At 58.1% G+C, this 52,850-nt stretch carries 39 protein-coding genes and 2 pseudogenes (2 of these 41 cut by a window edge); 17 read left to right on the top strand and 24 right to left on the bottom strand.

Going from position 1 to position 52,850, the window contains the following annotated elements:
• Positions 1–711: the 5' portion of an OsmC domain/YcaO domain-containing protein gene (locus QMK54_RS11900; RefSeq protein ID WP_223596043.1), read on the bottom strand. Its footprint begins 1,494 nt before the window's first position; the window shows 711 of its 2,205 coding nt (coding positions 1–711); it begins with the start codon at positions 709–711; its stop codon lies beyond the left edge, outside the window.
• Positions 712–788: 77 nt separating this feature from the next.
• On the bottom strand, positions 789–1,667 hold the full coding sequence (gene ptrR / locus QMK54_RS11895; RefSeq protein ID WP_110659226.1) for a putrescine utilization regulator PtrR: 879 nt from the start codon (positions 1,665–1,667) through the stop codon (positions 789–791).
• 100 nt (positions 1,668–1,767) lie between these two features.
• On the opposite strand from ptrR, the gene QMK54_RS11890 reads away from it, so the two are divergent.
• The 11 genes and pseudogenes from QMK54_RS11890 to QMK54_RS11840 form a co-directional block, all read left to right on the top strand.
• On the top strand, positions 1,768–3,159 hold the full coding sequence (locus QMK54_RS11890; protein WP_320402551.1) for an aldehyde dehydrogenase family protein: 1,392 nt from the start codon (positions 1,768–1,770) through the stop codon (positions 3,157–3,159).
• Positions 3,160–3,714: 555 nt separating this feature from the next.
• On the top strand, positions 3,715–4,887 hold the full coding sequence (gene bcsQ, locus QMK54_RS11885; RefSeq protein ID WP_320402550.1) for a cellulose biosynthesis protein BcsQ: 1,173 nt from the start codon (positions 3,715–3,717) through the stop codon (positions 4,885–4,887).
• Positions 4,884–7,115, top strand: a complete 2,232-nt coding sequence (gene bcsA, locus QMK54_RS11880) for a UDP-forming cellulose synthase catalytic subunit (protein ID WP_320402549.1) — start codon at positions 4,884–4,886, stop codon at positions 7,113–7,115. The genes bcsQ and bcsA overlap by 4 nt, the downstream gene beginning before the upstream one ends.
• A complete protein-coding gene (gene bcsB / locus QMK54_RS11875; RefSeq protein ID WP_320402548.1) occupies positions 7,112–9,415 on the top strand; it encodes a cellulose biosynthesis cyclic di-GMP-binding regulatory protein BcsB in 2,304 nt (767 codons plus the stop codon). The genes bcsA and bcsB overlap by 4 nt, the downstream gene beginning before the upstream one ends.
• Positions 9,416–9,437: 22 nt before the next feature.
• Positions 9,438–10,664 (top strand): cellulose synthase complex periplasmic endoglucanase BcsZ, encoded by a 1,227-nt coding sequence (bcsZ, locus tag QMK54_RS11870; protein WP_110659231.1) that lies wholly within the window; start codon positions 9,438–9,440, stop codon positions 10,662–10,664.
• A complete protein-coding gene (locus QMK54_RS11865) occupies positions 10,640–14,503 on the top strand; it encodes a cellulose biosynthesis protein BcsC (RefSeq protein ID WP_320402547.1) in 3,864 nt (1,287 codons plus the stop codon). The genes bcsZ and QMK54_RS11865 overlap by 25 nt, the downstream gene beginning before the upstream one ends.
• Before the next feature lie 17 nt (positions 14,504–14,520).
• Positions 14,521–15,189, top strand: coding sequence for an SGNH/GDSL hydrolase family protein (locus tag QMK54_RS11860; protein ID WP_110660236.1), 669 nt, complete (start codon positions 14,521–14,523; stop codon positions 15,187–15,189).
• Positions 15,186–15,860: an alginate O-acetyltransferase AlgF gene (locus tag QMK54_RS11855; RefSeq protein WP_320402546.1), complete on the top strand. Its 675-nt coding sequence runs from the start codon at positions 15,186–15,188 to the stop codon at positions 15,858–15,860. The genes QMK54_RS11860 and QMK54_RS11855 overlap by 4 nt, the downstream gene beginning before the upstream one ends.
• An 18-nt stretch (positions 15,861–15,878) precedes the next feature.
• A complete protein-coding gene (locus tag QMK54_RS11850) occupies positions 15,879–17,288 on the top strand; it encodes an MBOAT family O-acyltransferase (protein WP_110660238.1) in 1,410 nt (469 codons plus the stop codon).
• Positions 17,288–18,442, top strand: a complete 1,155-nt coding sequence (locus tag QMK54_RS11845) for an alginate O-acetyltransferase AlgX-related protein (protein ID WP_320402545.1) — start codon at positions 17,288–17,290, stop codon at positions 18,440–18,442. The genes QMK54_RS11850 and QMK54_RS11845 overlap by 1 nt, the downstream gene beginning before the upstream one ends.
• A gap of 18 nt (positions 18,443–18,460) precedes the next feature.
• Positions 18,461–18,901, top strand: a pseudogene (locus QMK54_RS11840) (aldehyde dehydrogenase family protein); the annotation flags it as partial.
• Between the two features lie 365 nt (positions 18,902–19,266).
• On the opposite strand, the gene QMK54_RS11835 reads toward QMK54_RS11840, so the two are convergent.
• The 4 genes from QMK54_RS11835 to QMK54_RS11820 form a co-directional block, all read right to left on the bottom strand.
• A complete protein-coding gene (locus QMK54_RS11835) occupies positions 19,267–19,788 on the bottom strand; it encodes a DUF3016 domain-containing protein (protein ID WP_320402544.1) in 522 nt (173 codons plus the stop codon).
• 144 nt (positions 19,789–19,932) lie between these two features.
• Complete coding sequence (locus QMK54_RS11830; RefSeq protein ID WP_320402543.1) at positions 19,933–20,100, bottom strand: hypothetical protein; 168 nt, start codon at positions 20,098–20,100, stop codon at positions 19,933–19,935.
• A gap of 481 nt (positions 20,101–20,581) precedes the next feature.
• Positions 20,582–20,965: a c-type cytochrome gene (locus QMK54_RS11825; protein ID WP_110660241.1), complete on the bottom strand. Its 384-nt coding sequence runs from the start codon at positions 20,963–20,965 to the stop codon at positions 20,582–20,584.
• Positions 20,966–21,554: 589 nt separating this feature from the next.
• Positions 21,555–22,091 (bottom strand): dihydrofolate reductase family protein, encoded by a 537-nt coding sequence (locus QMK54_RS11820; RefSeq protein WP_110660242.1) that lies wholly within the window; start codon positions 22,089–22,091, stop codon positions 21,555–21,557.
• A gap of 737 nt (positions 22,092–22,828) precedes the next feature.
• Here QMK54_RS11820 and QMK54_RS11815 point away from each other — a divergent pair.
• Together QMK54_RS11815 and QMK54_RS11810 are read left to right on the top strand one after the other, a co-directional pair.
• Positions 22,829–23,020: an alkaline phosphatase family protein gene (locus QMK54_RS11815; RefSeq protein WP_320402542.1), complete on the top strand. Its 192-nt coding sequence runs from the start codon at positions 22,829–22,831 to the stop codon at positions 23,018–23,020.
• A 214-nt stretch (positions 23,021–23,234) separates the two neighbouring features.
• Entirely contained in the window at positions 23,235–23,873 is a 639-nt protein-coding gene (locus tag QMK54_RS11810) for an alkaline phosphatase family protein (RefSeq protein ID WP_320402541.1), read from the top strand.
• A 1,094-nt stretch (positions 23,874–24,967) separates the two neighbouring features.
• On the opposite strand, the gene QMK54_RS11805 is transcribed toward QMK54_RS11810, so the two are convergent.
• The 14 genes and pseudogenes from QMK54_RS11805 to QMK54_RS11745 form a co-directional block, all read right to left on the bottom strand.
• Positions 24,968–26,314 carry an OprD family porin gene (locus QMK54_RS11805; RefSeq protein WP_110661370.1) on the bottom strand — a complete coding sequence of 449 codons (1,347 nt, stop codon included), beginning with the start codon at positions 26,312–26,314 and terminating at the stop codon, positions 24,968–24,970.
• Positions 26,315–26,733: 419 nt separating this feature from the next.
• The gene (gene phnX / locus QMK54_RS11800) at positions 26,734–27,561 is read right to left on the bottom strand and encodes a phosphonoacetaldehyde hydrolase (RefSeq protein WP_320402540.1); all 828 of its coding nucleotides are present in this window, start codon (positions 27,559–27,561) and stop codon (positions 26,734–26,736) included.
• 81 nt (positions 27,562–27,642) lie between these two features.
• Positions 27,643–28,524, bottom strand: coding sequence for a LysR substrate-binding domain-containing protein (locus tag QMK54_RS11795; RefSeq protein ID WP_320402539.1), 882 nt, complete (start codon positions 28,522–28,524; stop codon positions 27,643–27,645).
• Positions 28,525–28,580: 56 nt separating this feature from the next.
• On the bottom strand, positions 28,581–29,876 hold the full coding sequence (locus QMK54_RS11790) for an MFS transporter (RefSeq protein ID WP_110661375.1): 1,296 nt from the start codon (positions 29,874–29,876) through the stop codon (positions 28,581–28,583).
• A gap of 116 nt (positions 29,877–29,992) precedes the next feature.
• Positions 29,993–31,084 carry an iron-containing alcohol dehydrogenase PsrA gene (gene psrA, locus QMK54_RS11785; RefSeq protein WP_027620556.1) on the bottom strand — a complete coding sequence of 364 codons (1,092 nt, stop codon included), beginning with the start codon at positions 31,082–31,084 and terminating at the stop codon, positions 29,993–29,995.
• Between the two features lie 397 nt (positions 31,085–31,481).
• Positions 31,482–33,437 carry an acetate--CoA ligase gene (gene acs / locus QMK54_RS11780; protein ID WP_320402538.1) on the bottom strand — a complete coding sequence of 652 codons (1,956 nt, stop codon included), beginning with the start codon at positions 33,435–33,437 and terminating at the stop codon, positions 31,482–31,484.
• A 77-nt stretch (positions 33,438–33,514) separates the two neighbouring features.
• Positions 33,515–34,345: a methyl-accepting chemotaxis protein gene (locus QMK54_RS31205; RefSeq protein ID WP_413787369.1), complete on the bottom strand. Its 831-nt coding sequence runs from the start codon at positions 34,343–34,345 to the stop codon at positions 33,515–33,517.
• A gap of 27 nt (positions 34,346–34,372) precedes the next feature.
• Positions 34,373–35,398, bottom strand: a pseudogene (locus tag QMK54_RS31200) (cache domain-containing protein); the annotation flags it as partial.
• 125 nt (positions 35,399–35,523) lie between these two features.
• Entirely contained in the window at positions 35,524–37,044 is a 1,521-nt protein-coding gene (locus QMK54_RS11770; RefSeq protein WP_320402536.1) for an aldehyde dehydrogenase family protein, read from the bottom strand.
• A gap of 75 nt (positions 37,045–37,119) precedes the next feature.
• Positions 37,120–37,947 (bottom strand): phosphonoacetaldehyde hydrolase, encoded by an 828-nt coding sequence (phnX, locus tag QMK54_RS11765; RefSeq protein ID WP_110658835.1) that lies wholly within the window; start codon positions 37,945–37,947, stop codon positions 37,120–37,122.
• An 87-nt stretch (positions 37,948–38,034) separates the two neighbouring features.
• A complete protein-coding gene (locus QMK54_RS11760; protein ID WP_223590549.1) occupies positions 38,035–38,907 on the bottom strand; it encodes a LysR substrate-binding domain-containing protein in 873 nt (290 codons plus the stop codon).
• Positions 38,908–38,962: 55 nt separating this feature from the next.
• Positions 38,963–40,258 (bottom strand): MFS transporter, encoded by a 1,296-nt coding sequence (locus QMK54_RS11755; protein WP_320402535.1) that lies wholly within the window; start codon positions 40,256–40,258, stop codon positions 38,963–38,965.
• A 114-nt stretch (positions 40,259–40,372) separates the two neighbouring features.
• Positions 40,373–41,464, bottom strand: a complete 1,092-nt coding sequence (gene psrA / locus QMK54_RS11750; RefSeq protein WP_110658841.1) for an iron-containing alcohol dehydrogenase PsrA — start codon at positions 41,462–41,464, stop codon at positions 40,373–40,375.
• A 487-nt stretch (positions 41,465–41,951) separates the two neighbouring features.
• A complete protein-coding gene (locus tag QMK54_RS11745; RefSeq protein ID WP_223590551.1) occupies positions 41,952–43,145 on the bottom strand; it encodes an XdhC family protein in 1,194 nt (397 codons plus the stop codon).
• A 316-nt stretch (positions 43,146–43,461) separates the two neighbouring features.
• Here QMK54_RS11745 and QMK54_RS11740 point away from each other — a divergent pair, with 316 nt between their 5' ends.
• Entirely contained in the window at positions 43,462–44,112 is a 651-nt protein-coding gene (locus QMK54_RS11740; RefSeq protein WP_110658847.1) for a TetR/AcrR family transcriptional regulator, read from the top strand.
• Between the two features lie 8 nt (positions 44,113–44,120).
• Here the strand turns inward: QMK54_RS11740 and QMK54_RS11735 are convergent, their stop codons facing one another.
• From QMK54_RS11735 to QMK54_RS11720, 4 genes are all read right to left on the bottom strand, one after another.
• The gene (locus tag QMK54_RS11735; RefSeq protein ID WP_320402534.1) at positions 44,121–47,690 is read right to left on the bottom strand and encodes a molybdopterin cofactor-binding domain-containing protein; all 3,570 of its coding nucleotides are present in this window, start codon (positions 47,688–47,690) and stop codon (positions 44,121–44,123) included.
• A gap of 14 nt (positions 47,691–47,704) precedes the next feature.
• Positions 47,705–48,193, bottom strand: a complete 489-nt coding sequence (locus QMK54_RS11730) for a (2Fe-2S)-binding protein (protein WP_223590558.1) — start codon at positions 48,191–48,193, stop codon at positions 47,705–47,707.
• 257 nt (positions 48,194–48,450) lie between these two features.
• Complete coding sequence (locus tag QMK54_RS11725; RefSeq protein WP_110658851.1) at positions 48,451–48,915, bottom strand: MarR family winged helix-turn-helix transcriptional regulator; 465 nt, start codon at positions 48,913–48,915, stop codon at positions 48,451–48,453.
• A 106-nt stretch (positions 48,916–49,021) separates the two neighbouring features.
• Positions 49,022–50,074, bottom strand: a complete 1,053-nt coding sequence (locus QMK54_RS11720) for a 2,5-dihydroxypyridine 5,6-dioxygenase (RefSeq protein WP_110658853.1) — start codon at positions 50,072–50,074, stop codon at positions 49,022–49,024.
• A gap of 346 nt (positions 50,075–50,420) precedes the next feature.
• Here QMK54_RS11720 and QMK54_RS11715 point away from each other — a divergent pair, with 346 nt between their 5' ends.
• The 3 genes in view from QMK54_RS11715 to QMK54_RS11705 are tightly spaced (at most 30 nt apart) and all read left to right on the top strand, a layout consistent with a single transcriptional unit that may run on beyond the window.
• Entirely contained in the window at positions 50,421–51,569 is a 1,149-nt protein-coding gene (locus QMK54_RS11715) for an FAD-dependent monooxygenase (RefSeq protein WP_110658854.1), read from the top strand.
• Positions 51,566–52,384, top strand: coding sequence for an alpha/beta hydrolase (locus tag QMK54_RS11710; protein WP_320402533.1), 819 nt, complete (start codon positions 51,566–51,568; stop codon positions 52,382–52,384). Before QMK54_RS11715 ends, QMK54_RS11710 begins: the two co-directional genes overlap by 4 nt.
• Before the next feature lie 30 nt (positions 52,385–52,414).
• On the top strand, positions 52,415–52,850 hold the 5' portion of the coding sequence (locus QMK54_RS11705) for an Asp/Glu racemase (RefSeq protein WP_110658857.1). 320 nt of this gene lie beyond the right edge of the window; 436 of the gene's 756 nt are visible here — the first part of the coding sequence; the start codon lies at positions 52,415–52,417; the stop codon falls past the right edge of the window.

Genomic DNA, 52,850 nt, shown 5'->3' with positions numbered 1-52,850 from the left:
CCAGAACTGATCGTTATAGAAGAAGTTGCAGTTGAGCCGCTCGATGAACTCGCCCAGTGCCGATGCCAGCGCGCCTTCCTTGGTCGCGCCTTTACCGTTGGTAAAACACATCGGCGAGTGCGCATCGCGAATATGCAGCGACCACACATTGGGAACGATATTGCGCCACGAGGCGATTTCAATCTTCATGCCCAGGTCGGCGAGGATGCCCGACATGTTGGCGATGGTTTGCTCCAGCGGCAGGTCCTTGCCCACAATGTAGGTGCCCGCTTCACTTGTCGAATGCGGCATCAGTAACGCCTGGGCATCGACGTCGAGGTTTTCGACCTCTTCAATCACAAACTCAGGCCCGGTTTGCACCACCTTCTTTACCGTGCAACGGTCGATGGAGCGCAAGATCCCCTGGCGGTCCTTGGCGGAGATGTCCGCCGGCAATTCGACCTGAATCTTGAAAATCTGGTTGTAGCGGTTTTCCGGGTCAACAATGTTGTTCTGCGACAGACGGATATTTTCGGTGGGGATATTGCGAGTCTCGCAATACAGCTTCACGAAGTACGCCGCGCACAACGCCGACGAAGCCAGGAAGTAATCGAACGGTCCAGGCGCCGAGCCATCGCCTTTGTAGCGAATGGGTTGATCGGCAATCACCGTGAAGTCGTCGAACTTGGCTTCAAGTCGAAGGTTGTCGAGAAAGTTGACCTTGATTTCCATGTGCGATTACCAGAATAACGAGCTATACGATTTGGCCGCCATTATCCGGTTTTTCAGCACTGACCGTTAACTTTCCACTATTTATCGATCAACGCGACACCGCGCTCCTCAAGCAAGCGCACAAACATCGTCAGGCTCTGCGACACCGTTCCCCTACGCCACACCAGCCAGGTGCGCAGATAGCGGAACGACTCCGACAACGGCCAAACGCTGACCGTCGTGCATCCCGGCATGCTTTCGAGCATGCTGCGGGGCATCAGCGCCAGGCCGGCACCGGCGCTGACGCAGGCCAGCATGCCGTGATAGGACTCCATTTCGAAAATCTTGCCCGGCACCGCCGCGCCATTGGCGAACCAGCTCTCGAAATGATGGCGATAGGAGCAGTTGGAGCGGAAGGCATAGATGTTTTCGCCATTCACATCCTTGGCCCGATGAATCGGCTCATGGTTGAGCGGTGCGATCAGGACCATTTCCTCTTCGAAAGCAGGCACGCCTTCCAGTGCCGGATGCAGCACCGGACCATCGACGAATGCCGCGGCCAGCCGCCCCGACAGCACCCCGTCGATCATGGTTCCGGAGGGACCGGTGGACAGGTCCAGCTCGACCTTGGCGTGCTTCTGGTTGTAGGCGGCCAATAGCTCTGGAATACGAACCGCGGCAGTACTTTCCAGGGAACCCAGGGCGAAGGCGCCCTGCGGCTCTTCACCCGCCACTGTCGCGCGCGCCTCCTGAACCAGGTCGAGAATACGTCGAGCGTAATCCAGAAAACTCCAGCCGGCCGGCGACAAGCGCAGGCGACTCTTCTCGCGAATAAACAGGTCCACCCCCAAGTCCAGCTCAAGCTGCTTGATTCGGGTCGTCAGATTCGAAGGCACCCGGTGGATATGCTGGGCGGCTACGCTGATGCTGCCGTGCTCGGCGACAGCCTTGAAAATTTCGAGCTGAACCAGATCCAAGTCATTCTCCAAACGTGAACGTTATGCTCAGTATTATTCAGTTTCCATAAAACATATACCCCCCTAACCTGAGCACATTCCCACCTAGCAGGACGGTGCCATGACCAACGTTTCCAGCCTTACCCATGCCATTTCGATCAACCCGACCACTGGCGAACAGATCGGCCAGTACCCTTTCGACTCCGATTCGGCATTGCAGGCCGCACTGACGCGGGCCGCAAGCGGGTTTCGAGCCTGGCGCAGCAAACCGGTTAAACAACGCGCGCAGCTTTTGATCAACCTCGGCCAAGCCTTGCGCAACAATGCCGAGGCCATGGCCAACATGATCACCCTGGAAATGGGCAAGCCGATTACCCAGGCCCGTGGCGAAATTGAAAAATGTGCCCAGCTCTGCGAGTGGTACGCCGAACACGGTCCCGCCATGCTGAGCCCGGAACCGACCCAGGTTGAAGGCGACAAGGCACGCATTGAGTATCGCCCGCTCGGCCCGATTCTCGCCGTCATGCCATGGAACTTCCCCATCTGGCAAGTCCTGCGCGGCGCGGTCCCCACCTTGCTCGCCGGCAATACCTTCGTGCTCAAGCACGCGCCAAACGTCATGGGCAGCGCCTACCTGCTGCTGGATGCCATCAAGCAGGCGGACTTTCCTGAAGGCGTTTTCGAAGTCATCAACGTCACCCCGGAAGGTGTATCCAAGGCGATCGCCGATCCACGCATCGCGGCTGTCACCCTCACCGGTAGCGTTCGTGCGGGCATGGCCATTGGTGCCCAGGCCGGAGCAGCACTGAAGAAATGCATATTGGAACTGGGTGGCTCCGACCCATTCATCGTGCTCGACGACGCAGACCTCGATGAGGCGGTAAAAGCCGCCGTGATCGGGCGCTATCAAAACACCGGACAAGTCTGCGCCGCCGCCAAACGCCTGATTGTCGAGCAAGGCGTTGTCGAGGAATTCACCCGCAAGTTCGTCGAGGCTACCCAACGACTGGTTGTCGGTGATCCACTCGCCACCACCACTTACATCGGCCCGATGGCTCGCTTCGACCTGCGTGACGAACTGGATCAACAGGTGCGCGACACTCTGGAAGAAGGCGCGACGTTGCTGATGGGTGGAAAGAAGGCTGAAGGCCCCGGCAACTACTATGAACCCACCGTGCTCGGCGATGTGACGGATCAGATGACATCATTCAAACAGGAATTGTTTGGTCCAGTGGCCACAATCATCACGGCCCGCGACGCAGCCCATGCGCTGGAACTGGCCAATGACAGCGAGTTCGGTCTAACCGCCACGATCTACACGCGCAATAGCGAACTCGCCCAACAAATGGCCAACGAACTTGAAACCGGCGGCGTATTCATCAACGGTTATAGCGCCAGCGATCCGCGAGTCAGCTTCGGTGGCGTGAAGAAGAGCGGCTTTGGCCGTGAACTTTCGCACTTCGGAGTGCGCGAATTCTGCAATGCACAGACCGTTTGGCTGGATCGGCGGTAAGGGCTGCGTAGTGCTCCCGGGGTATAAATAGGGGATTTTTCAGACATGCATTAGCCCAACCTTCTCAGGTTGGGCTAATTCGTTGAAAAACAGGCTCGGGACGGAGTAATTCGAACACTCGCCCCCTAGTACCCCATATAGTTAATCATTAGACATCCCTGGATCAATTTACCCATCCATAGAATCTTCAAGCCCAGTAAAACTGGGCCATTCTGCGCATCACTCTTCCCATCGAAGGCGATCAACACCTCCACTCCATCGAGCCGAAAGTTATTTCACCCGACAAATACACCCATTACCTATCATCATATTACACCTTATTGAGCAATAATTATTTGGTGCACTCTAGCACTCACACTTTCAACGAATAACACGACCTCCCAATAACAGCCTGATCAACGCCAATAGACCTCACTGACTTCTTATAACATTCGTTGACACTAAGACAAAGACACCCTAGATTAATCGCACTCTGCCAACACCCAAACGACGCATCAACTTTTAAAAGTTAATGGAATGCTGAGTTTCTGAATTATTTCATTCCTGGTACAACGCATGAAATATGTAGATGATATTGCGAAACTCTTTACACGTTTTGGCGCCAATGCGGAGAGCTACCAGGAAATACAACCGAACTACAAAGATTTCAAAGACGACCCGGTTACACCTGCACTCGCTGAGCCAGAATCGTCGCTGGCCTTGCCTCCCCCAACACCAACGCCAACGCCCCCTGTGTTTCTCCTGGACGAGCCACAGCCTTCTTTATTGATTGGCGCGTTGGTCGAGCCTGTGAAGAATGTTGTCCTCTCGCGGCCTTCACCCCTATCCCCTCACCTGGCCAAGCCACCTGCGAGTTCTGCTGCGGGTGACCGTCAGCGATTGAGCGACCTGTTGCGTGAACTCAACCAGGTTCGTCGAGACGGTCTGCCAGAAACGACGCACAAGCGGACTAAGGCGAAGGTCATTGCTATCGTTTCGGCGAATGGTGGGGTGGGTAAAAGCACCGTCGCCGCTGGCCTTGCAAAAACCCTTCGGCGCCCTGGCGGGCGTACCATCGCGATTGATCTGGACCCTCAGAACGCTCTGTCCAGCCACTTGGGTATCACCCGGCAGGTTTGCGGGCTGATCCAGCTCAAAGAGCAGGACGCAGACTGGGGCGCTCATCGCCTGCCGGGCTTTAACGACAGCGAGTGCCTGCCCTTCGGCACTGGCGAGGTGAACGATCGCCGATTGCTCAAGCAGTTGATGCTTGAAGATTCTGACTGGTTGAATCAGCACCTTGCGTCAATGAACCTCAACGAAAACGATACCGTGGTCCTGGACACGCCTTCAGGTGCGACTGTCTATTCGCAACAGGCACTCGATGCCGCCGATCTGGTGCTGGTGATGACGGTGGCCGACGCGGCCTCCTATCTGGCACTGGACACCATGACCCAGTGGCTGGAAACCAGCCGACGACGCGCGCAGCGGCACCGGTATGTACTCAACCAACGGGATGATTCGCGTTCGTTCAGCAGGGACATGGGCGTGCTGTTTCTGCGGCGGCTCGGCGCTAATCTGATCGGGACGATTCGCCTCGATCACCAGTTCAACGAGTCGCTGGCCTATGGTCGGGACCTGCTGCAGTACGCACCTGAGAGCATTGGCTGTCAGGACATTCTCTCGCTGTCAGGCGCGGTCCATGCCCTGCTTTTCGCGGATGCGTCCAGACAGCAGGACACACCATGACCGTCCAGCTGAATCAGCTACCTGCAAAGGCGTGGTGGCTGGAGGAGCTATTGGATACTTTCCAGGCTCGCGTCAATCGATGGCCCCTGCGTTGGCGCCAAGGCCTGAAGCTCTCAGTCGGGCTGTTCGCCGCATTGTTAGTGCTGGGTATCCTCAGTGCGCCGCTGAACCTGTATTCCCAGGCCGCGTTTGCCGCCGTCTGTTTTGCCGCCAGCCTGATCATCCGCAAGCAAGCCGGGCGCCTGGCGATCCTGACCCTGATCACCCTCTCGCTGATTGCTTCGCTGCGCTACATGTACTGGCGCCTGACCGACACCCTGGGCTTCGACAACTGGCAGGATGCCGTATTTGGCTACGGACTGGTGCTGGCCGAGCTGTATGCCTTGCTCGTCCTCGTCTTCGGCTACGTACAGACCGCCTGGCCGCTGCACCGCACACCACAGTTTCTGCAACAGCCGCCCGCTGAATGGCCGACGGTAGATGTCTTCATTCCCACCTATAACGAAGCGTTGGGCATCGTCAAACTGGTGGTGCTTGCCGCTCAGGCCATCGACTGGCCCGAGGGCAAAATGCGGGTGCACATGCTCGATGACGGACGCCGGGAAGAATTCAAGGCTTTCTGTCAGCAGATTGGTGTCAACTACATCACCCGCGACAACAATCAACATGCCAAGGCCGGCAACCTCAACGAGGCACTCAAGGTCACCGATGGCGAGTTCATCGCCATATTCGACGCCGACCACGTGCCCACCCGGTCCTTCCTGCAGATCACCATGGGCTGGTTTTTAAAGGACCCGAACCTGGCGTTACTGCAAACGCCACACTTCTTCTATTCACCCGATCCGTTCGAAAAAAATCTCGATACCTTTCGCTCGGTGCCCAATGAAGGTGAGCTGTTCTACGGCCTGGTGCAGGACGGCAACGACCTGTGGAACGCGGCATTCTTCTGTGGCTCCTGCGCGGTCATCCGGCGGACTCACTTGCTGGAAGTCGGCGGCATCGCCACCGAAACCGTGACGGAGGATGCGCACACGGCACTCAAGCTCAATCGCCGTGGCTTCAATACGGCCTACCTCGCCATTCCACAAGCGGCGGGCCTGGCCACCGAAAGCCTTTCCCGACACATCAGCCAGCGCATACGTTGGGCGCGGGGCATGGCGCAGATTTTTCGGACCGACAATCCGCTGTTTGGCAAAGGACTGAACCTGGGGCAGCGCATCTGCTACCTCAACGCCATGATGCACTTTTTCTATAGTTTGCCTCGCCTGGTGTTCTTGACCGCCCCCTTGGCCTACCTGATGTTCGACGCGCAGATTTTCCATGCATCGGCGCTGATGGTCACGGTCTATGTGCTGCCGCATATTTTCCATTCCAGCCTGACCAACTCAGCCATCCAGGGGCGCTTCCGCCATTCCTTCTGGAACGAAGTGTATGAGTCGGTGTTGGCCTGGTACATCATGCGACCAGTGCTGTTGGCCTTGGTCAGTCCTTCGCTGGGCAAGTTCAACGTGACTGACAAGGGCGGCACCATCGAGGAGGACTATTTCGACTGGAAGCTCGCGCGGCCTTACATCGTCCTGCTGACCTTGAACATGATCGGTCTGGTGTTTGGCGTGGTGAAACTGATCGGGAGTGATTCGGCCGAGGTCACGACCCTGCTGATCAATCTGGCCTGGACTGTGTACAACATCATTATCGTCAGCACCGCCGTGGCGGTGGCCACTGAGTCCTCTCAGGTGCGCAACGAACCCAGGGTACCTGCAGATCTGCCTGTGCGCGTCTATCGCGAAGACGGCACCTCGTTCGATTGCAAAACCCAGGACTTCTCACAAAACGGCGTGGGTCTTGCACTGCCACCGCAGGTTCAGCTCAGCGTCAAGGAGAAGCTGCGACTCTGCATTCTGCGCACGCCTCCCTCAAGCCTCTTTCCCGCAACAACGATCTTCAGCAACGACAACGTGGCGGGCGTGAAATTCGAGGCTTTGACCCTGCGCCAGCAAAGCGAGCTGGTACGACTGACCTTTTCACGGGCCGACACCTGGGCCAATGCCTGGGGTAACGGCCGCCTCGACGCGCCCATGTCTGCGTTGCGCGAGGTCAGCAGCATTGGCTTACGCGCCATCCTGCGCTTGTTCGTTGCAACCCTAAAGGACGGTCAGGCGCTGCTGCGCAAGCGCCCGAACGCACCATCACCTATCGACTCCACTGCGGACACGCAACGATCTTGAAGCCTTCCACTCGCCAGACCTTTCATCCTCGTCGCTCACTCATGCTGATTGCCTGCTCGCTAGTGGGCTGGAGCGGCTGTGCCTTGAATGCCGCCGCCCAAATCAGCGCCACAGAGCCGGCGGTAATGCCCATCGCATCGTTGCCCGGGACCGATGCCCCGAGCAACAGCTATACCCGCACCCTCAAGGAGCTGGGCAAAAGCTATTCGATGACCCTTAAAGGCGTGGAGGCGACCGATAGCGTGAATTTCGATGTGCGCGCCGACGAAGTCGTCACGGCAGCACAGGTCACACTGCAGTACAGCTACTCACCGGCGCTGCTGGCCGACCTGTCGCAAATCAACGTGCTGATCAACGATCAAGTGGCCGCCAGCCTGCCCCTCCCGAAGGAAGAGGCCGGTAAGTTGCAGACCCGGACCGTGCAGATTCCGCCGCAGACCATCACCGAATTCAACCGGCTCAGCCTGCAGTTCATCGGTCACTACACGATGCAATGTGAAGACCCTTTGCACTCCAGCCTTTGGGCCAGGATCGGCAACGAGAGCCAGCTGAGCCTTCAGGTGTCGTCGATTAAACAGCCCAATGATCTGTCCGCTCTGCCGCTGCCCCTGTTCGATCGTCGAGATGCCTCGCTCCTGAAACTGCCCTTCGTGTTTGCCGCGCGCCCTAGCGCTTCGGAGCTTGAAGCCGCCGGCATCCTGTCTTCCTGGTTCGGCGCACTGGCCAGCTACCGCGGCGCAACCTTTCCCGCCAGCCTCACCAGCCTGCCGGCCAAAGGCAACGCAGTGGTGTTTATCAGCGGCAGTGAATCAACGACCTTGAGTGGCTTACCGATCAAAGAGGCCACGGGGCCGACATTGACCCTCGTGAGCAACCCGAATGATGCTCAGGGCAAACTGTTGATCGTCTCCGGGCGTGATGGCGCCGATCTCAAAGTCGCCGCGACAGCGCTGGCACTCGGCGGCTCGGCCTTTTCCGGGCAGAGCGTGGTGATCGACCGGATCGACTCGCTCAAGCCACGTCAACCGTACGACGCGCCCAACTGGCTGCCCTCCGATCGCCCGGTTCGTCTGGGTGAACTGGCGAAGCCCGCAGAACTCAATGTATCGGGTTATAACCCAGGACAAATGACCGTTGCCCTGCGCTTGCCACCCGATCTGTTCAACTGGCGCGAGCCTGGTGCGCAACTTGACCTGAAGTACCGCTATACACCGCAACCGGTCTCCACCAATTCTTCGTTACTGATCAGTTTCAATGACACCTTTATCAAGTCGATCGACCTGCCTTCGATCGAGAAACTCGGCAACAGCGACAGTCTGCTGTCGATGCTCAAAACCGACGACAGCCTGGCCCGCACTTCGCGCATGCTATTGCCGCTCAATTCCGTCGCGCTGCAATCGCGCCTGCAATTTCGCTTTATGTATGACTACATCAAACAGGGTGAATGCCGCGACATCATCATCGACAACATGCGCGGTGTGATCGACCCGGACTCGACCCTGGACCTCAGCCAATACGAACACTTCATGGCCATGCCCAACCTCGGGGTGTTCAAGGACAGTGGCTTCCCGTTCACCCGCATGGCCGACCTGTCTGAAACATCGGTGATCCTGCCCAACGAGCCAGGCCCGGCCGATCTGAGCGCCTATCTGACCCTGCTGGGCCGCTTCGGCGACTCCACCGGTTATCCGGCCACCGGCGTGAAGGTGGTCCCTGCCGATCAGGTGGCCGAGCAAAGCGACCGGGATTTGCTGGTGCTCGCCTCGGGCAACAATCAGCCGCTACTGCAGCAATGGCAAAGCCTTCTGCCGGCCAAGGGCGAAGACACTGCGCAGTACTTTGAACTGTCTGACCTGCCCTTGCGTCTGCGCAACTGGATCAGCCCGGACACGAAAACCAATCTGCGTGAAGCGCGCAGCAGCTTCAGGTTTAGTGCTGAGGACGGCAGTGCTTATCTGACCGGATTCGAATCGCCGCTCAAGAGTGGGCGCAGCGTAGTGTTTATCGCCAGCGCAAGGCCCAACGGCCTGGCCGACGTGACCAGCGCCCTGCTCAGCAGCGAAGAAAACGCCAACGAATTGCAAGGCAGTCTGGTGGTGGTCAGGGGCACGCATGTCGAATCGTTGGTCGCCGAGCAGGATTACTACGTCGGGCGCTTGGGTCCATTGCGCTATCTGCAGTGGTACCTCTCGCAGAACGTAATGGCGCTCATGCTGTTCACCCTCATCGGGGTCCTGCTGCTTGCTTGCATGGCCTACCTGGCCCTGCGCTTACGGGCCAAACGTCGTCTTGGCCAATGAGCCGCGCGGGCCTGTGTCGTCCATGAGCAGCCGGGGTACTTCACTTCGCCAGGGCCTGCGCGGTAACGCGCGCAGGTTGAGCGCTGTACTTGCGCTCGCCCTGACGGCGCCGGCGATAGCGGCCGCACAATCCTGCGAGCCACCGGCCTGGCCACTGTGGCAAACCTATGCAACACGCTTCGTCCAGGCCGACGGACGGGTTCTGGAATCGAGCCTTGAGAACAATCACAGCACCTCTGAAGGGCAGTCCTACGGCATGCTCTTCGCACTGATCGGCAACGATCAGCCGCGCTTTGACAAACTCTGGCGCTGGACCTCAGCCAACCTCGCCGGCACAGACATCGCCACACGCCTGCCGGGCTGGTTATGGGGGCAAGGCACGGACGGCCAATGGCGTCTGCAAGACGCCAATTCGGCCGCCGACGCCGACCTGTGGATCGCCTACGCCCTGCTCGAAGCCGCACGCCTGTGGCATCGGCCGGACTATCGCCAGGACGCCCTGCGCCTGATGGCGACGATCGAAGCGCAATTGGTCGTCAAGCTGCCCGGGCTGGGCCCGATGGTATTGCCTGGACCACAGGGTTTCGTCCGGCCGGACGCTTTCTGGCGCCTGAATCCCAGCTACCTGCCACTGCCACTGTTACGGCGGCTGGCCATGGAAGCCCCCACCGGGCCCTGGCAAGCGATTGCCAACAACACTGCGACGATGATTGCCCATTCCAGTCGCCACGGTTTCATCGCTGACTGGGTCGGTTATCAAGGCACTTCAGCACAATCGGGTGTTTTCGTGAGCGACCCGATCAACGGTGACACGGGCAGCTACGACGCCATTCGCGTGTACCTCTGGCTGGGCATGAGTGATACCTCCGAACCGCTGGCAGCGCTGCTGCTCAAACGGCTGGACGGCATGGCCCGCAGCACTGTCGCAACGGGCACCCCCCCGGAAACAGTCCAGGTTATCCACGGCAGTGTTCAGGGGCAGAGTCCGTTCGGATTTCGGGCTGCACTGATTCCCTACCTTGAGGCCAAGGGGCAACCCAAGTTGGCCGGTCAGCAACGACGCCACGTGGAACTCGCCTTGCTCGAGGTGCTGGCCAGGCCTGATGCCGACGCCGGTCCGCCGCGTTACTACGACTTGATGCTCAGCCTGTTCGCGCTCGGCTGGGCAGATAAACATTATCGATTCCGGGAAGACGGAACGCTGAAACTCTCCTGGGAGACCGCATGCACGCGCACCACCGCACGCTAGCCATCGCCGTCATGAGCGCATGGACGGCCGCAGCTGCCCACGCTCAAAGTCCGACGCCACAGACATTACTCGTCGAGCAAGGGCAGTATTGGCAGTTGCACAACAACCCTCAACGCGCTGCGGAAGTCTGGCTGAAGGTCCTGCTGCTGGACCCGGTCCAGGTTGACGCACTGTATGGCCTGGGCTTGATCGGCGTGCAACAGGGCAAGGCACAACAGGCGCAGCAATACCTCGCCCGCTTGCAGGCCATCCAGCCAGCGCCCCGGCAGGCACTGCAATTGGCGCAGGACATCGCCCTGGCACAACCGCAGAGCCAGCAGCGCCTGGAAGAGGCTCGGCGTCTCGTCGATGCCGGTGAGCGTGACAAGGCGACCGTCGTGTTTCGCTCGCTGTTCGATGGCCGTCCACCTCAAGGTACGATCGGCCGCGAATATTACAACAACCTTGCTTTCAATCAGGCTGACTGGGCTGAAGCGCGCAGCGGATTTCAGCGCTTGCAACGTGAGATGCCCAACGACTCAATCGTCGCGCTGTTTTACGCCAAGCATCTGGTGCGCCATGAAGACAGTCGTGCCGAGGGCATCCGCGCCCTGGCCGCGCTGACCCAGCGTACCGACATTGCCGGTGATGCCGACGAAAGCTGGCGCTTGGCGCTGACCTGGATCGGTCCTCCCAATCCGGCACAAGTGCCGTTGTTCGAGGCGTACCTCAAGACGCATCCGGATGACGTGGAAATCCGGGCGCAGATGGACAAGGGCAAGCAACAGGTAGCAACGACTGCCAGCAAGGAATGGCAACCGCCCGCCGACGTTGCGCGCGGCCTGAAGGCGCTCAAAGCAGGCGATCAGGCCACCGCCGAACAGGCTTTTCAAGCGCGCTTGAAAACCCACCCCGATGATGCCGACGCGCTGGGCGGCCTTGGGGTTGTTCGCCAGCAGCAACACCGACTGGCCGAAGCGGAAAAGCTCCTGGGGCAAGCCACGCGACTACCTGACGGCAGCCAGTGGCAAGTCGCGCTGAACGAAGTGCGCTACTGGGCTGCGTTGCAGCAGGCCCGGGACGCCCAGGCCAAAGGCCAGACAGCCCAGGCAGTGGCCTTGGCAAACCAGGCGCTGCGTCTGACCCCGAACGGGGTCGACGCTCGCCTCGCCCTGGCGGATATTCAGGCCAGCGCGGGCCAGTTCGATGACGCTCAGCGCAACTATCGCCAGGTGCTGAGCCTGCGCCGCGACGACCCTCAAGCACAGGAAGGGCTGGTCAATGTGCTGCTCAAGAGCGGCAAGAACGATGAAGCCCAGCAACTGATCAACAGCCTGCCAGCCACTGGACAGGCAAAGATCGGCCAGTCCGCACGCCTGCAAGCCTTGCGCGCGACGCAACTGGCTGCCCTCGCCGAACAACGCAACGACCTGCCCGCTGCGCGCAACGCCTTGCAAGACGCGTTGCGCGTTGAGCCGGACAACATCTGGACGCGTTTTGCCCTGGCCCGCCTGAACCTGGCGATGGGCGAACCGCAAAAGGCCCGGGACCTGATCAACGCCATGCTCCAGGCCCACCCCGACAATGCCGATGCGCTTTACGTCAGCGCCTTGCTGTCGGTCCAGATGGGTGAGTGGAAAGTCGCACAGACAACGTTGGCCCGCTTGCGCCCCGACCAGCGCACCCCGGACATGGAAGCGCTGGCCGCTGACGTCAGCCTCAACCTGCAACTCGGCCAGGCGATAGAGTTGGGCAAGCGCGGACAGCGCCAGGAAGCCCTGGCCTTGCTCGATCGTATTCAGCCGATGGCCAACAACAGTCCGGATCGCACAGCGAGCCTGGCTTCGGCCTATGTCGATATCGGCGAACCGACCCGTGCACTGGCCCTCATGCGCGACCAGTTGCAACACACCGCTAAGCCCTCGGCGGATTTCATCCTGCAATACGCCGCTGTCCTGCTTAAATCCGGAGAAGACGCACAGGTCAACGAGATTCTGCGCGACCTTCAGAACAAGCCCTTGAACGCGCCAGCTCGCAAGCGTTTCGACGACCTGCTCTATCTCTATCGCATCCGCCAGGCTGACCAGCTGCGTGAACGCGGCGATCTGGCCAACGCCTATGACACGCTAGCGCCCGCACTGGCGCAACGTCCCGGTGACAGCGCGGCCATCGCGGCCTTGGCGCGGATGTACTCGGCCAACGGCGACACGGCAAAAGCCCTCGAACTCTACAAACCGCTGTTACAGCGCCAGCCAAACGACCCGCAACTGCTTCTGGGCGCTGCCGACGCGGCGGTGCTGGCACGTGACACGGCCTTTGCCGAACAAGCGCTGCAACAGCTGCTCAAGACCGAATCCGGTAACCCTCAAACGCTGACCGAGGCCGCACGCCTCTACCAGAACATGGGCAAGACCGGCACGGCGGCCGATCTGCTGCGCAAAGCCGTGGCCATCGAACAGAGCGAGAAACGCAGAACCCAGGGCGGCCAACTGGCCGGTTCGACGGTGGCGCCCAACCCTTTCGCCGGGGTGTCGGGTTCACGTAGCGAGGTCAATCACGACACCTTGCTGGCATCGATACCGCCACCGGCTCAGGAGATGCCGGGCAGAGTGAGGTCTCACAGCCCTTTTGCCATTGACGCCCCGCCAAGGCCGCAGCAGGCGAGTAATCCATTCGAGTCGCAGCTGCCGCGCGCAGCACTGGTGAGCGAGGACATCAGCCCAGCGCAACTGGCGCTGAATAAAATCCTTCAGGAGCGCAGTGCCTACGTCACTCAGGGCGTGAGCATTCGTAGCAACGACAGTGAGTCGGGGCTGAGCAAACTGACCGATATTGAAACACCGCTGGAAATCAGTATTCCGCTGGATGAAAGCCGCGTCGCCCTGCGCGTGACGCCGGTCTCGCTGAACGCCGGCAGTGCCAACAGCGAGGCGCTGTCGCGTTTTGGCAATGGCGCGCAGAGCGGCAGCGTCGGTTCGCAAAAAGCCGAGGGGGTCGGCCTTTCCGTCGCCATTCAACGGCCCGCGAATGGGCTCAAAGCCGATCTCGGCACCACCCCCCTCGGCTTCAAATACAGCACCGCCACCGGCGGCATCAGCGTTGATCGCCCCATAAGCGACACCTCTAATGTCCGCTACGGCGTGAGCGTTTCCCGGCGTCCGGTGACTGACAGCGTCACCTCGTTTGCCGGCACCACGGACGAACGCAGCGGGCAGTCCTGGGGCGGTGTAACCGCCAACGGCGGGCGCGGCCAGTTGAGCTTTGACGACAACGAAGTCGGCGCCTATGGCTACGCCTCCTGGCACCAGCTATTGGGCAACCATGTCGAGTCCAACAGCCGCAGTGAACTGGGCAGCGGTGTGTACTGGTACCTGCAAAATGCAACGGACAGCAAGCTGACCGTCGGCCTGAGCATGACCGGCATCAGCTACGCCAACAATCAGGACTATTTCACCTACGGCCACGGTGGCTATTTCAGCCCGCAGACGTTCTTCGCCCTGGGTGTGCCGGTGACCTGGGCACAACGCACCGGGCGCTTGACGTATCAAGTCAAGGGTTCGGTCGGCGTGCAGCATTTCGAGCAGGACAGCGTCGACTATTTCCCGACCGACAAAGCCATGCAGGCGGCCTCGGGCCTGCGCTACGCCGGGCAAAACAAAACCGGGGTCGGCTACAGCGTCGCCGCGGCGGCTGAATACAAGGTCGCTTCGAACTTCCTGCTGGGCGCCAATCTGGGCCTGGACAACGCCCGCGACTACCAACAAATCAGCGGTGCCCTGTCCTTGCGCTACCAGTTCGAGGAGATCAGCGGCCCCATGAGCCTGCCGGTCAGCCCGTACACCTCGCCTTATTCCAACTGATCATTCTGGAGCTTTCGATGCCCACTTCTGCCCTTGCCGGTCTGACTCTCCTTGTCCTTGGGGAGAGCCACATGAGCCTTGCGGACCATTTGCTGGAACCGCTGCACGACAACCTGACGCGCCAAGGCGCTCAGGTCCACTCCATCGGTGCCTGCGGCGCCAGCGCCGGTGACTGGCTGATCAGCAAGAAGGTTGACTGCGGTGCCGAGCGCAAAGGCAACGACAAGATCGTGATCAAGGGCCGTGACGCCACCACCACACCGATCCAGGACCTGATCGCCGCCGACAAGCCCGACCTGGTGGTACTGGTCATCGGCGACACCATGGCGTCCTACGACAAGCCGGTGTTTCCAAAGGCCTGGGCATGGCAAAGCGTCACCAGCCTGGCCAAGGCCATCGCCGCCACCGGAACCCGTTGCGCCTGGGTGGGCCCGGCCTGGGGCAAAGCCGGTGGCATGTACCAGAAGAATGATGCCCGCACCCAATTGATGTCGCAGTTTCTGGCCGCGAACGTGGCGCCTTGCACCTACATCGATTCGCTGACGTTTTCCAAACCCGGACAGTGGATCACCACCGACGGCCAGCACTTCACCGTCGCCGGTTATCAATCCTGGGGCAATGCGATCGGTGATGCCGTGGCCAAACTGCCCGCCGACCGCGCCAGCGGCACAGGAGCCGGCAAATGAGCCAATCCGCATGTGGCTGGGCGCTGTTCGCGCCCTTGGTGCTGAGCCTGCACGCCCAGTCCGCCGACTTTGCCCTGTACCCGACGGGCCCGGATCAGGACTCGGCCTTCCTGCGCTTTATCAACGCCGCCGACCGCCCCTTGCAGCTGCTGGCCGAAGGCTCGCAGGCAAGCCTCAGGCTCGAGGGTTCGAATGCCGTGTCCGACTACCTGCCCGTGCCCGCCAACCAGCCGATCAAGGGCACCCTGGAACGCAACGGTAAAAGCCAGCCGCTGGACATCCAGGTGGCAGCCGGCGAGTTCGCCAGCGTGATCGCTTTGCCAGACAGCGCTCAAGGTATCCGCCAGGTCGTCATCCGTGAGCAACCCGACGACTTCAATAGCCTGAGAGCCTCGCTGGCGTTTATCAGCGCCGATCCAGCGTGCACCCAGGCCGGTTTGCGCGCTGCGGGGAAGAATGCCGACCTGTTCAAGGAGGTCGCCGACGGCAGCGTACAACGCCGAGCGATCAACCCGGTCAGCTTGTCGGTTCAACTGGTCTGCGCCCAAACCAACGTCGGTGCCCCGCTTGACCTGGGCCAGCTCAAGGCCGGCGAGCGCTACAGCGTTGTGCTACTGCCTGGCGCAAATGGCCCTTACCTGTTGCCCGCGACTGACGTCCTGGCCCACTGATCGGATCGCGCCACCACCATGGTTTTTGCTTCTCTCGAGTTTCTGACGTTGTTCCTGCCGCTGTTCCTGTGTGCCTATGCACTGTGCCCAGCCGCCTGGCGCAACGTCACGCTACTGATCGGTAGCTGGCTATTCTATGGCTGGTTGAGCCCACGGTTCCTGGCGGTGCATGTAGCGCTGACAATCACGGCGTGGGTCGGCGGCCTGCTGATTGACGCCTTACGGGAAGACGGCAAGGGCCGCGTGCGGCTACTCGCGACGCTGATCGTGCTCAACACGGCGGTGCTGTGCTGGTACAAGTACGCCAACATCGTCGCCGGCACCTTGATCGAAGCCGCCACCTGGTACGGCGCCATGCCCCTGGACTGGCAGCGGGTCATCATGCCGGCCGGGCTGTCGTTTATCGTACTGCAGGCGATTTCCTATGTGGTGGATGTGCATCGCCATACCGTGCCGGTTGAACGCAGCTTCATTAACTACGCCACCTATATTTCGATGTTCGGCCATTCGGTCGCCGGCCCCATCATTCGCTATGACTGGGTTCGACGCGAGCTGAATCAACGTTACTTCAACCTGCAGAATTTCTCGCTGGGCGCACGCCGGTTCATGGTCGGGATGTGCATGAAGGTCCTGGTGGCCGACACACTGTCGCCTGTGGTCGACGTGGCGTTCAATGTGCAGAACCCAAGTTTCTCTGACGCCTGGATCGGCTGCCTTGCCTACTCCCTGCAACTGTTCTTCGACTTCGCCGGCTACAGTGCCATGGCCATTGGGCTGGGACTGATGCTGGGCTTCCACTTTCCCGAGAACTTCGACCGTCCGTATCTGGCCAACAGCATCCAGGACTTCTGGCGTCGCTGGCACCTGTCGCTGTCCAGCTGGTTACGCGACTATCTGTATATTCCGCTGGGCGGCAATCGCAATGGCACCTGGAAAACCTACCGCAACCTGTTCCTGATCATGGCTATCGCCGGCCTCTGGCACGGTGGCGACAGCTGGAATTATCTGCTGTGGGGTTGCGCCCATGGCCTCGCGTTATGCGTTGATCGTGCCTGGAGCCGTTCCACCCTGCCCTCTGTACCGCCGGTGCTGTCCCATGTCCTGACTCTGCTGTTTGTGTGCCTGGCCTGGACACTGTTCCGCGCCCCCGACTTTCATAGCGCGCTGAGCCTGTATGCCGGACAGTTCGGCCTGCAGGGCATTGCCCTCGGTGACGAACTGTCCGCGACCCTGCGCCCGGTACACGGCCTTGCGGGCTTGCTGGGAGTGTTGGGTGTCATCGCACCGCTGCTGCGTCCTTACTGTGAGAAACGACTGGGCGGCATTGCGTTTTACGCCGCTGCCCTTTGGCCCATCGCCGGTTTCATGTTGTCGTTCGCACTGATCGCCAGTCGCGAAACCGTACCCTTCCTGTACTTCCAATTCTGATGACGACCCCAAAGCACACCCAGCCCCCCACTCAGCCAGATGAGCTGGCGACACGCAGCAGTCAGCTGGCAGGCGTGGCGCTGCTGATATTCCTGCTCGTCGGACTACTGTCCTCCGGCCGTCTGATCATCACAGGACAGTTCTCGCTGTTACCCGATAAAGTGCTGACCCCGCAGCTTTTTGACGGCGATATCACTCATCGGATCGCCAGGGAACTGGCGAACGCTCAACTCCCCACGACCTTCGCCAAGCTGGAGCGTGGTGTCAGCTGGCTTCTGCTCAGTGACACCGGGCCGAGGGTTCGCTCGGGTTGTCCTGACTGGTTGTTTTTGGCCGATGAGCTCAAGGTCAATCATCAAGCACAGCGCAATGCCGATGCCAAAGTCCAGGCAGTGATTGATCTAAAACAGCGGCTCTCCCAACGTGACATCAGCCTGTTGGTGGTCATCGTTCCAGACAAGAGCCGCATTGCTTCCGGGCAGCGTTGCGCACTGCAACGCCCAGCCGCTCTCGAAGGGCGCATCCAGGCCTGGACCTCGAAGCTGGATGTGGGTGGCGTGTCGAATCTGGACCTTACCGGTGCGCTGGCGCCACTGGGGGCCAGTGCCTGGTTGCGCACCGATACACACTGGAGCGAATCCGGCGCGAAGGCGGCGGCCGATGCCATCACACAGCGCCTGAAGACCCTGGGCATCAGCGCAACGCCACGCAGGTTGTTCAACGAAAGTCATGCCCCGCTCGCGGTGCGACCTGGCGATCTGGTCCATCTGGCGGGCATCGACTGGCTGCCGCTCAAATGGCAACCCACACCCGAAATGGTCGCCCAAACCAGCACCCACGAGCTTCCCGTTGAGTCAGCCGCCAGCCCTGACACTGAGGCAGACCTCTTTGGCGATGCCGACCTCCCCAACACCGCGCTCATTGGCACTTCATTTTCACGCAATTCCAACTTCGCAGGGTTTCTGCAGCAGGCACTGGGCGCCCCCGTAGGTAACTTCGCCAAAGACGGCGGAGGGTTCTCTGGCGCCGCCAACAGCTACCTCAACAACCCGGCCTTCAAAGAAACGCCGCCAAAGCAAATCATCTGGGAGATCCCGGAGCGCGCCCTGCAGTCGGCTTACAGCGAACCCATTGCCTATCGCTCATTGCGGTAGGCCAGGCGACTCACTGCTGATGCACTGGATCAACAGGTGCGCGACACTCTGGAAGAAGGCGCGACGTTGCTGATGGGTGGAAAGAAGGCTGAAGGCCCCGGCAACTACTATGAACCCACCGTGCTCGGCGATGTGACGGATCAGATGACATCATTCAAACAGGAATTGTTTGGTCCAGTGGCCTCAATCATCACGGCCCGCGACGCAGCCCATGCGCTGGAACTGGCCAATGACAGCGAGTTCGGTCTAACCGCCACGATCTACACGCGCAATAGCGAACTCGCCCAACAAATGGCCAACGAACTTGAAACCGGCGGCGTATTCATCAACGGTTATAGCGCCAGCGATCCGCGAGTCAGCTTCGGTGGCGTGAAGAAGAGCGGCTTTGGCCGTGAGCTCTCGCACTTCGGAGTGCGCGAATTCTGTAATGCACAGACCGTTTGGCTGGATCGGCGGTAAGGGCTGCGTAGATCACCGGGATTTTTCGTATCAGTGACCTGTTTTTCACGAAACGCTCACATAATGAAGCGCAGATTGAAGGGACAAAAGGATTTGACCCCGTATGAAAAGCCCGCCACCGAGCGGGCTTTTTGTTGCCTGCGACGCTTTCCTGCACAAGCGAGGTCGCACGCAACAATAGAGCCTGGAACGAACAGTTTCTGCGGTTGCCCATACCACCGGTTTTCTGTCACACCTTCGTCACACCTATCAAGCACAATGCGATCAGCCAAAGGGATTTGGCCCATCTACAGAAAGCCCGGCCCAGCGCCGGGCTTTTTACTTTCTGGCCCAAGTTTCCCAAATCGGACAATTGATTCAGAGGTTCAATTCAACCCGCTCTGATGTTGCCCGGCGAACTGCCTGTGGAACCAGTCCGAGAGCATGGCCTTCTCGGAATAGAGCCTGTCACTTCTGCCGGCACGCCCCGGACGCTGGAGGTAGGACTGGTCCATGACCCTCGCGTCGGCCTGGCTCACGGTCTGGCCGTTTTGTTTGAGCACGTAATGCAGATCGATGCTCGGCCAGGTAATTTCACGCATGAAGCGCACTTCATAGGCATTCAGCCTCCAGGGTTCGTAGCGACCGGCCAGGTCGATGTTGTGAATTTCAATTTGCAGCTGCTGGTCGGCTGGCAGGTACCGCTCGCCAAGCTTCTGGATGTAGCTGCGCAGCTCTTTCATGACATAAGGATCGGCACCACGTTCATAGCCCGGACTGTCCAGGCTGGCGTCGGTGAATTTTTCGGGGTTCTTGAAGACGACTTCGACCGAAGACGCTGCGGTGGCAAGTGGCACCATAAACAGCGCGAGCAGTGCGATCGAGGTGCAGACGGTTGTTGAACGCATGACATCACCTCCGGGTGCAGCGCGTTTCTATGCCTGCTGCACCTTGTTCAGTTTACGCCTGAAGTGCATGCCCGCTGCGTGTGATTCGACCTGAACAGCCATGCCGGTAACTTGCGTGCCGTGAAACCGTTGGATTTTGTCGTGTCAGTCCTCTTGATCTATCTGATCCAGAAAATCAACGTCATCATCCTCTGCGTCTTCTTCGTCAAAAATTGCTTGAGCATCATCTTCGACCCATGACTCGTCATCATAGAACTCATGATCGAGCAGGTGATCGTGCTCGGGCTCGGGGATATCTCGTTCTTCGCTCATGACTTACCGAAACAAAATTGAAAGAACGGACTGTATATGCAGATCCTTTCCCTCAGTCAACGATCGCAAAACAACGACGCGCTCTCCGTTGAGCAGGCAGCAGATGCAGCGCCTTGGTTGACAGTTGGTTTGCCGTCGCTAGTTTCGTGCCTGATTTTACTCAGTAAATGTGGTCGGGACGGAGTGATTCGAACACTCGCCCCCCTAGCACCCCGTGCAAGACAACACCTCGGAAACCCGCAAAATACAAGGCTCGCGCTTGGCGCTCTGTGCAACGATGCCCGAAGATGTGTCGCGGATCGGCCCCATGCCGGGACGAACACAAATACCCCACCACACTCGGTCACGGAGCATTTGTAGTTTTTTAAGCCACGCCATGACCGCACTCCCTGTCTGGTATGTCGCGGACCCTATCACCCCACTTGAACGAATCACGCCAGCCGGAGAGGCAGGCGTCTACTCGCCGCCCGGCATCTCAAAATCATCGATTTTTTGAAATCACACCACTCATGTATTGATTTAAATCGCGAAAATCCTTAACGCTCCAAGAGTGTGGCAATAGCTTTACACCATTCTCTCGCAAAGTTCTTGGAATCAAATCTCCATTCGGACGGAGTATGATCGAAGACACAATAACGCCAGGATAATCATTTAATCGTTTTTTGAAAGCAGAGGTTGTTAGATCAGGTGTAGGAGGATTGCTTTTATTAGCCAGTGGTCCTGTTCCCTTGATATCTATTCCGTGGCACATGGCACATCGCTGTAAATAGAGATTTTTTCCATTCACATTATCCGCGAAGGACAGTGATGTTTGAACTAGCGATAAAATCCCCAGCAAAGCGATGAATAATATTTCTACTCTCATTTTTCATGTGGCCTTGTTGCATAAACCAGATCTGAATCGAGGGCAAAACCCCGAAGGTGCCACTGCAAAACTCAATTTTCTCGATAACTTTTGAACCGAGATTGTTCATTAGCGCTGCCTCCGTGGTCCGGAAGTCGCGTAACACAAAACCACTCCAACCAAGGAAAGCCAGCCCAAAACGCTCACCTCCCCGCGCCGCGCCACCTGAATGCACCCAGGAACCCGCCCAACTCTGGCCTAGCAATCCGTGCCTGGTAAAGAGCCAGAGTCAGGCAGGTGGTCAGATTCTAGCAGATTGGATCCAATCAAGCATTCAGACTTTTTACCAAATTGAGGTGGGACTGGGAATTCCCGGTACAGGAGCTTGGCACCAGCGTGCTCGAAGAGGAAAACTGGATGAAGTCCCGAAAAACTCGCCACCAATGAAAAAGCCCAACTGGTTAGAGTTGGGCTAAGTCATTGAAAAATATGGTAAGGACGGAGTGATTCGAACACTCTACCTCTACCAAAGGGCCCAGTAGATGATCCAGGGCGGGGGTACGATGCGCGCTCTTGCCCTTGCCTTGGATAGAACGTCCATGCGGGTGGGTCATGGGGCCAGCCGATAGGTGGACTGCACCAAACCCGAAGGAAAGCAGCGGCTGGATAACAGTTTCAAGTCAACATCCTGCTGAAGGCCCCCGAACAATGGCCTACCCGATCCGATCAGCACGGGAACGGTGGTGATCACCATATCGGCGACCAATCCATCGCGCAGGAATGATTGCACCAACTGCCCGCCATCGACATAGACCCGACGCATGCCTTGCCTCGCCAGTTCCTCCATCAAGTCCCTAGGTGCTTGGTTGGAAAAACGCAGCTTGCCCTTCAGCGCTTCGGGCACCGGCGAGTCGGCCAGTTGCTCAGACAGCACCACCACGGGCCGGTCGTAGAACCATGTGTCGAAGGTCAGCACCTTCTCATAGGTTCCCCGCCCCATCACGATTACATCCTTGTCGGCGATGAAATCTGAGTAGCCATGATCCTCGGTCTGATCATCGCGCTGCAAAAGCCAGTCGATGTCGCCATCGAGTCGGGCGATAAAGCCATCCAGACTGATGGCGATGAAAACATGTGCAGTGGTCATCAGGTGCCCCTTATACGGTGTGTGTCAATGCATGATCATAAGCCGAATAAGGCTCGCCTTCGTTTGCTAGCCCTCATAGGTACGGCCCTCAAAGAGGAGCAACACCCTTATGGGTTTGGGGTTTCATCAAACCCAGGGCAATTCACAATCTCCCAGGATAGTGGCAAGGCCAAGACAAAACCGCTTCCATGAACTCCGAGACAGCCTAGAGCGCCGTTGCGGTCGTTGAACTCCAATCTCGACGCTGAATGTCCGATGCGATGCACCCGAGTCTCTCTGGTGACAGCCGACAATGGGTCAATTGCAGATTTTGCTGACTGGCAGCAATCGGCCCAGCGCGTGTAAAAACGCTCACGGGCTCATTGAATTGGAACATCGACGTTCGTTGGTTGAGCGATCGCCCGGTCGAAGCCACGAATTGCATCAGTCGCGACCTGGAACACGTCAGTGCTGTTTTACAGCCTTTTGGATTGATCGAACCCGCTTTTTCCAGGTCGAGAATGAGAACTATGGAGTTTGTGGCAGCAACCTCGACATAACCCATCGGCTACATGGTTCAAAACCGTAGCCATTCTCTAGTGTCAGGATGCTGAATCGAGATACATAGCTACCATCACTGCGGTTACTCACTTGTAACGCTCACAGATTGCAGCCAATCGACAAACGCCCTCAAGTGGACTGGCTTGTCGGCATCGAGCGGCACTAACGCGTAGAAGGTCGAGCCCAGCGACGGCGTGGTGCCCTCCTTCACCAATCCGAACAATCTGTCGATCGTGACCGGCGCCCCACCCTCCGTTCACGGCATCTGCGGCAACTGCTTTTTTGACCAGGACACGCAGGAAGAAGTGTTGATGAACGACGCGAAGTACCTTCGCGCGCCAACCATCCTTGCCGAGATGGCCAGGGCCGGCAGTTGGTCGCCGTGGTGACCGCGAAGGACAAACTGCGCAACCTGCTGGGGCATCAGCTCAACGGTATCTGCTTTTCGGCGGAAAAAGCCGATCAGGCGAACCTGGAGGAACACGACGTCGAGAACATCCTCGCACGGGTCGGCATGCCGGTGCCTTCGGTGTACAGCGCTGAGCTTTCAGAGTTCGTGTTCGCCGCCGGGCTCTCATTGCTGACGAAGAGCGCCCCGACTTCATGTACCTGTCCACCACCGATTATGTACAGCACAAGCATGCGCCGGGCACCCCGGAGGCCAATGCGTTCTACGCCATGATGGACAGCTACTTCAAGCGTTACCACGAGGCAGGCGCGATCGTGGCGATTACCGCGGATCACGGTATGAACGCCAAGACCGATGCGATAGGCCGCCCCAATATCCTGTTTTTGCAAGACCTGCTCGACGCCCGCTACGGCGCGCAGCACACCCGGGTATTACTGCCGATCACCGACCCCGATGTAGTGCACCACGGTGCTCTGGGATCCTACGCCACCGTGTACTTGCGCGATGCGGTACCACAGCGCGATGCCATCGATTTTCTCACCGGCATGGCGGGTGTCGAGGCGGTTCTGACGCGTACCCAAGCCAGCCAGCGTTTCGAACTCCCGGAAGACCGGATTGGCGATCTCGTGGTTATTGCAGAACGCTTGACGGTGATGGGGACTTCGGCCGACAAACACGACTTGTCCGGATTGACGGTGCCCTTGCGTTCACACGGCGGTGTATCCGAGCAAAAAGTGCCCCTCATTTTCAATCGCAAATTAGCCAGCCTCGATAACCCTGGTCGCCTGCGTAACTTCGACATTATCGATATCGCGCTCAACCAACTCGCCTGATGCAAAAACTCAGTAGCGCAGCGAAGACTGCGCGCGCCCTTTCGCTTAATCCAAATACTGGTTAGCGCAGCCAAAGGCTGCTCACCGTTTTCTCGGGCTGGACTGGAAGACGTCGTCAACGCTGATTGACCCGAAGTGGGTCACGGTCGCACTGCCCGACTCGACCGGTAGTACGTCGATCATTTTTCCGACGGTAGCGGGACTCTGTGCGGCGAGCGCAGTATTGTCGTTACTGATTAAGCGCTGACCATGTTAGTGCACGGATCGTAACGCGGTGCATTCAATTGCGACCATGATCTCGGAAAATGAAAATCCACCGCATGCCTGTTTATAAAAGCCCCGAGAGTTTACGTAATGCTGTTCACTTTACGTTGGGGGGCTCCAGGTGGATATTTGGATTAGGTGTATATCCATTCCTGCGGTATCGGCCACCTATGGTTTTGCTCTTACAGCGAGTCACTTGGAAAAGCCTGCGCAGAACCTCCACTCGGCCTCTCGATATAGGGCAAGAAAATCAAAAAGCCAAAGCCAAAGCGAGGCGGCCTGACAGCCGACCTGATTGTAGGTCTGTGCGCGATCCAATTGTAGGAGCGCGCCTGCTCCGGGCGGCGTTCCTACGATGGACTTCCAGACAACGCAGTCATCCAGACAGGGCGCTTTATCGTTGGCGACCATCGCGAGCAAGCTCGCTCCTACAGGGAAACCTGTTCACTAGAAACAGGTCGGCTGTCAGGCCGCCTCGCTTTGCTTTTGATCGTGGCGCCCCGTTAAACCACGATGGCCGAACGCGGGCATTGCGTAGTGGGTAAACCGGCAGGACGCCGGTTTAGCCGCGCTGGGCCATGGATGGCCCAGCGCGGCGACCCACGGAGCAATGCCGGAGAGAGGGCATGCCGAGCCTAGGCGAGGCACCGAGTGGTGGGGCAAGAGCCTTTTGGTTCCTTTTTGGCGTTTGAAAAAGGGACTCGCCGTAAGGGCGAAACCATAAGTGGCCGTTACCGCAGCAATGGATATCCCCCCAAGCCAGTTTTTAACAACCCCATGCTTAAGTGAACAGCATTGCGAGAGTTTACGGGGCTTTTACGACACGTGATTTACATGAACGTGTAGGTGTAGTTAAAGATCAGACGGGTTTGGTCGGTGTTACGAACCGAGCCTGAATCGTCACCGCGGTAGACGCCGTGACGCAGGGACGCACCAAAGTTTTTCAGCGGACCACTCTGTACAACGTAGTCGAAGCGCATGTCGCGCTCCCACTCCGAGTGATCGCTACCATTACCCACATCCTTAATATCATCGCCATGCAAATACGCGACGCTGGCTTTCAAGCCTGGCACGCCAACAGGAGCGAAATCATAGGTGTATTGGCCGAAAGTGGTGTTTTCTCCTGCACGGGCAAACTGATTGATCATGCTATCGGTGAACAGATAAAAACTGGAACCCCCTTCGCCTTCATTGCGTCCACGGCTATCAGCGATGCTCCCGTTGTTTACCCACACGAACCCGCCATCGTCGCTCACGCGCTGGTGGCCGAGCATCAACGAGTGACCGCCAAGGGTATAGGTGAACATGGCGCTCCAGGTCTTGTTGTCGACCTCGCCCGCATTTTTCGCGTATCCGCTGTTGTTGTTGAAACGGTAGCCCGCATCTCCATTCTTGCCATCGGAACTGCTATCGAAGTAGCGCAGGTCAGTTTTGAAACTTTGGCCATCGCCTATCGGCAAGACGTGTATGAGGCCAAGGAACGTTTGCTTGTAAAAGTCTTCAAGTTGCGAATGATATGCCTGAACGGTCAAATCCTTGGTGACTTTCCAGTCCGCGCCACCGAACTGGAAACTGTTGGAATCTTGTGTTGCCCCGGCTACTGAGAGCCCAGCCCAGTTGCTGGATGCACGGCCAGCTGCCTGAGTGATCTTGCCGACATTTAGCGTCACGTTGTTGAACTCTTTTGAGGTCAGCATGCCGCCTTGAAAAGTTTGAGGCAGCACTCGACCGTCATTGGCAACGAGGATCGGCAAGTTAGGTTGTAGCGCGCTGCCCAACTTCAGCTCGGTTTTGGATAGTCTGGCCTTGACGTTGGCACCTCCACGGCTCCACGTTTTTTCAGCGGAACCATCAGAGTCGCTTGGAGAAAAGGTGTTGTTGTCAGGGTGGTGGCCCTTACCTCCGTCCAGATGGATACCCACGAGCGCTTGAGCATCGACGCCAAGGCCAACGGTGCCTTGGGTGTAGCCGGAAGCGTAGTTAAATAGCAGACCTTCGGCAGCTTCTTTCTGATCTGCACCACCAACGCGGTTGTCGTTGTTGAAATACATGGTGCGCGAGCTGACGCTTGCCTTGCTACCAGAGATGAAGCCTTCGGGTGCGGCTTCGCCAGCATAGACACCAAATGAGGAAATACTGGCCAGCGCCACGGCAGCCGACAGGGTTTGCTTGTACATTTTGTGCTCCAGGTTTTTTTATTATGAAAGCTCGGTTTCACGAAAACGCTACGCAATGAAGAACCGTATCGTTTTCGATCAACAGCGCATTTTGGTTGCTGGATCGGCAACTACTATTGCAAGTACTAGTTCGTATTTTTGACGCAAACTTAAACAGATAAATTCAAAATCTGACGACGAAACAGGTGAATGACTTGAACATATTAATTGTCAGGATAGTCATTCGAGACGCCTCTTTCTGGATCTCTCCTTCGTCTTTCAAGTTCAAACGGCTGGACTGAAATCCCCAATAGCTTTTAAACAAATTGCCAGTCTGCCGACTCTTCCGCTCATGGGATTTCCCATGGTTTAGATTGCTCGGGTAGCTACTTGCCCGGCTTGATGCGCAAGCCAGACAAGTAGCAAAAAGCTCAAGACACTCAGCAGGCTTGAGGCAGCTCACCGCGTGCCAGGCGTTGGTTGATGTCTTCGATCACGGCGGGGAGTTCGACGATAGTGTCGATCACGTAGTGGGGACGCGAGTCTTCGAACATCTTGAAGATCCGCGCACGCTCTTCCGCCAGTACTGCCGCCGACAAGTTTTTGTATTCGTCATAGGTCAGACCCAGAGCGTTGCCAGAGCAGGTCAGTGCGACGGTCCACATGCCAGCGCTGCGACCCTCGAGGATGCCTGGCCAGGTGTCATCGACTTTCACACAGGCAGCCACGTCGCTGATCCCCAGGGCAATCACGTTCGCCAACGCCTGGGCTGGGTACGGACGGCCATTAGGCACTTCGTCAGTGGCCACGACGTGATCGGTGACGTAGCCGTTCTGCCGGGCCAACTCGACCACTTTCTCCATCACCACCGCCGGATAACCGGAGCAGGAACCAATTTTCAAGCCTTTATCGCGCAGGGTCGCAATGGCTTCTAAAGCGCCCGGAATCAGCGCCGAATGCAAGGCGATTTTTTCAATCTGCAGAGGCATGAAACGTTCGTAGAGCGCGGTGACATCGTCATCGGTCGGCAGGCGATCAAAGGCGGCGCGGTAGCGTTCAGCAATCTGCGGTTGATCGCACAATGTGCGGATGTGGTCCCACTTGCCCATGCCCATCGGGCCACGCGCTTCCTCGAGGGAGACTGCAACGCCGAATTCGCCAAAGGCTTCGACGAAGATTTGAGTGGGCGCGAAAGAGCCGAAGTCAACGACAGTGCCCGCCCAGTCCAGGACCACAGCTTGTACTTGGGAAGGTTGTTTGTATTGCATGGTGAATCTCCGTTCGAGGAATGAGTGGGAGCGTCCCTCCCACTGCGGGAGGGTGATTTCGTGGCTTCTTCTTTAAATAAACTAATGCGGCGCCAAGTAGGGCATCATGCTGAAGTTAAGTAATTCGGCAATCAGCGGCCGTGCACGGTGTATATCCAAACAGCAAAGGTAGTATTCAATGTGGAAGGGATGATCGGCAAAGATTATTGGACGGGTGCCAGGCGTCCCAACGTATTCGACCTCCGAGACAAATCCAATACCCATATTCTGCGAGATGGCGTGCACGATAGCTTCACGGCTGTTCAGTTGCATTACGCAATTGAGTTCGACATCAAGTTTCCTGCATCCTTCTTCAACGAGTTGGCGCGTTCGAGAGCTCCCTTCACGCAGAACAAGTTTTTCGCCGCCGATCTGATTAACGGCAACTTCACATTGCTGCACCCAGGGATGATCTTCGGGGACAACGGCAATAATAGGGTAGCGTCGATACAAGTGAGTGTATAGACGCTGATCGAACTCCGAGTGAGCCAGGATTGCAACATCAATGTCAAAGTTGTATAGCCGCTCCAACGTCGTACTTTCGGTATTGAAGAATGTTTTCAGTTCGATGTCGGGATAGTGATGCATCAATGCATAAATTATGTTCATTGCGATTGGGGGAGATACAGCACCCACTCGCAGTGAGCCCTTCCTGAGATTGCCAGGGCTAACCCTCGGTTGCACGGTTTCATCCTCTTGATCGAAAAGACCTCGAGTTATTGCAAACAGCTGACGTCCTATGGAACTCAATTCGAAGGAGCGCCCGTGACGATGAAATAGCTCCACTGAAAAACTCTTCTCTAAAGCGCTCACCTGTTCAAACACAATCGGTCGGCGAACGCTCAGATATTCAGCCGCAAGCGCATAACTGCCTGTTCTTGCAACCGTATGAAAAGAACGGAACCATTCGTAGTACTGGTACATAGAAAAGTCCTGATTCTTATTTTCTGGCATTTAAACCGTGCAACTCAGACAGAGCATTAACGCCTGATAAACAGCGCGACCGTGGCACTGCACAGACAGGCAGCGGTGACCACGATGAAGATCAACGAGGTATTGCCGGTGGCGTCGAGCATGCCGCCGATCAGGGGCTCCGCCAGGCCAGCGAACAGATAGGACGCGAAGTTCATGACGCCGGTGGCCGTACCCGCCCGCTTGGCGCCAACCAGGTCTGGGCACAGTGCCCAAAAGCTCGACGCCGGGCCGTAGACGAAAAAGCCACAGAGGAACAATGCCACCAGGCCGAGGGCGCTGTGAGGCGCAAGGGTCCACATCCACAGACTGGTGCCCGCACCAAGGAACATGTAGAGCATGATCGCCAGGTAGCGTTTGGAACCGAACAGTTTGTCCGAAATCCAGCCATTACTGAGCGCACCGATGGCCATGCCCACCGGCAGCGCTACGGTAATCCACTTTGGATCGACCAGGCTGTCGCCGCTTTTCCAGTTGGCGCCCAGAAAGTGCACCGGTACCCAGACGATCAGGCCATAGCGAGCCGCGTTCTGGAAACCCAGAGACACAGCGGCGATGATCAAGCGGGCATTCTTCAGCACCGCTTTATAGCGTTGCGCCGAGGTTTCAACTTCACCGTGTGCCACTTCGTGGTTTTTGTCGTCGGCATTGGCCACACCGGTATCGGCGAGAGGCTCAAAGCCCAAATCCTGCGGACGTTCACGGGCTACCAGGTAGAAGATGATGCCGCCCGCCAGCATCAGCAGCACTGGCAAACGGAAGATCCAACGCCATTCCAACTGGAAGACTTCGAGCACGACGATTGAGGTCACATAGGACAGGACCGAGGCGCAACCCGCGGCAAACACATACAAGCCATACACCTTGCCGCGCTCGCCCGCACTCCACCAATTGGAGAGGAGTCGACTACCCGGTGCCCAACCCAAGGCCTGGAAGTAGCCGTTGATACCCCAAGGCAGGATCAGCGCGGCAAAGCCGCTGGCGAAGCTGGTCACCCAGTTGGCGACGCAGGACAACACGGCACCGGCGGTCATGATGCGCCGACCACCGTACTTGTCCGCGAGGTTGCCGTTGATGGCCTGGCCAATGGCGTAGGCCCAGAGCATGGCCGCCGATGCCCAACCAAGGTGTTCCTTGGTAAAGCCAAACTCCGCCTGAATGCCCGGAATGGCAAAACCAAATGTCTGCCGACCGGTGTAGAAAAATAGATAACAGAACATGGCCGCCAGCAGCATGCGCCATTGGGCGACCCGGAACGAGGGGGTAGAGGTTGCTAAACCTGGCATGGTTTGGGCACGATTCATGATCTTTTCCTTATTATTGTTCGTTCCCTCCGAGCGAGTCGGAGGGTGCACTTTATGTAGGTGCAGTCGGAAATCGCCGCGGCCCGACACGCCGCAGCAGTGCTTGGCTGTAGGGGTTACGCTGCTTGAGAGCCGATGAAGTTCTTGCCGCGTGCACCTTGCATGGCAAAATTAATCATCTCTTGCGCTTCGCCCGCCGTGACGCCGTAGTCGGCAAACTCCGTTTTCACCCCCAGGCTGTGCAGAAACTCGCGCAGCTGCGCCTGTGCCTTGGGCAGATCGTTGCCGAAAATGCGTTGCAGCGTGCGGTCGCGCGCTTCGTCATGGCCCCACGCCAAACCCAGGACCAGCGGCAAGGTAAAGGAGCAAGCGATGCCATGGGGCAGGCCGTGGCGCAGAGTCATTTCGTAGGAAATGGAATGGGCCAGGGCCGTCTTGGTGTTGGAAAAAGCCATCCCGGCTTTGAGAGCGGCCAAGGCCATCCGCGAACGCAGCTCCTTGTTACTCAGGTCATGACGCAGCAGCGGCAGGCATTCCAGAATGTCCTCAATCGCGGAAACCGCGAAGGTGTCTGAAATCGGGTTGGCGTTGATGTTCCAGATGGATTCCAGCGCATGCGACAGGGCATCCAGACCGGTGGAAACGGTGACGCCAGCCGGTACGGTGAGCATCAGGTTGGGATCGACAATGGCGACTTTGGGCCAGGTGCAATCCAGGTGCAGGGAGTACTTTTTTTGGCCCTCGGTGTCCCAGATGGTGGCCCAAGGGGTCACTTCGCTACCGGTGCCTGCCGTGGTGGGGACCGCGATCAGTGCTTTGCTGCGGGCTGGGACAAAGGGCTTGCCCGTTGCCAGCAAGGCAAGCAATTCATCAAAGCTGCCCGACTCAGTGCCGACAATCAGCGCCTTCGCGGTGTCAATCGCACTGCCTCCGCCGACGGCGATGACCGTTTGGCAATCGCTTGCTTCCTGCCAGAAACGCTCATAAGTGTTGCGCAGTTGGGACACGTCGGGGTTGGGCTGCACGTCTTCAACGATGTACGTCAACCGATCGCCAAGTAGAAACTGAATACGCTCCACCAATCCCAGTCCACGCGCTTCGGGAAAAATCACAAGAGCGACGTTTTGGTCTTCGGTGAGAGCGACGAGTTCCAAAACGCTGTTCCAGCCGAAACGTGTATCAACTGGATTGTGGAAACGAGCAGTCATGACGACTCCTTTATTTTTGTTGTTAAAAGTAACGTCATACTCAACGCCACGTACTCATATCTCAAATCGTTTGATTGCAGGTCACAATCGACCCAGCCGATACCAGTTTGCAAGTTTGGCTGGCGACCCCGATACATGTAGCTTTTCCTTTTCACTCCATAAACAGCACGTTTTATAAAAACCGAAAATAATTCGTTAAAGTTGAGAAAGAGTTATTGGCAATAGATTGACAAGTTTTAGCCACAACTCGATCAACGGACAGCCTCACCCACGGGAAAGTATTAAAGAATTCCAGTAAGCAAGATCGATAGTTGAAGTCATTGGTCTTTGAGACCAGGACCAAACAACAAAACGCCCGGTAAATTACCGGGCGAAAGACTCGATGATGCCTGATGAATCAGGTTGCCTTCATCATCCTGTGCGTATCAATCAAATGCTGCACCACACTCGGATCGGCCAGGGTGGAGATATCACCCAACCCATCATATTCAGCCGTCGCAATCTTGCGCAGAATCCGCCGCATGATCTTGCCTGAACGGGTCTTCGGCAGCCCCGGTGCCCACTGGATGACATCCGGCGAAGCAATCGGACCGATCTCTTTGCGCACCCAGTTTTTCAGTTCCAGGCGCAGTTGCTCGTTCGGCTCTTCACCATTTTTCAGGGTGACGTAGACATAAATGCCCTGCCCCTTGATGTCGTGCGGCACACCGACCACAGCGGCTTCGGCGACTTTCGGGTGCGCGACCATCGCGCTTTCGATCTCGGCGGTGCCCATGCGGTGGCCGGACACGTTGAGGACGTCGTCCACGCGACCGGTGATCCAGTAGTAACCATCGGCGTCGCGACGGGCGCCGTCACCGGTGAAGTACATGCCACGGAAGGTCTTGAAGTAAGTATCGACGAAGCGGTCATGGTCGCCAAACAGCGTACGCGCCTGGCCTGGCCACGAATCGAGAATCACCAGGTTGCCCTCGGCCTCGCCTTCGACGATGTTACCCAGGTTGTCCACCAGTGCCGGTACCACGCCGAAGAACGGACGCGCCGCAGAGCCTGGCTTGAGCGCATGCGCGCCCGGTAGCGGGCTCATCATGTTGCCGCCAGTTTCGGTCTGCCACCAGGTGTCGACGATCGGGCAGCGCGACTTGCCGACATTCTTGTAGTACCAGTCCCAGGCTTCCGGGTTGATCGGCTCGCCGACCGAACCGAGCAGGCGCAGGCTGCTGCCATCGGCACCTTCAACCGCAGCAGTACCCGAGGCCATCATGGCGCGGATCGCGGTCGGTGCGGTGTAGAGGATGTTGACCTTGTGCTTGTCGACGATCTTCGCCACCCGGGTGATGTCCGGGTAGTTCGGCACGCCTTCGAACAGCAGCGTGGTCGCGCCGTTGGCCAGCGGGCCGTAGACGATGTAACTGTGACCGGTGACCCAGCCGACGTCGGCGGTGCACCAGTAGATCTCACCCGGGCGGTAGTCGAACACGCGCTCGTGGGTCATGGCTGCATACAGCAGGTAGCCGCCAGTGGTGTGCTGCACGCCCTTCGGCTTGCCGGTGGAGCCGGAGGTGTAAAGGATGAACAGCGCTTCTTCGGCGCCCATCTCTTTCGGCGCGCAAACGGTGCCGGCCACTTTCATCAGGTCCTCGAACCAGATGTCGCGATGCTGGTTCCACTTGATGTCGCCACCGGTGCGCTGGCACACGATGACTTTCTGGATGCTGCTGGTTTCCGGGTTGGTCAGTGCGTCGTCGACGTTGGCCTTGAGCGGGATTTTCTTGCCGGCACGAATGCCTTCGTCGGCGGTGATCACCACTTTGGATTTGCAGTCGATGATGCGACCGGCCAGGGCTTCTGGCGAGAAGCCGCCGAACACCACGGAGTGAATCGCGCCGATCCGGGTACAGGCCAGCATGGCGACCACGGCTTCGGGGATCATCGGCATATAGATAGTCACCACGTCGCCGCGGTGCACATCCTGGCCACGCAGGGCGTTGGCGAACTTGCAGACTTGCTCGTGCAGTTCGCGGTAGGTGATGTTGCGGCTTTCGGCAGGGTCATCGCCCTCCCAGATGATCGCCACTTGATCGCCGCGCTCGGCCAGATGACGGTCGAGGCAGTTGTAGGAAACGTTCAAGGTGCCGTCGGCGAACCATTTGATGTCGACATGGTGATCGTCGAAGGAGGTCTGTTTCACCGTGGTGAAAGGCTTGATCCAGTCGAGGCGCTTGGCTTGCTCGCGCCAGAAGCCGTCCGGGTTGACGACCGACTGCTGGTACATGGCCTTGTAGGTCGCCTCGTCGGTCAGCGTATTGGCCAGAACCTCGGGACGAACGGGATACAGGGAAGCCGCACTCATCTTTCTTACCTCGGTGGAATAGTTGTTTTTGTGATCTGTCACTGTCTGCAGCCTGAGCATTCGGGCAATTGCGAAACTCAAACCCTGAAGCGACTGAGAAGTTTGTCCTGCTGGCCGACATGGTCCACCATCGCCGAGCATTGACGAACCTGCTTGTCCGCACTGCCGGATACTTCAAGACTGATATCGCGGATATTGCTCGTATTGCGATTGATTTCCTCGGTCGTGGCGCTCTGTTCTTCAGCGGCGGCGGCAATCTGCAGGTTCATGTCATTGATGCGGTAAATGGCTTCACGTATGCGTTCGAGCGTTGCATTGGCCGCATCGGCATCGCCTGCCGTCTTGCTGGCAGTGTCGCGGCTTTGCTGCATTCGCACTTGAGCGTGTTTGACCCCCGTCTGCAGTTGCTCAATCATCAGGCGTATTTCCTGAGTGGATTGCTGGGTCCGCGAGGCCAGCGAGCGCACCTCATCAGCCACCACAGCAAACCCGCGCCCCGATTCACCAGCGCGCGCCGCCTCGATGGCCGCATTGAGCGCGAGAAGATTGGTCTGGTCGGCGATGCTGGTGATGACCGCCACGATCGATTCGATGCTTTGACTGAGCGTGGACAATTCATTGATCGCATGACCGGTGTCGTCCATCTCGTCAGCCAGACGCTTGATGGCCCCCGTTGACCTGGAGACCAGGGCGACTCCGTCCGTTGCTTGCCCGGTGGCAACGATCGCTGCTTCAGCCGCGACTTGAGCGTTGCGTGCGACGTCCTCGGCGGTCGAGGCCATCTCGGTCATGGCCGTGGCCAGTTGATCCAGTTCCTGTAATTGAATCTGTACGCGGTTGGCTGCCTGATCCGCTTCAAATGACGTCGCGGTGGTGCTCTCGCGAACCTGGTGCGAGCTGTTTTTCACATCGCCAATGAGTGCTTTCAGGTTCTGCAGGAACTGGTTGAACTCACCGGCGACCAGTGCAATTTCATCATTGCCGACCACGGGTAGCTGACGGGTCAGGTCGCCTTCTCCGCGATTGATGTCTGCCAACGATTCCTTGAGTTGATCCAGGGGTCGGAGTAGCCGTCTGACCAGCAGCCCCAACACCAACAGGCTAAGCAATACACCCAGGCCCGTACCAATGACGGCACGCCAACTCAGGGTGTGGGCTGCGGCCATGACAATGTCCTGATCGAGCACCACACCAATGTACCAATCCATGCCCTTGAGCTGAGAAAGAGGGATGAAGGAAATCAGGAGTGTCTTTCCCTTTATCTGTACCTCCTGCAACTGACTGTGGAGTGGTGGCTGGGCACCGCCGAAAATTTCGCCGTAGGGCTTACCATTCAGATTGGCGTCCGGATGGGAAATAATGTTGCCGTTTCGACTCATCAGAAATGCATAACCGGCCCCGCCAAAGTCCAACGTATTAATGGCGTCGGCAATCGTGTTCAGACGAATTTGTCCCCCAAACACACCGAGAAACTGGCCACCATCGCTGATTTTGGTGACGGCCGAGATCAGGATTTCGTCGGAAGTTGAAGCCTTATAGGGCTCGGTTAAAACCGACTGACTACCCGCCTTGCCGCTCGCATACCAAGGGCGCAAGCGTCCATCGTAGTCAGGACCGGGACTCCAGGGTGCGGAGTTCTTGATCGGTTTTCCATCTGATTGAAGGGCACCGAATACCAGTTCGAATTCGTTTTTCAGTATCGGTGAATCGATGATGCGTTGGGTGGCTTGCGGGCTGTACTGGCTGTCGATCGCCTGAGCCGCCAAGTCCATCAGCCGAAGTTTGGCGTTCAGCCAGTTTTCGATCTGCCGTGCCACTGCATTGCTCGATTCGGAGATACCCTCCTCGACTTGCGTGCGCAAAATAGAACGGACCTGACTGACCTGGACCAGCGACAGCAGACTGGTCGTCACGAACAGCACACAAGCAGCCACAAGGCTTACCTTGTAACGGATTTTCATCGACAGCTCCGCGCGGCGGGAAGGTTATTTTTTGTGTTTGAGACCGCCATCGCGAGCAAGCTCGCTCCTACAGGGTTTGCGTGATCCTGTAGGAGCCGGCTTGCTGGCGAATAGCCGTTACGCGATTAGAAGAAGCCCAGCGGATTGATGTCGTAGCTCACCAGCAGGTTTTTGGTCTGCTGATAGTGGTCGAGCATCATCTTGTGGGTTTCACGGCCGACGCCGGACTTCTTGTACCCGCCGAACGCGGCGTGCGCCGGGTACAGGTGGTAGCAGTTGGTCCACACACGACCGGCCTTGATGGCGCGGCCCATGCGGTAGGCGCGGTTGATGTCGCGGGTCCAGAGGCCGGCTCCGAGGCCGAACTCGGTGTCGTTGGCGATGGCCAGGGCTTCGGCTTCGTCCTTGAAGGTGGTGATGCTCACCACCGGGCCGAAGATTTCTTCCTGGAACACGCGCATCTTGTTGGTGCCCTTGAGCAGGGTTGGCTGGATGTAATACCCGGTCGCCAGGCTGCCCTCGAGTTTTTCTATCTTGCCGCCGGTCAGCAGCTCGGCGCCTTCGCCCTTGGCGATTTCCAGGTACGAAAGAATCTTGTCGAATTGCTGCTCGGACGCCTGGGCGCCGACCATGGTGTCGGTGTCCAGCGGGTCGCCACGTTTGATTTGCAGGACCTTCTTCATCACCACTTGCATGAATTCGTCGTAGATCGACTCCTGCACCAGCGCGCGAGATGGGCAGGTGCAGACTTCGCCCTGGTTGAAGAACGCCAGCACCAGGCCTTCAGCGGCTTTTTCGATGAAGGACGGTTCGGCCTTCATGATGTCTTCGAAGAAGATGTTCGGCGATTTGCCACCCAGCTCCACGGTGGACGGGATGATGTTTTCGGCGGCGCATTTCATGATGTGCGAGCCGACCGGGGTCGAGCCGGTGAAGGCAATCTTGGCGATGCGCTTGCTGGTGGCCAGGGCTTCGCCGGCTTCGCGACCGAAACCCTGGACGATGTTCAGCACGCCGGGTGGCAGCAGGTCGCCGATCAGTTCGACCAGCACGGTGATGCCCAGCGGGGTTTGCTCGGCAGGCTTGAGCACCACGCAGTTACCGGCGGCCAGGGCCGGGGCGAGTTTCCAGGCGGCCATCAGGATCGGGAAGTTCCACGGGATGATCTGCCCGACTACGCCCAGTGGTTCGTGGAAGTGATAGGCGGCGGTGTGTTCGTTGATTTCCGCTGAGCTGCCTTCCTGGGCACGGATGCAACCGGCGTAGTAGCGGAAATGGTCCACGGCCAGCGGGATGTCGGCATTCAGCGTTTCACGCACGGCTTTGCCGTTGTCCCAGGTTTCGGTGACGGCCAGCAGTTCGAGGTTCTGTTCGATGCGGTCGGCAATTTTCAGCAGCGCCAAGGCGCGGTCCTGCACCGAGGTCTTGCCCCAGGCATCAGCGGCTGCATGGGCAGCGTCCAGCGCCTTTTCGATGTCTTCGGCGCTAGAGCGGGGGAATTCGGCAATCGGTTGGCCATTCACAGGCGAGGTGGTGGTGAAGTACTGACCATTGACCGGCGCAACGAACTCACCGCCGATGTAGTTGCCATAACGGGACTTGAAGGAAACGATGGCACCGGGAGTGCCTGGGTGGGCGTAGTTCATGGTCGGATTCTCTTGTTGTTTTGGGTTGTGACCGTCCGGGGGACGGCCACTGTCAGTGACACAAACCGTGCAGAATCAGGAACCCTGTGGGGTTTCTCCGCGTGCCAGGCGCGCATTGATGTCTTCAATGACAGTCGGCAAATCGACGATGGTGTCGATCAGGTAGTGCGGGCGAGAGCCTTCGAACATCTTGATGATGCGTGTGCGTTCTTCGGCCAACTCCTCCAGGGACAAGTCTTTGAATTCCTCATAGGTCAGACCCAGTGCGTTGCCGGAACAGGTCAGTGCGACCGTCCACATGCCCGCGCTGCGGCCTTCGAGGATGCCCGGCCAAGTGTCATCGACTTTCACACAGGCAGCCACGTCGCTGATCCCCAGGGCAATCACGTTCGCCAAGGCCTGGGCTGGGTACGGACGGCCGTTAGGCACTTCGTCAGTGGCCACGACGTGATCGGTGACGTAGCCGTTCTTACGGGCCAGCTCTACGACTTTTTCCATGACCACGGCCGGATAACCCGAGCAGGAGCCGATTTTCAGACCCTTGTCGCGTAAGCCATTGATAGTATCGAGAGCACCGGGAATCAACGCAGAGTGCAGGGCGATCTTTTCGATCTGCAACGGCATGAAGCGCTCGTAAAGAGCGGTGACATCCTCGTCGGTTGGCAGGCGGCCGAAGGCGGCCTGGTAACGTGCGGCAATCTGTGGCTCGTTGCACAGCGTGCGAATGTGATCCCACTTGCCCATGCCCATCGGCCCGCGGGCTTCTTCCAGAGAGACCGCAACGCCAAACTCGGCGAAGGCTTCGACGAAGATTTGGGTCGGTGCGAAAGAGCCGAAGTCAACGACGGTGCCTGCCCAGTCCAAAACCACGGCTTGCAGTTGGGAAGGTTGTTTGTAGTGCATGGTGAGTCTCCATTTTTTGGGTATGTGAAGGCCGTCCCTCTCATCATCAAGAAGTACGCCTATTGATTGTTCAAACGCGTTACGGGATCAGGTTATCGGCGTAGGGCTCGAGTCGAACAACTCTGCGAGCATCGGCCGATTTTTGCGAATACCGAGGCAGCACAGGTGGTAATCAATAAAAAATGGGTGATCAACAAAAGTGATCGGTTTTGTGCCTGGGGTTTCGGCGTACTCGACGGCAGAAACAAAGCCGATTCCGATGCCCTTGGCGATGGCGTGGACGATCGCCTCACGGCTATTCAATTGCATGACGCAGTTCAGCTCAACGCCCAGGCTCTTGCAGCTTTCCTCCACCAGTTGACGAGTCCGCGAGCTTTTTTCACGAAGAACCAACCTCTCTGCGCTGATCTGCTCGACGTGCACCTCTTTCTGACTGGCCCAAGGATGATCATCGCGGACAACAGCAATAATCGGATAGCGCCGGTAAAGCTGAGTGTGAAAACGCTGATCGAATTCTGAGAGAGCAAGAATCGCCACATCGATATCAAAGTTGAAGAGGCGATCCAGCGTCTCTTTCTCAGGAGAGAACGAAGTTTCCAGTTCTATGTCCGGATGCCTCTGCATCAATTCGTAAGTCAGGTTCATCGCAATGGGCGGAGATACAGCCCCCAGTCGCAGCATTCCGGTTTTGTGCTGTTTGAAACTTTGAAGAAGTTGCACAGCTTCATCCTCTTGACCGAATAGACCTTGGGTGATCGCATAGAGCTGGTGTCCGGCCCAGCTCATTTCGATAAAGCGGCCACGACGGTGGAATAGTTCCACGGAGTACTTTTTTTCCAGCGCAGTAACCTGCTCGCTGACCGTTGACTGACCAACGCTCAGGAACTCGGCAGCGAGCGTGAAGCTGCCGGTCTTCGCTACCGCGTGAAAGGAACGTAGCCATTTGTGATACTGGTACATAAAAGTTCCTATTCCTGAGCGACCGTCTCTGATTCAAGCATCTATAGCCTAGCAATCAACGTCGTATGAACAGTGCCACCGAGGCACTGCACAGGCAGGCGGCAGTGACCACGATGAAGATCAGAGAGGTGTTCCCGGTAGCATCGAGCATGCCCCCGATCAGGGGCTCGGCCAGACCTGCAAACAGATAGGACGCGAAGTTCATCACGCCGGTGGCCGTACCTGCTCGTTTGGCACCGACCAGGTCCGGGCACAAGGCCCAAAAGCTCGACGCCGGACCGTAGACGAAGAAACCGCAGAGGAACAACGCCACCAGACCGAGGGCGCTATGCGGCGGCAGGCTCCACATCCACAGGCTGGTTGCCGCGCCGAGGAACATGTAAAGCATGATTGCCAGGTAGCGTTTGGAACCGAACAGTTTGTCCGACACCCAGCCATTGCTGAGGGCACCGATGGCCATGCCAACCGGCAGCGCTACGGTAATCCACTTTGGATCGACCAGGCTGTCGCCGCTTTTCCAGTTGGCGCCCAGAAAGTGCACCGGTACCCAGACGATCAGGCCATAGCGGGCCGCGTTCTGGAATCCCAGCGACACGGCGGCGATGATCAAGCGGGCATTCTTCAGCACCGCTTTATAGCGTTGCGCCGAGGTTTCAACTTCACCGTGTGCCACTTCGTGGTTCTTGTCATCGGCGTTGGCCACCCCGGTGTCGGCGAGAGGCTCAAAGCCCAAATCCTGCGGACGTTCACGGGCTACCAGGTAGAAGATGATGCCGCCCGCCAGCATCAGCAGCACTGGCAAACGGAAGATCCAACGCCATTCCAGTTGCAGCACCTCGAGCACGACGATCGAGGTGACATAAGAAAGGACCGAGGCACAACCTGCAGCGAACACATAAAACCCATACACCTTGCCGCGCTCGCCCGCACTCCACCAATTGGAAATGAGTCGACTACCCGGCGCCCAACCCAAGGCTTGGAAATAACCGTTGATCCCCCAGGGCAGGATCAGAGCGGTAAAACCATGGGCGAAGCTGGTCATCCAGTTAGCCGCACAGGACAACACCGCGCCGGCAGTCATGATGCGCCGGCCACCGAACTTATCGGCGAGATTGCCATTGATGGCTTGGCCAATGGCGTAGGCCCAGAGCATGGCCGCCGAGGCCCAGCCCAGATGTTCCTTGGTAAAGCCGAACTCGGCCTGAATACCCGGGATGGCAAAACCAAAGGTTTGCCGACCGGTGTAGAAAAACAGATAGCAGAACATGGCCGCCAGTAGCATGCGCCACTGTGCGACTCGGAACGATGAAGTGGATATTGCGAGACCTGGCATGGTTTGGGCACGATTCATGATCTTTTCCTTATTATTGTTCGTTCCCTCCGAGCGAGTCGGAGCGTGCACTCTTGGTGCATCAGGAAATTGCCGCGGTCGTCACGTCGCGACAGTGCTTCGAGGGAGAAACCGCTAGGCCGCTTTCGCGCCGATGAAGTTCTTGCCTCGCGCGCCTTGCATGGCGAAATTAATCATCTCCTCGGCTTCCTTTGCCGTGATGCCGTAGTCGGCAAACTCGGTTTTCACATCAAGGCTGTGCAGGAAATCGCGTAGTTGTGCCTGCGCTTCGGCGAGGTCATTGCCGAATACCCGTTGCAGGATCCGGTCGCGCGCTTCGTCATGTCCCCAAGCCAGGCCCAAGACCAACGGCAAGGTGAAGGAGCAGGCGATACCATGAGGTAGCCCGTGACGCAGAGTCATCTCGTAAGAAATGGAGTGGGCCAACGCAGTTTTGGTGTTGGAAAAGGCCATCCCGGCTTTAAGTGCGGCCAGTGCCATTCGTGAACGCAGCTCCTTGCTGGTCAGGTCACGGCGTAACAACGGCAGGCACTCGAGGATGTCTTCAATGGCAGAAATGGCAAAGGTGTCCGAAATCGGGTTGGCATTGATGTTCCAGATCGACTCCAGCGCATGCGACAGGGCGTCCAGGCCGGTAGAAACGGTGACACCGGCAGGTACTGTCAACATCAACTTCGGGTCGATAATGGCGACCTTGGGCCAGGTACAGTCCAGGTGCAGGGAATATTTCTTTTGATTCTCTGTATCCCAGATAGTAGCCCACGGAGTGACTTCGCTCCCTGTCCCCGCCGTGGTGGGCGCAGCAATCAGTTGTTTGCAACGCGCAGGAACAAAGGGTTTGCCCGCAGCCAACAAAGTGAGCAACTCATCAAAGCTGCCTGATTCGGTGCCGACGATGAGCGCTTTGGCGGTGTCGATCGCGCTACCGCCACCCACGGCGAGGACTGCGTGGCAATCACCCGCTTCCCGCCAGAACCGCTCATAGGTGCTACGCAATTGAGCAACATCAGGATTGGGTTGAACATCTTCAACGATGTACACCAGCCGGTCGCCCAACAGATCCTGAATACGATCCACTAATCCCAGTCCTCGTGCTTCGGGAAAGATCACAAGGGCCACGGTCTGATTTTCGGTGATTGAGGCAAGTTCCCGGAGGCTATCCCAGCCGAAACGTGTATCAACAGGATTATGGAATCGGGCAATCATGGCGGGGCCTTCGATTTTTATTGTTGGAAGTGGCCCCATACTCAAGCCCCATCGATAGCAGCACAAATCGATAATTCGAAGGCTTAAATCGGCTGAGCCGATAACAACCCGATGGAGTTGCCAGCTCACACTCGGTGCAATTGGAGACAGATGTTGTAGGACTGAAGCTAGGACACTTACTAGGGGTGTTCCTCCCTGCCCTCCATCGCCAAACTTTCTGCGGGGACATTGGCACACAGAAATCTTGCGTCCATCTCCTCCGAAAGAGGTGAAGAATCCACCGAGAGCCAGTGGTTTTTGTGGGGGGGAAAGTAGGGGGAGTCCATTTCATGGCCAAAATCAACATCAAAGAACTCGAGTCGCTGACCGCTGAAGATGCCGGCCGAATCCTCAGGGAGCAAATAAAAACGGCGGTACAGAGGACACAGCAGGTGATCTGCCAGTTTAGAAAGCCTGAACCACAAAGCTGCACAAGTCCCTGCAGCCGCTACGCTTCCATTTTCGCCTGCAGGCCGCCCACCGCTGGAGAGCGGGTTGGCTCACAAGCTTGGTGAATGGTGGTCTTGCGGTATTTCAGCATGCCGCCACTGCGTTCATTGAGGTAGGCCGTGATCTCGCCAACAATGGCCAAGGCCACGCTCGCCGGGGTATCGCCCCCCAAATCCAACCCAATCGGATAATGAAGCCCGGGCACAACTTCTGGCGAACGGTCCGATGCGCCCATCTCATCAAGCAGTCGTTCTGTTCGCTCTCGAGGACCCAACTGCCCGACATAGGCGGGAGAGCATTGCAAAACGTTTTCCAGCCAATACCGATCCTGTCGATAGCTGTGGGTCATGATCACCACTGCGGCACCGTCGACAGCACTGGATAAGTTAAAAGGCTCGTCGATAGGCGCAACAATGACCTGGCTTGCTCCAGGGAACCGTTCCGGGCGAGCAAAATGCGCACGCCCGTCCACCACCGTGACATGCCAGTTCAAATCCCTGGCGAACCGCACCAAAGGCTGGGCGTCATGACCCGCGCCAAAGATCATCAGTCGACGCTGTGGCGCGATGTATTCAAGAAAGACCTCGACTTCATTGGCTCCGCTTCCGTAAATCATCAACTGAGACTTCTTGCGCGCAAGGGTACTGCGCAAATCACCCTGCAGGGTGTGTTGAAGCGCTTGGCAGCGGATGCCCTCACACGCGTTCATAAAGGCGTTCAGTCCCATTCGAGCACCGACCTGCACACGGTTTTTTCGACCCACCGAGATGACCGTTGCCAGTGCTGCCGGTTGACCGGTGGCCTTCACCTGTTGCAGCACATCGAGCAACAGACTCTGCTTGCCGGCATCATGGCGTTCCAGGAGTACATGCACGGTACCGTTGCAGCCCAGACCAAACGTCAGCGCCGCGTCTTCATCATCGGCGTCCTCATCTTCCTGGGCAGCAGTGCTGTAACGACGAACCACTGCCTCGCCGGACTCAGTTAACCACCAGGCCTTCTTGGCCAACTCCTGTTCCAGACAACCACCACTGATGGTTCCGACTGTCTGGCCAAAATGCGGAATCAGCATCCTCGCACCCGGACGCCGATAGGCCGAGCCCTCGACCTTGACGACCGTGGCGAGCACAGCATCGATCTTTGTGCTGTTGGCTTGATCCAATGCATCGAGCAAGGCGTACACATCAGACATGGTCACTCTCCCGGGTCAAATTCAGTTGATTGCTGCGCATCGTCTTCAAGTGATCGGCCCCTCGTTTGCGGGGAAAAACAGCGTTGCCAACAACCCGCCGAACGCAGTGAACGGGAGTACTATTCATTCCCTTGCATTCGTCGAAGAACAATGTGCCATCGAGCTAATGCATAACGGTGTACGAGAAAACCCGGGGCGCCCAAAGAAACCCTTTGGCCGGAGTGCCCAGTTCAGAGATCGGTGGCGCACTACCACGCAATGGCATGTCATTTCCTGGCCATAAATATCGCTACGCATAATCGTCAAGGGCAACAGCGTGAACAAAAAAACAGGTATCAGAGCCCAGCAGGCCGACCAGACCAAGGCTCGTATTCTCAAGGCCGCGGTCAAGGTCTTCACCCGTGATGGTTATGCGGGCGGGCGGATCGAACAGATTTCCAGTGAAGCCGAGTCCAATGACCGGATGATCTATTACTATTTCGGCAGCAAGGAAAACCTCTTTGTACGGGTGCTTGAGCACACTTATGAAGCATTCAACCAAGCCGAAAGCATGCTACGCCCGGACCTTTCGAACCCCGTGCAGGCCCTGCGTGATCGGGTAGCATTCGTCTGGCATTACTACGTAAAGCATCCGGAATTCGTCGCCATCCTCAATATCGAAAACCTGCACGAGGGCACGCACGCCAGGCAGTCCAGTGAGCTTCGTCGCTTGTCCGGCACCACGCTGGGCGTGATCACACCGATCATCGAAGCGGGTCAGCGGCAGGGGGTGTTTCGCCAGGACATCGACATCAATCACGTCTACTTGATGATCGCTTCACTCTGCTACTTCTATAACTCCAACCGGCACACCCTCACCTCATTTCTGGGTCAAGACCTGGCGGATCAAGGCCAGCAGCAGGACTGGCTGGCGTTCATCAGCGATCTGGTGGTGCGCGGCGTGCTGACACTGCCTGCGTCTCAGTGACTCTCTGATCAATGAGTTCCGGGATTGGCCCGCAAGTGCGCGACCTTCTGCTCCAGCCCTTGCCACGCAGGTTCAGCTGAGGCGAAGCGATTGCGCAGGTATGCCGTCAGTTCGGCGATTTGCCTGTTGGACAGGCTGTCCTTGAAGCCTGGCATATAACCAAGGTCCGGCGTCGCCGGATTGGAGATGCCTTGCAAAATGACCTTCAGCAGGTTGTCTGGCAGCGTACTGTGAAGGTTGGTATTAGTCGCCAACGAGGGACTGACACCAAACAGTTTCGGCCCAAGACCATCGGCGTGACAGCCTTGGCAGGAACCTTCAAACACCCGCCGACCATTGCTCAACGACACTGCGGTGACACTGGGTTGCGCTACGGTTTGTGTGCTTGAGCGAGTCTGTGCTTGCGCCGTGCCATCGAGCGACGCCAGGTACACCGCCATCGCCCGTATGTCTGCTTTGGGCAGCTTCGCCAATTCGCTAACCACTGGCCCCATGGGGCCCGCCGCGACACCGTGGGCATCGGAATAACCACTGCTCAGGTAGGTGAACAATTGATCTTCAGTCCACGGCGTAGGCGATTTGGATAAGCCATTGAGCGCAGGTGCTTCCCAGCCATCGACCATGCCGCCCGCCAGGAAATTTTTACCGCCCTTCTCCGCGCCCATCAGGTTGCGCGGTGAATGACAGGCCGCGCAGTGACCCAGTCCATTGACCAGGTAGGCGCCGCGATTCCACTGCTCACTGCGTTGCGGCTGCACCTGGATTTCACCCTTGCGCAGGAACAACGCGTTCCAACCCGCCATCAGTGGCCGCATGTTGAATGGGAACTGCATGTCGTTGACCTTGGCTGGCTGGCTCACCGGGGCCTGTGACATCAGGTACGCGTACAGCGCCTGCATATCGGCGTCGTTGATATTTCGGAAGGCCGTGTAAGGAAATGCCGGATACAGATTCTTGCCATCGCGACTGATGCCATCGCGCATGGCCCGCTCGAACGCGGGATAGGACCAACTGCCAATTCCGGTTTTCGGGTCAGGTGTGATGTTGCTGCTGTACAGCGTTCCGAAAGGCGTCTGCATTGCCAACCCGCCAGCATTGGTCGCGCCGCCTGGCGCTGTGTGGCACACCGCGCAATCACCGACTGCCGCCAGCAAACGCCCTCGCTCCAGCGTCGCCGCAGACCAGGTGCCCGCGCCGGGTGGCGTGATCGGTGCGATTTCCGCGCGCCAGGGCAAAGCCGTGGCAGCCACGCCAAGTATCGCGCCGAACGCTGCGAACAATGAGCCAAACAACCATTTCGAGCGCTTGGCCTTTGGCGAATCAGGGGGATTGGCATTCGCTTCGTCCGCCGATCCTTTGAGCGCGGCCAGCACACGCTCAGCGGTGATCGGTAGTTCACGAAAGCGAATCCCGGTGGCGTCGTAGATCGCATTGGCTATCGCTGCCGCGCTCGGCACTGCCGCCGACTCACCCGCCCCCATGGGTGCTTCGTTCTGGCGCGGCATCATCAGCACATCGATTTCCGGCACCTGGGGGAATGTCAGGATCGGGTAACCGCCCCATTCCTTGCTGGCAACGGCGGACTCTTCAAAGGTCACGCGCTCCTTGAGCACGCGACTGGTGGACTGAATCACATTGCCGTGAATCTGATGCTGAACACCGGTCGGATTGATCATCATCCCGGCGTCATGACCGATCACCACGCGGGTGACTGACACTTCGCCGCTGCGCTTGTCCACCGCCACGTCCGCGACCCACGCCGCCCACGCCGCGCCGAAGCCTGGAAATTTGCTGTGAATGTAACGGGCATAGGCAAAACCCCGGCCGCGCAGGATGTTGTCTTGCTCCGGGATTTGCATCGGCTGCGTACGCGGTGTCCATTCGGCGCGGGCAGCAGTGGCTTTGACCAGATCCGAGGCGCGCTCATCATTCAGATAACGCAAACGGTACTCGATGGGGTCGACACCCGCGGCAAAGGCCAATTCATCGATATACGACTCATGGGCGAAGGTATTGGGCAGCGCCGACACGCCCCGCATCCACGAAGCCCGAACAATGGGCGTCATGTCGTTTACGCTCACGCGCATGTGTTCAAAATCATACGGAGGGATCGAGGTGCGGTCGCCCATTTCGAACATCGCCGCCACCGGTTCGACGCGCCCCGTCAGCAGCAGTGCCAGGGTCGGTGCACCATTGGACGGGTAGCTGGTCTGAAAATCGTAACCGGCCACCCCGCCATCGACATTGATGCCTCCATCGACCTCCATCAGTTGCGCCGTGCCCTTGGGCTCCCATACGTGCTCTTGCTCGCGGGTCAGTTGCACCCGTACCGGCACGCCGACGGCCCGGGACAGCAACACCGCATCGGCGCACACGTCGTCGGCGCAATTACGCCCGTAACAACCTGCCGCTTCCATGCGGATGATCTCGATCCGCTCTTCCGGATACTCCAGCAGCCATGCCAGGTCAGCGCGCAGTAAATGCGGGTTTTGCGTGCCGGACCAGACGCGAATGCCGTCCTCTTGATAGTCCGCCAGCCCGCAGGAAGGACCGATGGAGGCGTGAAGCTGATACGGCCACAGGTAGGTGCGGGCCATGCGCTCGCTAGCCTGCTCCAAGGCTTGATCAACATTGCCCTTGTCCAGCACGACGCGCTGCACCCTGGGGTTGTCGCGAATGGCCTGCGCGATGTCATCCATGTTCGGCAATTTGTGGTTCCAGGCTTTCCAGGTGACTTTCAGTGCCTGGGCGGCTTTCGCGGCCTGCTCTTCACGCATGGCTACCACGCCGACAAAATCGCGAATCACCACCACCCGCACGATGCCGGGAATGTGCGCGATGGAGGACTCGTCTACTTCCAGCAGGCTGTTGCCGACGAAATCACCGCTGTCGAGCCCGGCATAAGGCGGGCGAATCACCCGGCCATGCAGCATGTCCGGCAGCCGCATGTCATGCACGTAAGTCAGCTCACCGGTGGCTTTACCGGGAATGTCCACCCGCGCTGCGCCCTTGCCCACCAGCCGATAATCTTCCAGACGCTTGAGCGGCGCATCGCCGGAAATCGTCAACTGGTCACGCTCGCCCTCCACCAGTTCGGCAAACGTGAGCTGGCGACCGTCTTCGCTGCTAACTACCCCGCTGTTTATCCGTAAGGTGTCAGCTGCAACGGCAAAACGCCGGGCCGCCCGTGCCAGCAAAAATCGCCGGGCTTCAGCCGCCGCGTTACGCAAGGGGATGGCCGAAATCTGGATGGTCGCACTGGCGATGGTTGCGCCCTGGTTCGGTGCGCTGTCGGTATCGCCAAGGACCATACAGACTTGATCCAGCGCCAGGTCCAGCTCTTCAGCGACGATTTGTGCCAGCGAAGTACGGATACCGGTGCCCAGATCCACGTGGCCGTTGAACCCATAGACCTTGCCGTCGTCGTTGACCGCAATGAACAACGCCAGCTCCTGGGGTTTGATCACGGGTACGCCACCTTTGGCCACAGGACCGGACGGTGGCTGGATCTGATCGACGATCAACAAGACGCCGGACTTGGTCAACAGCTGAGCACGGGTGAGCGTTGCATGGGTCATGGTCATCAATCCGTTCAAGACTTTTGACGGGCGGCACGCAGTACCGCACGAAGAATTTCGATATGGGTGCCGCAGCGGCAGAGATTGGCCGACAACTCATTGCGAATCTGCGCCTCGCTGGGGTGCGGATTTCGGTCGAGCAAGGCCTTGGCCGTCATGATCATGCCGTTCATGCAGTAGCCACACTGCGCCGCCTGCTCCTCAATGAAAGCCTGCTGCACCGGGTGCGGATGCTCTCGGCTGCCAATGCCTTCGAGGGTGGTGATTTCCCGTCCCTCGGCACCGGACAACGGGAACACGCAAGCCCGCGCCGCAACACCATCGATGATCACCGTGCAGGCACCGCACTCGCCCAGGCCACAACCGTATTTCGGGCCGTTGAGCTGTAAATCATTGCGCAGCACCAGCAACAGCGATGTGTCGGCCATGGCACAGACCGTAGTGGTCTGGCCATTGACGTGAAGCGTCACGGTCTTTTCCGGCGCCAGTGCTTGCTCACTCATGTCGCACTCTCCAGGTGTTACCGCTCGCTCTCTTGATGAGGTGCGGCTTTTTATTAAGTAATCACTACATGAAAAAGGCGTGATCGGTACCGCATGCGCAGGCTGCGCAGATCCTGCGCAGTGCCATGCGGGTTCTAGAGCTTGATGAGGGGGATGGTTATCCGATTCCTCACGTTACCCCTGACTACATTTTTTTAATGAAGTATCCACTTCATGAATCAGACGCAAGAAAAATGCCAGGGACGGTTTCTTACTCGTCAATCGTTGGCGTCATCGATCATCTTGCGCAGCAGATACAGGATCGCGACGCGCTCGGCCGGGTTGAGGTTACCCATGGTCAGTTCGCTGACGCGGGCAGCATGAGGCACGGTGTCACGCACTAATTGATGGCCACTGTCGGACAGGCCAACGATGACTTTGCGCCGATCTTGAGGGTCTGGCTCCAGGGTGATCAGGTCGCGCGCCTTGAGCCGCTCGACGATGCCTCGAATGGTTGCCTGATCCACCGCAGTGGCCTTGACCAGCTCGGTCAATGAGCTCGGCCCGCCATCACGCACGGCGCACAGCGTAATGAACTGCACGGCGGTCAGCTGCGAATCGTCGACGTTCTGCTGGAAGATCGCCATATTGCGCTGGTAAGCCTTGCGCAGCAAATGACCGACCTGCTCGGAAAAGGCATAGGGAGCGGTTGTCTGTGGGGTGTTGTCTGTCGTATCCGGCACGGCGAGCTCTATCAAAAAAAAGTAAGTGGCGTTTACATTAACCTGCGAGGGGGATCAAGGTAACTCAATCGTGGTGGGTCACTGTCCCGTGCCCCCCTCTTTTATATCACCGCGCGATAGAGGCCTGCGGCGCTACCACATCACCACCCAGGACCACCGCCTGATCATCGAGGTAGATATCGCAATGGCGTAGCGGGATGTCCAGGTGACACGGGGTTTTTCGGGTACCGCCAACCTCGGTATTGGGCCCGGTGGAGAACAGGAAGTTACCGTAGAACGCCCGGGCATCCATGCACATGCCGTCGTTTTTGTCATGCAAGCCCATGGCGGTCCACTGCGCACGCGGTTGCAAACCCCAGCCAATATGGGAGATGCCGTACACCTCGGGGTCGTTGAAGTACTTCATGTAGTCGCGCAGGTATTCGGCCTCGAAACCACCATGGATCGAGGTAATGAAGCCCTTTTCGATTTCCAGGGTGATCTTCTCTCGCGAGTAATTCTTGAACGGCAACAGGATATCGCCGACGTCGATCACCAGTACGCCTTCGGCGGTTTCCTCGTTTGGCCAGGAGAATAGAAAACCGCTGGGCCAGTGATCCCAACGCCCAGGCTCATCGGCAAAACCGTACTCGGTGACCGCAGGGTATTGCCCGAGCAACGCCTTGAAATCACTGCCGGCCCTGGACTTCACGTGGATCGAGCGCGCCTGCTTCAGCAGCTTCTCGGCCGCCATCACCCGCTCTTTGTCCGCCAGCGTAGGCAGCATCCGCGCCAGCACTTCCGGTGGTTCAACCGCCAGCAGTATGCGCGTCCCGGTCTTGAGGATCTGCTCCTGCTCCGGCGAGTGCAGCAACATCATGGTGTCGACCACAAGGTCCGCCGCTTCCAGCGCCCGTTGCGCGGCGATATTGCCGGTCAGCGCGGTGTCGCCGCAGTAAGCGGTCATGTCATTGCCCATGGCCATAGGGTGATTGAAGGACGGCAACTCGACCGCATAGACCTTGGCCCCAAGACGCTGCGCGGCGTCCATGGCCGCCCGCACGGTACGCGCGTCGGAGTAGTGGCTTTTCAGTACCGCGACGCTTTGAGTCGAGTCCACTTTCGACAGTTTCAACACGTGTTCAAACATCTGGGTCAGTTCGCAATCGCTTACCGGCATGTCTTGTCTTCCTCTTAACCTGTTGAGTTCGTTCGACGCCTCGCACCCTGCGCACCAAAGCAAGGCGGCGAGCTTGGCACCCGCACGAATTTGAAGTGTATACGCTATTTATTAACGATAAAACATTAAATTGACAGACGCCTAAAGAGAAAGTCTCAAACGTTACAAAGCAACACAACCCCGCTAAATAATGGTTACTTAGCGTTACGGTCGCCATTTATCGCTGATTTTTTATTTTTCAAGTGGGATCTTCCAATTCAAAAACAATAGCGTATACACTCAAATAGCGGCGAGACGACAACCCGATCTCACCAGCCACATATTCAAAACGAAGGAAAAGCCCCCCATGCGAAACAAACAAAAAATCGCAATCGTCGGCGCCGGTCTAGGTGGCGCTGCTGCTGCCACGCTGTTACAGAAAGCCGGGTTCGAGGTCGATGTTTATGAACAGGCGCCAGAGTTTTCCCGTATTGGTGCGGGCATCCACATGGGCCCCAACATCATGAAAATCTTCCGCCGCATGGGTATTGAACAGAAGCTGAGCGACATGGGTTCGCACCCCGACTTCTGGTTCAGCCGCGACGGCGCCAGCGGTGACTATCTGTCCCGCATCCCCTTGGGTGAATTCGCTCGCAAGGAATACGGCGCGGCTTACATCACCGTGCACCGCGGGGACCTGCATGCACTGCAAATGTCGACCATTGCGCCGGGCACTGTGCACTTCAACAAGCGCCTGACCGGGATCGAGGAAACCGATGATCTGGTGCGCCTGCACTTCAGCGACGGCACCACCACCGAGGTCGACATCGTCATCGGCGCCGATGGCATCAACTCCAGAATTCGCGAAGAGTTGCTCGGAGCGGAAAGACCGCTGTACAGCGGCTGGGTTGCCCACCGCGCCTTGATTCGCGGCGAGGTACTGGCCAAGTACAACATGGACTTTGAAAACTGCGTGAAGTGGTGGAGCGAAGATCGTCACATGATGGTCTACCACACCACCAGCAAGCGCGATGAGTACTACTACGTCACCGGCGTACCGCACCCGGCCTGGGACTTCCAGGGCAGCTTTGTCGATAGCAGCCGCGACGAAATGTACGACGCATTCCAGGGCTATCACCCCACCGTTCAAGCGTTGATCGAATCCAGTGAAAGCGTGACCAAATGGCCGCTGCTCAATCGCAACCCGCTGCCGCTCTGGAGCCGTGGACGGATGGTGTTGCTGGGTGATGCCTGCCACCCGATGAAACCGCACATGGCGCAAGGCGCAGGCATGGCCATCGAAGATGCCGCCATGTTGACCCGCTGCCTGCAGGAAACCGGGCTCACCGATTACCGCACCGCGTTCAAGCTATACGAAGCCAACCGCAAGGACCGCGCCTCGCGAGTACAGGCGGTGTCCAATGCCAACACCTGGCTGCGCACACAGGAAGATCCGGCCTGGGTCTACGGTTATGACCTCTACGACCACCCACTGAAATCGGAAGCGGCCGCATGAGCACCTTCATTCAGGGCGGCAACGTCCAAGCCAATGGTATCCGCCAGCACTACCTGCGTTACGGCGGCCAGGGCAGCACCGGCAAACCGATAGTGTTGCTGATTCCCGGCATCACCAGCCCGGCGATCACCTGGGGGTTTGTCGCCGAGCGCCTGGGCCAGCATTTCGATACCTACGTACTCGACGTTCGTGGCCGCGGCCTGTCCTCCACCGGACCGGAGCTGGACTACGGCACCGACGCCTGCGCCAATGACATCGGTGCATTCGCCAAAGCCATGGGTATCAATGCCTATCACCTGGTGGGCCACTCCATGGGCGCGCGCTTTGCCGTGCGCAGCGCAGTGCGCAATCCAGCGGGCCTGCAAAGCCTGGTACTGATCGATCCACCCGTCTCCGGTCCCGGCCGGCGCGAGTACCCAAGCAAGCTGTCGTGGTACGTGGACTCGATCCGCCAATCACTGAGCGGGATGGACGCCGACGCCATGCGCGTCTTCTGCCCGACCTGGACCGAGGAGCAACTGCAAGTCCGCGCCGAGTGGCTGCACACCTGCTACGCACCGGCCATCGTCCGCGCCTTCAACGATTTCCATGAGGTGGACTTTCATCAGGATCTGCCGCACCTGCCTGTCCCTGCCCTGCTGATCGTTGCCGGTCGCGGCGGCGTAATCCAGGCCGGGGACGAAGCGGAAATTCGCGACCTGCAACCCGCGATCCAGATTGCTCACGTCGAAAACGCCGGACACATGATTCCGTGGGATGACCTCGAAGGATTTTTCGCGGCATTTGGCAGTTTTCTCGGCCAGCCCCTGACCTGAATTCAACGCACGTTGCAAAGGAGACAGCTTGTGATCAAGCCTTATCGTATCGGCCAGATTGTGCCAAGTTCCAACACCACCATGGAAACCGAGATTCCGGCGATGCTGGCAGCACGCCAATTGATCCGCCCCGAACGTTTCACCTTTCATTCCAGCCGCATGCGCATGAAGCAGGTGCGCAAGGAAGAGCTGGCGGCAATGGATGGCGAATCCGATCGCTGCGCGGTCGAGCTGTCTGACGCCAAGGTCGACGTGCTGGGCTATGCCTGCCTGGTGGCGATCATGGCCATGGGCCTGGGTTATCATCGCCAGTCCGAACAGCGGCTGCGCAAGGCCACCGCCGACAACGACGCCAATGCGCCGGTCATCACCAGCGCCGGCGCCTTGATCGAAGGCTTGAAAGTAATGGGCGCCAAACGCATTGCCATTGTCGCGCCGTACATGAAGCCGCTGACCGAGCTGGTAG

Origin of the sequence: Pseudomonas sp. P5_109 (assembly GCF_034009455.1) — a bacterium.
GTDB lineage: Bacteria > Pseudomonadota > Gammaproteobacteria > Pseudomonadales > Pseudomonadaceae > Aquipseudomonas.
This window is presented reverse-complemented; position numbering and strand designations above follow the sequence as displayed.

Coding starts and splice junctions, on each gene's coding strand:
- QMK54_RS11890 (WP_320402551.1), top strand. CDS start 1,768: ATGACCAACGTTTCCAGCCTTACCCATGCCATTTCGATCAACCCGACC.
- bcsQ (WP_320402550.1), top strand. CDS start 3,715: ATGAAATATGTAGATGATATTGCGAAACTCTTTACACGTTTTGGCGCC.
- bcsA (WP_320402549.1), top strand. CDS start 4,884: ATGACCGTCCAGCTGAATCAGCTACCTGCAAAGGCGTGGTGGCTGGAG.
- bcsZ (WP_110659231.1), top strand. CDS start 9,438: ATGAGCAGCCGGGGTACTTCACTTCGCCAGGGCCTGCGCGGTAACGCG.
- QMK54_RS11865 (WP_320402547.1), top strand. CDS start 10,640: ATGCACGCGCACCACCGCACGCTAGCCATCGCCGTCATGAGCGCATGG.
- QMK54_RS11860 (WP_110660236.1), top strand. CDS start 14,521: ATGCCCACTTCTGCCCTTGCCGGTCTGACTCTCCTTGTCCTTGGGGAG.
- QMK54_RS11855 (WP_320402546.1), top strand. CDS start 15,186: ATGAGCCAATCCGCATGTGGCTGGGCGCTGTTCGCGCCCTTGGTGCTG.
- QMK54_RS11850 (WP_110660238.1), top strand. CDS start 15,879: ATGGTTTTTGCTTCTCTCGAGTTTCTGACGTTGTTCCTGCCGCTGTTC.
- QMK54_RS11845 (WP_320402545.1), top strand. CDS start 17,288: ATGACGACCCCAAAGCACACCCAGCCCCCCACTCAGCCAGATGAGCTG.
- QMK54_RS11835 (WP_320402544.1), bottom strand. CDS start 19,788: ATGCGTTCAACAACCGTCTGCACCTCGATCGCACTGCTCGCGCTGTTT.
- QMK54_RS11830 (WP_320402543.1), bottom strand. CDS start 20,100: ATGAGCGAAGAACGAGATATCCCCGAGCCCGAGCACGATCACCTGCTC.
- QMK54_RS11825 (WP_110660241.1), bottom strand. CDS start 20,965: ATGAGAGTAGAAATATTATTCATCGCTTTGCTGGGGATTTTATCGCTA.
- QMK54_RS11820 (WP_110660242.1), bottom strand. CDS start 22,091: ATGACCACTGCACATGTTTTCATCGCCATCAGTCTGGATGGCTTTATC.
- QMK54_RS11810 (WP_320402541.1), top strand. CDS start 23,235: ATGTACCTGTCCACCACCGATTATGTACAGCACAAGCATGCGCCGGGC.
- QMK54_RS11805 (WP_110661370.1), bottom strand. CDS start 26,314: ATGTACAAGCAAACCCTGTCGGCTGCCGTGGCGCTGGCCAGTATTTCC.
- phnX (WP_320402540.1), bottom strand. CDS start 27,561: ATGCAATACAAACAACCTTCCCAAGTACAAGCTGTGGTCCTGGACTGG.
- QMK54_RS11795 (WP_320402539.1), bottom strand. CDS start 28,524: ATGTACCAGTACTACGAATGGTTCCGTTCTTTTCATACGGTTGCAAGA.
- QMK54_RS11790 (WP_110661375.1), bottom strand. CDS start 29,876: ATGAATCGTGCCCAAACCATGCCAGGTTTAGCAACCTCTACCCCCTCG.
- psrA (WP_027620556.1), bottom strand. CDS start 31,084: ATGACTGCTCGTTTCCACAATCCAGTTGATACACGTTTCGGCTGGAAC.
- acs (WP_320402538.1), bottom strand. CDS start 33,437: ATGAGTGCGGCTTCCCTGTATCCCGTTCGTCCCGAGGTTCTGGCCAAT.
- QMK54_RS11770 (WP_320402536.1), bottom strand. CDS start 37,044: ATGAACTACGCCCACCCAGGCACTCCCGGTGCCATCGTTTCCTTCAAG.
- phnX (WP_110658835.1), bottom strand. CDS start 37,947: ATGCACTACAAACAACCTTCCCAACTGCAAGCCGTGGTTTTGGACTGG.
- QMK54_RS11760 (WP_223590549.1), bottom strand. CDS start 38,907: ATGTACCAGTATCACAAATGGCTACGTTCCTTTCACGCGGTAGCGAAG.
- QMK54_RS11755 (WP_320402535.1), bottom strand. CDS start 40,258: ATGAATCGTGCCCAAACCATGCCAGGTCTCGCAATATCCACTTCATCG.
- psrA (WP_110658841.1), bottom strand. CDS start 41,464: ATGATTGCCCGATTCCATAATCCTGTTGATACACGTTTCGGCTGGGAT.
- QMK54_RS11745 (WP_223590551.1), bottom strand. CDS start 43,145: ATGTCTGATGTGTACGCCTTGCTCGATGCATTGGATCAAGCCAACAGC.
- QMK54_RS11735 (WP_320402534.1), bottom strand. CDS start 47,690: ATGACCCATGCAACGCTCACCCGTGCTCAGCTGTTGACCAAGTCCGGC.
- QMK54_RS11730 (WP_223590558.1), bottom strand. CDS start 48,193: ATGAGTGAGCAAGCACTGGCGCCGGAAAAGACCGTGACGCTTCACGTC.
- QMK54_RS11720 (WP_110658853.1), bottom strand. CDS start 50,074: ATGCCGGTAAGCGATTGCGAACTGACCCAGATGTTTGAACACGTGTTG.
- QMK54_RS11715 (WP_110658854.1), top strand. CDS start 50,421: ATGCGAAACAAACAAAAAATCGCAATCGTCGGCGCCGGTCTAGGTGGC.
- QMK54_RS11710 (WP_320402533.1), top strand. CDS start 51,566: ATGAGCACCTTCATTCAGGGCGGCAACGTCCAAGCCAATGGTATCCGC.